The sequence below is a fragment of the Couchioplanes caeruleus genome, assembly GCF_003751945.1.
GTDB lineage: Bacteria > Actinomycetota > Actinomycetes > Mycobacteriales > Micromonosporaceae > Actinoplanes > Actinoplanes caeruleus.
In genome coordinates this window covers 788,435-845,097 of sequence record NZ_RJKL01000001.1, presented here as the reverse complement: position 1 = coordinate 845,097, position 56,663 = coordinate 788,435, and the positions used below count along the sequence as shown (strand labels likewise).

The 56,663-nt window shown below is 71.9% G+C and carries 52 protein-coding genes, 1 tRNA gene and 1 pseudogene (2 of these 54 running past the window's edge); 26 read left to right on the top strand and 28 right to left on the bottom strand.

Features of this window, described 5'->3' with window-relative positions; translation table 11 throughout:
• The 15 genes from EDD30_RS40280 to EDD30_RS03935 form a co-directional block, all read right to left on the bottom strand.
• Nucleotides 1-216, bottom strand: partial view of a hypothetical protein gene (locus EDD30_RS40280; RefSeq protein WP_244945100.1) — the 5' end (the start) only. 354 nt of this gene lie to the left of the window's left edge; the window shows 216 of its 570 coding nt (coding positions 1-216); its start codon is at nt 214-216; the stop codon falls past the left edge of the window.
• Entirely contained in the window at nt 213-512 is a 300-nt protein-coding gene (locus EDD30_RS04005; protein ID WP_071806294.1) for a hypothetical protein, read from the bottom strand. Before EDD30_RS04005 ends, EDD30_RS40280 begins: the two co-directional genes overlap by 4 nt.
• A 56-nt stretch (nt 513-568) precedes the next feature.
• The gene (locus EDD30_RS04000) at nt 569-790 is read right to left on the bottom strand and encodes a hypothetical protein (protein WP_071806278.1); all 222 of its coding nucleotides are present in this window, start codon (nt 788-790) and stop codon (nt 569-571) included.
• 89 nt (nt 791-879) lie between these two features.
• The gene (locus EDD30_RS03995; RefSeq protein WP_123678061.1) at nt 880-2,178 is read right to left on the bottom strand and encodes a MarR family transcriptional regulator; all 1,299 of its coding nucleotides are present in this window, start codon (nt 2,176-2,178) and stop codon (nt 880-882) included.
• A gap of 392 nt (nt 2,179-2,570) precedes the next feature.
• A complete protein-coding gene (locus EDD30_RS03990; RefSeq protein ID WP_123678060.1) occupies nt 2,571-2,975 on the bottom strand; it encodes a hypothetical protein in 405 nt (134 codons plus the stop codon).
• Nucleotides 2,976-3,265: 290 nt separating this feature from the next.
• A complete protein-coding gene (gene ltrA, locus EDD30_RS03985) occupies nt 3,266-4,723 on the bottom strand; it encodes a group II intron reverse transcriptase/maturase (RefSeq protein ID WP_123678059.1) in 1,458 nt (485 codons plus the stop codon).
• A gap of 490 nt (nt 4,724-5,213) precedes the next feature.
• Complete coding sequence (locus EDD30_RS03980) at nt 5,214-6,293, bottom strand: M23 family metallopeptidase (RefSeq protein WP_071810342.1); 1,080 nt, start codon at nt 6,291-6,293, stop codon at nt 5,214-5,216.
• Nucleotides 6,281-7,093, bottom strand: a complete 813-nt coding sequence (locus EDD30_RS03975; RefSeq protein ID WP_123678058.1) for a replication-relaxation family protein — start codon at nt 7,091-7,093, stop codon at nt 6,281-6,283. Before EDD30_RS03975 ends, EDD30_RS03980 begins: the two co-directional genes overlap by 13 nt.
• A gap of 83 nt (nt 7,094-7,176) precedes the next feature.
• Nucleotides 7,177-8,772, bottom strand: a complete 1,596-nt coding sequence (locus EDD30_RS03970; RefSeq protein ID WP_244945556.1) for a type IV secretory system conjugative DNA transfer family protein — start codon at nt 8,770-8,772, stop codon at nt 7,177-7,179.
• Complete coding sequence (locus EDD30_RS03965; protein WP_148088112.1) at nt 8,769-10,196, bottom strand: hypothetical protein; 1,428 nt, start codon at nt 10,194-10,196, stop codon at nt 8,769-8,771. The genes EDD30_RS03970 and EDD30_RS03965 overlap by 4 nt, the downstream gene beginning before the upstream one ends.
• 41 nt (nt 10,197-10,237) lie before the next feature.
• Entirely contained in the window at nt 10,238-12,001 is a 1,764-nt protein-coding gene (locus EDD30_RS03960) for a VirB4 family type IV secretion system protein (RefSeq protein WP_123678056.1), read from the bottom strand.
• Entirely contained in the window at nt 11,998-12,945 is a 948-nt protein-coding gene (locus EDD30_RS03955; protein ID WP_211277916.1) for a PrgI family protein, read from the bottom strand. The genes EDD30_RS03960 and EDD30_RS03955 overlap by 4 nt, the downstream gene beginning before the upstream one ends.
• Nucleotides 12,945-14,687, bottom strand: coding sequence for a TrbL/VirB6 family protein (locus tag EDD30_RS03950; RefSeq protein ID WP_123678055.1), 1,743 nt, complete (start codon nt 14,685-14,687; stop codon nt 12,945-12,947). Before EDD30_RS03950 ends, EDD30_RS03955 begins: the two co-directional genes overlap by 1 nt.
• A 335-nt stretch (nt 14,688-15,022) precedes the next feature.
• Complete coding sequence (locus EDD30_RS03940) at nt 15,023-15,418, bottom strand: pilin (protein ID WP_071804239.1); 396 nt, start codon at nt 15,416-15,418, stop codon at nt 15,023-15,025.
• A gap of 254 nt (nt 15,419-15,672) precedes the next feature.
• Nucleotides 15,673-16,485, bottom strand: a complete 813-nt coding sequence (locus EDD30_RS03935; protein WP_071804240.1) for a hypothetical protein — start codon at nt 16,483-16,485, stop codon at nt 15,673-15,675.
• A 700-nt stretch (nt 16,486-17,185) separates the two neighbouring features.
• Between EDD30_RS03935 and EDD30_RS03930 the strand changes: the two genes are divergently transcribed.
• The 3 genes from EDD30_RS03930 to EDD30_RS03920 all read left to right on the top strand — a co-directional run bounded on the left by EDD30_RS03930 (nt 17,186) and on the right by EDD30_RS03920 (nt 20,784).
• Nucleotides 17,186-17,872, top strand: coding sequence for a hypothetical protein (locus EDD30_RS03930; RefSeq protein WP_071804241.1), 687 nt, complete (start codon nt 17,186-17,188; stop codon nt 17,870-17,872).
• A complete protein-coding gene (locus EDD30_RS03925; protein WP_071804242.1) occupies nt 17,865-18,740 on the top strand; it encodes a TRM11 family SAM-dependent methyltransferase in 876 nt (291 codons plus the stop codon). The genes EDD30_RS03930 and EDD30_RS03925 overlap by 8 nt, the downstream gene beginning before the upstream one ends.
• A 310-nt stretch (nt 18,741-19,050) precedes the next feature.
• Nucleotides 19,051-20,784, top strand: a complete 1,734-nt coding sequence (locus tag EDD30_RS03920; RefSeq protein WP_084556233.1) for a recombinase family protein — start codon at nt 19,051-19,053, stop codon at nt 20,782-20,784.
• Here the strand turns inward: EDD30_RS03920 and EDD30_RS03915 are convergent.
• Nucleotides 20,766-20,850, bottom strand: a tRNA-Leu gene (locus EDD30_RS03915). The two genes, EDD30_RS03920 and EDD30_RS03915, sit on opposite strands and share 19 nt — an antisense overlap.
• A 441-nt stretch (nt 20,851-21,291) precedes the next feature.
• Here EDD30_RS03915 and EDD30_RS03910 point away from each other — a divergent pair.
• From EDD30_RS03910 to EDD30_RS03890, 5 genes are all read left to right on the top strand, one after another.
• Nucleotides 21,292-22,023 carry an NUDIX hydrolase gene (locus EDD30_RS03910; protein ID WP_071804243.1) on the top strand — a complete coding sequence of 244 codons (732 nt, stop codon included), beginning with the start codon at nt 21,292-21,294 and terminating at the stop codon, nt 22,021-22,023.
• Nucleotides 22,020-23,156, top strand: coding sequence for a 5'-methylthioadenosine/S-adenosylhomocysteine nucleosidase family protein (locus EDD30_RS03905; protein ID WP_071804244.1), 1,137 nt, complete (start codon nt 22,020-22,022; stop codon nt 23,154-23,156). Before EDD30_RS03910 ends, EDD30_RS03905 begins: the two co-directional genes overlap by 4 nt.
• Nucleotides 23,153-25,141: a hypothetical protein gene (locus EDD30_RS03900; protein ID WP_071804245.1), complete on the top strand. Its 1,989-nt coding sequence runs from the start codon at nt 23,153-23,155 to the stop codon at nt 25,139-25,141. The genes EDD30_RS03905 and EDD30_RS03900 overlap by 4 nt, the downstream gene beginning before the upstream one ends.
• A gap of 188 nt (nt 25,142-25,329) precedes the next feature.
• Nucleotides 25,330-27,081, top strand: coding sequence for a 3-oxosteroid 1-dehydrogenase (kstD, locus tag EDD30_RS03895; protein ID WP_071804246.1), 1,752 nt, complete (start codon nt 25,330-25,332; stop codon nt 27,079-27,081).
• Nucleotides 27,082-27,113: 32 nt separating this feature from the next.
• Nucleotides 27,114-28,748, top strand: coding sequence for a GMC oxidoreductase (locus EDD30_RS03890; protein WP_071804247.1), 1,635 nt, complete (start codon nt 27,114-27,116; stop codon nt 28,746-28,748).
• A gap of 14 nt (nt 28,749-28,762) precedes the next feature.
• Here the strand turns inward: EDD30_RS03890 and EDD30_RS03885 are convergent, their stop codons facing one another.
• Both EDD30_RS03885 and EDD30_RS38705 read right to left on the bottom strand, forming a co-directional pair.
• Nucleotides 28,763-29,902, bottom strand: coding sequence for a cytochrome P450 family protein (locus tag EDD30_RS03885; protein ID WP_071804248.1), 1,140 nt, complete (start codon nt 29,900-29,902; stop codon nt 28,763-28,765).
• A 284-nt stretch (nt 29,903-30,186) separates the two neighbouring features.
• The gene (locus EDD30_RS38705; protein ID WP_170047199.1) at nt 30,187-30,348 is read right to left on the bottom strand and encodes a hypothetical protein; all 162 of its coding nucleotides are present in this window, start codon (nt 30,346-30,348) and stop codon (nt 30,187-30,189) included.
• Nucleotides 30,349-30,629: 281 nt separating this feature from the next.
• On the opposite strand from EDD30_RS38705, the gene EDD30_RS38145 reads away from it, so the two are divergent.
• Both EDD30_RS38145 and EDD30_RS03875 read left to right on the top strand, forming a co-directional pair.
• A complete protein-coding gene (locus tag EDD30_RS38145; RefSeq protein WP_143162606.1) occupies nt 30,630-30,881 on the top strand; it encodes a hypothetical protein in 252 nt (83 codons plus the stop codon).
• A 133-nt stretch (nt 30,882-31,014) separates the two neighbouring features.
• On the top strand, nt 31,015-31,692 hold the full coding sequence (locus tag EDD30_RS03875) for a helix-turn-helix transcriptional regulator (protein ID WP_071804250.1): 678 nt from the start codon (nt 31,015-31,017) through the stop codon (nt 31,690-31,692).
• Nucleotides 31,693-32,057: 365 nt separating this feature from the next.
• On the opposite strand, the gene EDD30_RS03870 is transcribed toward EDD30_RS03875, so the two are convergent.
• Nucleotides 32,058-32,660: a hypothetical protein gene (locus EDD30_RS03870; RefSeq protein ID WP_071804251.1), complete on the bottom strand. Its 603-nt coding sequence runs from the start codon at nt 32,658-32,660 to the stop codon at nt 32,058-32,060.
• A 327-nt stretch (nt 32,661-32,987) separates the two neighbouring features.
• Between EDD30_RS03870 and EDD30_RS03865 the strand changes: the two genes are divergently transcribed.
• Nucleotides 32,988-34,382 carry an AfsR/SARP family transcriptional regulator gene (locus EDD30_RS03865; RefSeq protein WP_071804252.1) on the top strand — a complete coding sequence of 465 codons (1,395 nt, stop codon included), beginning with the start codon at nt 32,988-32,990 and terminating at the stop codon, nt 34,380-34,382.
• 57 nt (nt 34,383-34,439) lie between these two features.
• Here EDD30_RS03865 and EDD30_RS03860 read toward each other — a convergent pair whose 3' ends face one another.
• A complete protein-coding gene (locus tag EDD30_RS03860; protein ID WP_394328225.1) occupies nt 34,440-35,123 on the bottom strand; it encodes a PaaI family thioesterase in 684 nt (227 codons plus the stop codon).
• A 224-nt stretch (nt 35,124-35,347) separates the two neighbouring features.
• Here EDD30_RS03860 and EDD30_RS03855 point away from each other — a divergent pair, with 224 nt between their 5' ends.
• Nucleotides 35,348-35,779 (top strand): type II toxin-antitoxin system Rv0910 family toxin, encoded by a 432-nt coding sequence (locus tag EDD30_RS03855; RefSeq protein ID WP_071804253.1) that lies wholly within the window; start codon nt 35,348-35,350, stop codon nt 35,777-35,779.
• A gap of 46 nt (nt 35,780-35,825) precedes the next feature.
• Here the strand turns inward: EDD30_RS03855 and kstR are convergent, their stop codons facing one another.
• Complete coding sequence (gene kstR / locus EDD30_RS03850; protein WP_071804254.1) at nt 35,826-36,455, bottom strand: cholesterol catabolism transcriptional regulator KstR; 630 nt, start codon at nt 36,453-36,455, stop codon at nt 35,826-35,828.
• Between the two features lie 132 nt (nt 36,456-36,587).
• Here kstR and EDD30_RS03845 point away from each other — a divergent pair, with 132 nt between their 5' ends.
• The 6 genes and pseudogenes from EDD30_RS03845 to EDD30_RS03825 all read left to right on the top strand — a co-directional run bounded on the left by EDD30_RS03845 (nt 36,588) and on the right by EDD30_RS03825 (nt 41,621).
• On the top strand, nt 36,588-37,658 hold the full coding sequence (locus tag EDD30_RS03845; RefSeq protein WP_071804255.1) for an acyl-CoA dehydrogenase family protein: 1,071 nt from the start codon (nt 36,588-36,590) through the stop codon (nt 37,656-37,658).
• Nucleotides 37,639-38,784 carry an acyl-CoA dehydrogenase family protein gene (locus EDD30_RS03840; protein ID WP_071804256.1) on the top strand — a complete coding sequence of 382 codons (1,146 nt, stop codon included), beginning with the start codon at nt 37,639-37,641 and terminating at the stop codon, nt 38,782-38,784. Before EDD30_RS03845 ends, EDD30_RS03840 begins: the two co-directional genes overlap by 20 nt.
• Nucleotides 38,785-38,796: 12 nt before the next feature.
• Nucleotides 38,797-39,681 (top strand): annotated as a pseudogene (locus tag EDD30_RS03835) (bifunctional MaoC family dehydratase N-terminal/OB-fold nucleic acid binding domain-containing protein); the annotation flags it as partial.
• Complete coding sequence (locus tag EDD30_RS40275) at nt 39,664-40,062, top strand: hotdog family protein (RefSeq protein ID WP_394328226.1); 399 nt, start codon at nt 39,664-39,666, stop codon at nt 40,060-40,062. The pseudogene EDD30_RS03835 and the gene EDD30_RS40275, both read left to right, overlap by 18 nt.
• Nucleotides 40,059-41,219, top strand: a complete 1,161-nt coding sequence (locus tag EDD30_RS03830; RefSeq protein ID WP_071804258.1) for a lipid-transfer protein — start codon at nt 40,059-40,061, stop codon at nt 41,217-41,219. Before EDD30_RS40275 ends, EDD30_RS03830 begins: the two co-directional genes overlap by 4 nt.
• 48 nt (nt 41,220-41,267) lie before the next feature.
• The gene (locus tag EDD30_RS03825) at nt 41,268-41,621 is read left to right on the top strand and encodes a hypothetical protein (protein WP_071804259.1); all 354 of its coding nucleotides are present in this window, start codon (nt 41,268-41,270) and stop codon (nt 41,619-41,621) included.
• A gap of 72 nt (nt 41,622-41,693) precedes the next feature.
• Here the strand turns inward: EDD30_RS03825 and EDD30_RS03820 are convergent, their stop codons facing one another.
• The 3 genes from EDD30_RS03820 to kstD (EDD30_RS03810) form a co-directional block, all read right to left on the bottom strand.
• Entirely contained in the window at nt 41,694-42,215 is a 522-nt protein-coding gene (locus EDD30_RS03820; RefSeq protein ID WP_071804260.1) for a pyridoxamine 5'-phosphate oxidase family protein, read from the bottom strand.
• Between the two features lie 291 nt (nt 42,216-42,506).
• Nucleotides 42,507-43,667, bottom strand: coding sequence for a zinc metalloprotease (locus EDD30_RS03815; RefSeq protein WP_071804261.1), 1,161 nt, complete (start codon nt 43,665-43,667; stop codon nt 42,507-42,509).
• Between the two features lie 300 nt (nt 43,668-43,967).
• A complete protein-coding gene (gene kstD, locus EDD30_RS03810; RefSeq protein ID WP_071804262.1) occupies nt 43,968-45,608 on the bottom strand; it encodes a 3-oxosteroid 1-dehydrogenase in 1,641 nt (546 codons plus the stop codon).
• A 56-nt stretch (nt 45,609-45,664) separates the two neighbouring features.
• On the opposite strand from kstD (EDD30_RS03810), the gene EDD30_RS03805 reads away from it, so the two are divergent.
• From EDD30_RS03805 to dmpG, 4 genes are read left to right on the top strand one after another with little or no spacing between them, the layout of a single operon-like run.
• On the top strand, nt 45,665-47,266 hold the full coding sequence (locus tag EDD30_RS03805; protein WP_071804263.1) for an FAD-binding protein: 1,602 nt from the start codon (nt 45,665-45,667) through the stop codon (nt 47,264-47,266).
• On the top strand, nt 47,250-48,038 hold the full coding sequence (locus EDD30_RS03800; protein ID WP_071804264.1) for a 2-keto-4-pentenoate hydratase: 789 nt from the start codon (nt 47,250-47,252) through the stop codon (nt 48,036-48,038). The genes EDD30_RS03805 and EDD30_RS03800 overlap by 17 nt, the downstream gene beginning before the upstream one ends.
• Nucleotides 48,031-48,957: an acetaldehyde dehydrogenase (acetylating) gene (locus tag EDD30_RS03795; protein ID WP_071804265.1), complete on the top strand. Its 927-nt coding sequence runs from the start codon at nt 48,031-48,033 to the stop codon at nt 48,955-48,957. The genes EDD30_RS03800 and EDD30_RS03795 overlap by 8 nt, the downstream gene beginning before the upstream one ends.
• An 8-nt stretch (nt 48,958-48,965) precedes the next feature.
• Nucleotides 48,966-50,006, top strand: a complete 1,041-nt coding sequence (gene dmpG, locus EDD30_RS03790; protein WP_071804266.1) for a 4-hydroxy-2-oxovalerate aldolase — start codon at nt 48,966-48,968, stop codon at nt 50,004-50,006.
• Here the strand turns inward: dmpG and EDD30_RS03785 are convergent.
• The 3 genes from EDD30_RS03785 to EDD30_RS03775 are packed head-to-tail and all read right to left on the bottom strand — an operon-like array spanning nt 49,997 to nt 52,442.
• Nucleotides 49,997-51,040: a ferredoxin--NADP reductase gene (locus tag EDD30_RS03785; protein ID WP_123678052.1), complete on the bottom strand. Its 1,044-nt coding sequence runs from the start codon at nt 51,038-51,040 to the stop codon at nt 49,997-49,999. The genes dmpG and EDD30_RS03785 overlap by 10 nt on opposite strands.
• Complete coding sequence (locus tag EDD30_RS03780) at nt 51,040-51,309, bottom strand: hypothetical protein (protein ID WP_071806720.1); 270 nt, start codon at nt 51,307-51,309, stop codon at nt 51,040-51,042. Before EDD30_RS03780 ends, EDD30_RS03785 begins: the two co-directional genes overlap by 1 nt.
• The gene (locus tag EDD30_RS03775) at nt 51,306-52,442 is read right to left on the bottom strand and encodes a 3-ketosteroid-9-alpha-monooxygenase, oxygenase component (protein ID WP_071806721.1); all 1,137 of its coding nucleotides are present in this window, start codon (nt 52,440-52,442) and stop codon (nt 51,306-51,308) included. Before EDD30_RS03775 ends, EDD30_RS03780 begins: the two co-directional genes overlap by 4 nt.
• 95 nt (nt 52,443-52,537) lie before the next feature.
• Between EDD30_RS03775 and hsaA the strand changes: the two genes are divergently transcribed.
• Genes hsaA through hsaB form a run of 4 tightly spaced genes read left to right on the top strand, consistent with a single transcriptional unit; the run spans nt 52,538 to nt 56,066 of the window.
• The gene (hsaA, locus tag EDD30_RS03770) at nt 52,538-53,719 is read left to right on the top strand and encodes a 3-hydroxy-9,10-secoandrosta-1,3,5(10)-triene-9,17-dione monooxygenase oxygenase subunit (RefSeq protein ID WP_071806722.1); all 1,182 of its coding nucleotides are present in this window, start codon (nt 52,538-52,540) and stop codon (nt 53,717-53,719) included.
• Between the two features lie 7 nt (nt 53,720-53,726).
• The gene (hsaD, locus tag EDD30_RS03765; RefSeq protein WP_071806723.1) at nt 53,727-54,590 is read left to right on the top strand and encodes a 4,5:9,10-diseco-3-hydroxy-5,9,17-trioxoandrosta-1(10),2-diene-4-oate hydrolase; all 864 of its coding nucleotides are present in this window, start codon (nt 53,727-53,729) and stop codon (nt 54,588-54,590) included.
• Nucleotides 54,587-55,489 carry an iron-dependent extradiol dioxygenase HsaC gene (hsaC, locus tag EDD30_RS03760; RefSeq protein ID WP_071806724.1) on the top strand — a complete coding sequence of 301 codons (903 nt, stop codon included), beginning with the start codon at nt 54,587-54,589 and terminating at the stop codon, nt 55,487-55,489. Before hsaD ends, hsaC begins: the two co-directional genes overlap by 4 nt.
• Nucleotides 55,490-55,517: 28 nt before the next feature.
• Complete coding sequence (gene hsaB, locus EDD30_RS03755; protein ID WP_071806730.1) at nt 55,518-56,066, top strand: 3-hydroxy-9,10-secoandrosta-1,3,5(10)-triene-9,17-dione monooxygenase reductase subunit; 549 nt, start codon at nt 55,518-55,520, stop codon at nt 56,064-56,066.
• A 235-nt stretch (nt 56,067-56,301) separates the two neighbouring features.
• Here hsaB and EDD30_RS39740 read toward each other — a convergent pair whose 3' ends face one another.
• A protein-coding gene (locus EDD30_RS39740; protein WP_211277856.1) for a hypothetical protein crosses the window boundary here: on the bottom strand, nt 56,302-56,663 show its 3' portion. It continues 115 nt past the right edge of the window; 362 of the gene's 477 nt are visible here — the last part of the coding sequence; its start codon lies off the right edge, out of view — the gene reads right to left on this strand; its stop codon occupies nt 56,302-56,304.

The following is a 56,663-nucleotide window of genomic DNA, read 5'->3' as shown; positions in this document are numbered from 1 at the left end:
CGGTTGCCCGCACAGCGAGCACAACCGTTGTACGGCGAGGTCGGTCGACGTGCGGGTGTTGATCGTGGTGAAGTCCACGTGTATCCCGCCGCCGGTCGGGTCGGGGTGCAGGTTGACCGGCGGGATCGGCAGTCCGCGCCGCGCGTCGTGGGGCCGCGCGGCCAGCCGTGGCGGGATCGCCGGATCGTCCGGGGTGGCGCCGGGCGGGCGGGTCACCGGGCACCGCCCGCACGGCCGGTCCGAGCGTCGGTGATGGTCAGGGCGGGCACGCGCGCCAGCAGGTCCGCCCGCACCTCATCCCATCGGGCCGCGCTCAGACACGCGGTCACCGGGTCAAGGTTCGCGCCGATCATCGTGACGAGCATGATGTCCGCCGCCTCGCGGGTGTCGAACAGCGCCACGAGGTCGCCCCCGGCGACCAGGTACACCTGCCCGGCGGGCTCGGGCGCGGTTGCCGGGGCCGTCGGGCCGGGCTCGGCGGTGGTGCCGGGCGGCGGGGGTTGCGTGGTCATGCGGCGCGTCTCCTGTCGGGGGTCGGTGGTGGTCGGGTCGCCGGTTCCGGCCGAGGTCATCGGGTCGCCGGGCGCCACGCGCTCCAGCCGGTGGCGGGCGCGTAGGTGCGGGTCATGGGCGCGCCGCAGCCCTCGCACGGCCAGTCCTGCCGGTCGGTGCGCCACATCCGTTGCGGCATGGCGTTGAAGTCCGCGCACACCAGGTGCGGGCCGAGCGGGCACATGCCGTCGTGCGCCGGGACGTACGGGGCCGGGGCCGGGGTCTGTGTGGTGGTCATGGATGCCTCCTTGCGGGATCGATGGTCATGAAGGGGCGCCGCGCCGGGGGCCGGCAGGGAAGTCCGGCCCCCGGGTGCGCGGCGGGTCATCACGCGGCGTCGGCAAGCTCGGCCGGGGCCTCGTTGGTCGCCGGGGCGTCTGCCGTGGTCGCGGCCTCCTCGGTGGTCGGGGCCTCGTCGGTGGTCGCGTCGGTGGTCGCGTCGGCCGGGGTGTCGTCGGTGGCCGGGGCCTCGTCGCTCACCGCCTCGTCGGTGGTCACCGGGCGGGTCATCAGCGCGGCAACCGCGTCACTCGGGGCGGGCGGGTTGTCGGCGAGGGCGAACTTCGCGGGCGCGGCGCTGGTCATCACGACCACCCCGGCGGCGGTGAGCTTGTTCAGCGCGTTGCCGCACGCGCCCGAACTACGTCCGCCCAGCTCCTTGCCCACGGTGGTCGGGGTGACGTCGTGGCCGGTGCCCAGGTCGCGCATCCACGCCTCGACCATGCGCTCCAGCTCGCCCTTGCCGAGCTTCGCCGACCCGTCGGTGTTGATCTCGCCGGTGGTGCGACCGGGGCGGCGCATCGTGGTGACCGCGACGCCGGTCTTGACCCGGTGCTTGTGGCCGCACGTGCACACGCACTCGCGGTACGGGGCCGCGTTGGCGAGATCGACCTTGTCCAGGTCCGCCTCACCGCGCACCCACAGGTCTACGCCGTCGGGCTTGTCGGCGGGCTTGCGCACCGCCGCCCCGGCAACCTCCATGGCGGTCAGTACCCGCGCCACGACCGCCGCCCGCAGGCCGGACGTCTCGATCAGGTCGGCCGCGCTCACCCCGTCCGGGTGGTCACCGAGCACCCCGGCCACCATCACGATCTTTAGGTGATCCCCGGCGCCGGACGGCGCGCCCGACACCGGCGCCCCGGAAACCGGCGCCTCGACCGGCTTCCCGTCCGTCCCGTCGGCGTTGCCCGCCTCGTTCGGCGCGGCCCCGTCGGTCGGCGTCGGCGCGTCGGCGGCGGCCTCGTCGGTCGAGGCGGGCGCGTCGTCGGTTGCGGTGGCGCTGCCCGCGCCGTCGGTCGTGGTGGCCGTGTCGGTCGCGGCGGGCGCCTCGTCGGCGGCGCTGGCGTCGTCGGTCGCGGCGGGCGCCTCGTCGGTCGTGGTGGTCACGGTGGCCTCCTCGGTGGTGGCGGCGGGCCGCCAGATGTCGGCGCTCTTGCGGTTGCCGTTGGTCGGGCCGGGGATGCGGGTGGCGGTGCCGTCGGCCTCCATGGCGGCGAGGATCTTGGCGGCGGTGGAGTTGCCAACCTTGGCGGACGTGGCGAGGTCGCGTGCGGTGACGCCGTCGGGGTGGGCGGCGAGCGAACGGGCGACGGACTCGGCGGCCGGGGTGGCGGTGGGTGCGGTCATGGCGGGTAAACCTCCGTACACAAATGGGATTGGTAATAGCGATTCCGCGTTGGCGTTCTTGCGTTTCGCCGGGGCGGTTGTTGTTGCCCACGTCCATGGACGCTCGATGCCCGGTTGTTGTCAACCCCGGTTTTCATGACTCTTTCCGGGAACCCGGATTCGGGGCCGCGCGGCCCTCGATTGCGGGCGCGATTGCGGCGGGGCGCGCTATTTGATGGCCCCAGCTTCGCCGCTGTGCGACGTTCGCGCGGCGCGGGTGGCATTGCCTAGGGCCGGTGGGGCGTGGCCGTAAATCGGCCGTGGGCGGGGTCGGCTTTCGGGGGTAGGAAACGCGCCGCGCCCGGCCGATCGGCCGGGCGCGGTGGCGGGGCGGTGGTGCGGCGGGGTGACGGTCAGCGCGCGGCGTTGATCATGGCGGTGAGCCCGTCACAGATGGCGCCCCACCGGTCGGACCGTAGCGGCTCGGTGGGGGCTCCGGGGAGTTGGATGTGGTGCGTGGTCCCGGTTCGGTCGGCGGCGAACGCGACGCGCTCACCGGGCAGAATCAGCGCGTACCCGGCCACGTCGGCGCCGAACATGCCCGGGTGCCGGCCGATCAGCCGCGCCATGCCGGCCAGCGTCGCGGCGGCGGCGTCGGCGGTCAGCGGGGCACCGGGGACGGCTTCCGCCCGCCCGGTGACGGTGGCCCCGGCGGCGGTCAGCGTGACCACCGTCGGGGTGTCACAGTTGGCCGCTACGGACTTCACGGCGGCGGCAAGGGACTCGGTGGTGAATTGCGGGGCGGTCGCGTGCGGCATTGTCTTTCCTTTCGTCCGGGAATTGCTTACACGTTCATGGACGCTCGATCCGGGTGGTGAAGTCAAGTCGATGATTTGTGCGAAGAATCACTTCACGATTTACAGTCGGACGCCTTTTTTCGCCATGAATGAAACCGGGTCCACGGCGTTGCCTTCGTGGGCCGGATAGCCGGTGTACGGGTCGACCAAGGGCGCGGTTTCGGCATTTCCGCCGCCCGTTTCCCTTGGCCGCCCGTCCGAACCCGGCGTGCCCGTTTCCGAGCACCGGGCTCTCCACGAGTCCCGGCTGGTCAGGTTGTTGCTGGGCGCGTGCCCCACGGCGTGGGGATCTTCGTGCCCCGGTAGCGGTAACGGTGGATCTTCACCGTACTGGGGTCGAAGAGCCTGATGCCGTTCCATTCGGGCCACCAGTCTTGGTTGAAGTACTGGCGGCGGATGTACTTCCATCCCGGCTTCGCGTGCCGACGCCGTAGCCACACGACGACCCGTTTCCACAGGTAGTAGCGCAGGTAGGCGAAGGTGACGCTGGCTGAGGAGTGCCGGAAGTACAGGGTCCAGCCCCGCACGATGGTGCCGAGATGTTTGAGGATCTCGTCGAGCGGGCGGTCCAGGGTCTGTGTCTGTGTGACCGCCTTGATCTTCGCCTTGACCGACGTCAGGGTGTTGCGCGCCGGGTAGGTGTAGATGAAGTAGCGGTCGCTTCCCCTCTGCCGGTCCCGCCGGATGCGGAACCCGAGGAAGTCGAAGCCCTCGTTGATGCCCACGACCCTCGTCTTCTCGGGCGCTAAACGCAGCCCGAGCGGCGCGATGATCGCGGCCACCTCATCCCACAGGCTCATGGCCTGTTCGCGCGTGCCGGACACCATGACGACGAAGTCGTCGGCGTAGCGCACCAGGCGATACGTCGCGCCTCCGCGTCGGCGGTGATCTTTGCGCGCGGTGGGATTGCGGTGGCGCTGCCACAGCTCGGCGAAGTGCTCGTCGAGCGCGGACAGGGCGATGTTGGCCAGTAGCGGCGACAGGATGCCGCCCTGGGGAGTACCGGCGTGAGAGCCACGGACGTGCCCGAGAGCATTGAGCACGCCCGCCTTGAGGAACGCCTTGACCAGCGTCAGGACGCGCCTGTCGGCGATGCGTCGACGCACCCGGTCCAGCAGGGCCGCATGGTCGATCTCGTCGAAGCAGGCCGCGATGTCACCCTCGAACACCCACTCGTAGGAGCGGGCGGCGAGATAACGGATCTCCTCGATCGCGTCCTGACAGCGGCGTTCCGGGCGGAAACCGTAGCTACACGGCAGGAAATCCGCCTCAAAGATCGGCTCCAACACCAGCTTCAAGGACGCCTGCACGACGCGGTCTGCGATCGTCGGAATCCCCAGCTTGCGCAGCTTGCCGCTCGCCTTGGGGATCATCCGCTGCCGCACCGGGACCGGAACGAAGGCCCGCGCCTTGACCTGTGCACGCACCTGTTCCAGGAACCCGACCACGCCGGCCGCGGACGCCTCGATGGAGTGGGCTGTCTGCCAATCCACCCCGGCGGTCCGCGAACCCTTGTTCTCCCGAACCCGTGTCCAGGCCATCACCAGGAACGCCGGGTCCGCCACGAGGTTGAACAGATCATCGAACCGGCGGCCAGCATCGGCCACCGACCATCGGTGCAGTTTGGTTTGCATCTCCAGTACCCGCCGCTCGGCCACCAAGGGCCGCGCGAGCAGATCGCCGATATTCACCGGCGAGTCTTCCGGCATTGCACTCTCCTTCGCTGCTTGACTCGCTGCCGCCCTTCGCCATGTGATCGGCTTTCCCGACCTCGGACTACTACGGCGGCTCCGCCCCGCTGCGGCCCCATCGGCCGACGGTGGGCCTTGCCTTCACGCCGATGGCGACGACGTGGGAGGCGAGACCGCAGCGGTTCCCGTGTTCACTGACAACCGAATGCGACGGGTGAGGCACCCAGCTCCGCCCCGGAGGACGTTGCCGACCACGCGCAGCTCAGCCGACAACCCAGACCAGCCCGAAGGCCGGTCGGACACCGCCCAAATCCACGTAGGACGATGCGTTCCTCACTCCTGCCCATATCCGCCAGGTTCGGGGCAGGTTCTTCGCTTACGGGGTCTCACCGCTGGTTCCTGCTCGTATGCCGTCCCGTCTCGCTAGCCGGACCCGGCCTGTCTGGCAGTGCCAGACCGTCCCGACGTTGTCGGGGCTGCTCCCACCCGACCCGGACACCTCTCCGGATCAGGCTGCCCCCAGCTTCACCCCCCTCTGCGCGAGGAAGGCAACAGGATCTACAGGTTCGTAGACCTCCTCTCGGTTGTGCAGCGCCTCACGGCGCACGTGGATCTCGAAATGCAGGTGCGGGCCGGACGAGTTGCCCGACGTTCCGACGTAGCCGATCGGCTGTCCGGGCGCGACGGTCTGACCGACTCGTACGATCGGTTGCCGCACCATGTGGCAGTACCGCGACACGATGTCGCCCGCGTGGCGCACCTCGGCGTACCACCCGCACCCGCCGGTGGTCGGGCTGCCGTCCACATCGCACGGCATCCCCGGCCCGAAGGGCGCCTGCCACGAGTTGCCGCCGATGTTGCACCGCACCGTCACCACCACCCCGGCCGAGGCGGCACGGATCACGGTTCCGCGTGCGGCCATGATGTCGACTCCGTCGTGGCCGGGCCGGTCGCCGGTACGGAATCCGGAGCCCACCGTCCCGGCGACGGGGCGGCCCCACCCGGACGGCGCGATCGGTCCGCCGTCGCAGGTCGGCAGTGTCCCGCCGGTGTACGCGGTCACGATGGCCGTAGCGCGCGGCTCGTGCTTGGCGTAGGCGTCCGGGTACGCCGACCGTTGCACCGCCTGAGCGGCCTCGGTGACCGGCAACCGTTCCCACCCCGGCACGGTGAGGAGGCGCTCGTAGAACTTCGTCGCGGCGTAGTCGGGGTTCATGACCTGTTCCGGGGTGCCCCACCCCTGACTCGGCCGCTGTTGGAACAGTCCGAGGCTGTCGTGGTCGTTGGCGTCGCCGAGGTTTCCCAGGTTGATCAAGTTGGATTCCTGGAGGGCGGTGGCGACCGCGACCACCCACCCGCGCACCGGTACCCGCATCCGCTCGCCCACGGTCACGATCACCCCGGCGTTACGGGCTTGCTCGGCGGTGAGCCCGGCCGGGACGGCCCCGGGCGCGGCGACGGTTGCCGCGCACCCGGAGCCGTACCCGCCGCCGCCGAACATGGCCGAGACGACCCCGGCGGCGGCACCCGCGATCAGCAGGAGCACGGTCGCCACGACGGCCACGGCCAGCCCGACTATCCGTCCCACACCGCACCGTCCCCGGCCGGGGCGAGGTCGGCGAGGCTGACTCGCCCGGGGCGTCCGGTGACCCGCCACACCGGCCCGGCCGGGCCGCCGGTGTCGGCCGCGTGGTCGTCGGCGGCGGTCGCCACCGTGAGCCCGTCCGGCACCCCGGTACGGGAGAGGTGGGCGTGCAGGTTCGCCTCCCGCGCGGCGATGGGCAGCACGAACAGCACCGGGTACGCCCGGGGCGGGGGAAGTTTCGCGTAGCCGTCGAGCTTGCCGACGACACGGGACAGCGTTTCGGTGCCGAGATCGACTTCGAGCCAGAACGGCACCGCCCGTCCGCCGACGTTCCACACCCCGTGCCCGTCCGGGCGGACCACGGTGCCGACCTCCTCGCGGCACCGCGCCTCGTTCCACCACCGGTCCAGCCGCGTGCTCGGGTCGGTGCGGGCGTGCGCCGTGAGCGCCACGAAGAACCCGTTCACGGCGAGCAGGTGCGGCAGCGTCGGGGACATCGCCAGTCGGGCCGTGGCGTCGCGCACGGTGGCCGGACGGGGCAACGGGTCACCGCGTCCGGCCGCCACGAGGGCCGCGCCGACCGGGCCGAGGGTCCACCGCCACGACTGCGAGCCGGGCCGCTGGTAGTGCCGGAACCGGTCCAGGATGTCGCGGGACAGCAGGACGTTGAGCCGGTTGCGAGCACGACCGGCGGAGCCGAAGGCGACGTCGACGAGCTGGTCGGTGGTGAGGGTCTTGTGCTGGTCGAGCAGGTCGAGCAGGTGCCGGTCTCGTGGGGTGAGTCTGGTGAGTTCGCCGGCCACGACGGACGCCGTCAGGCGGGCACCGGAAGGGGCAGAAGCTTGTGCGCTAGTAGGAGTGATATCTCTTATCAGTCGGTTCCGGTTCACCAGACCTCCTCAGCGCCGCTGACCTGCGCGGATGACGTGTTATAGGGGGTGGGGTCAAACGAGTCATCGGACTCGTTAGAAAACTCGTTGGATTCCTCGTTGGACGGCTCGTGAGTGGTCTCGTTAGACCGCTCGCCCCGAGCGGCGAAGGTGTTGCGACCCACCAGATCCGGCACCGGAACCGGCGCCGAGGACTCGGACTCGGTGCTCGCCGTGACCGTCACCGCCGCGCCGAGCAACTTCCGCCGCTCCTTGTGTGACAGCCCGGTCTGCTTCCTCGCCGCCTTGCGCAGCGCCTCGGAGCGGCCGGAAATCGGCGGCTGCGGGGGCTCGGTGTCAGCGGTCGCCGGTGGCACGACCCGACCGCCTGCGACCGGCCGCAGGACGACCTCATAGCCGCCGAGCCGGATCAGGTCCCCCTCATCGAGGTAGGGCCGCAGGTGGCGGGCCTGGTCGACGGCGTCACGCGGGGCGAGGGCGAAGTACACCTTGTTGCGGGCGTTGGCGTCGATCGCCTCGACCATCTCCCCGGAGAGCTGCCCCAGGTACTGGTGAGCCAAGACGAACGAGGTGTGCAGGCCGCGGGCCTCGGCGAGGGCGTCATCGATGCCGATGGGCAGGTGCAGGAAGTTGTGACACTCGTCCAGCACCACCATGGCGTCCGGGCGCTGGTTCTCGGGGATGCGGGCGCGGGCGGTGGTGGCCTGCCACAGCCCCGCCAGCAGCAGGGAACCGATGAGGCGGGTGCCGTCCTCACCGATGACACCCTTCGGCAGCCGGCACAACAGCACGCCGCCGTCGAGGATGTCGGCGAAGGAGAACGTCGTGGCCGGCACCCCGAACAGCGAGTTCGCCATCGGATGCGCCAAGACGAGGCGCAGCCGGGACAGCAGCGGGGCGACCAGGCCGGCGCGCTGCCCGGCGGGGAGGGCGTCGAAACCCTCCCAGAACTCCGTGAGGGTGTTGCCCTCCCACGCCTTCAGTGCGTTGGTGGCCGCCGCGACCCGCCCGGCACGCCACTTGGAGTCCGACAGCAGCCGCGGCAACTGCGCGAGGGTCGAGCCTTCCAGGTGGGCCAGGGTGAGCAGGGCGTGGTAGCAGATGTCCGCGCTGCGGTGGCCCCACCAGCGGGACCAGACCTTCGACATGACGGCGGTGACGTTGGCGGCCACGTCGTGCGGGGTGCCGCCGTGCACCGCCGGATCCAGGAGGTTGATCGCCGGAGGGGCCTTGTCCTCGTCCGGGTCGATCAGCACCAGGCGGTCACCGGCGGACTTCGGCATCCGGTCGAGCAGATCCCGGATCAGGTCGCCCTTGGCCGGGTCGAACGCGGCCACGCCCCTGCCGGCCTCGACGTCGTCGAGGATCATGTTCATCAGCAGCGTGGTCTTGCCGGTTCCGGTCGGGCCGAGCGCGTGCAGGTGGTAGCGGCAGTCGGTCAGCGAGATCCCGATCCGGGTGCGGGGGCCGGCGTTGGCGACGCCGATCACCTTGCCGCCCAGGCCGTGTCGCTCCTCCAGCGGCACCAGGTTGAGCCGGCGGCCCTGCGGGTCGGAGGCGGGCGCGGCGTCGGGGTTGTGGATGGTGGTCACGGAGCACTCCAAACGTTCGGGGGGTTCTCGTCGGGGTCGTCGGTGCCGGGCTTCGGCGCGTCGGGCTTCGGGGGCTTCGGCGGCTCGGGGTCGCGGCGGCGGGTGGCGGGGCCGGTCCGGAAGACGTCGCGGTTGCCGGGGCGGCGGCGCGACGCGGCGGCGGGCAGGCCGTAGGCGGCCGGTTCGGCGGGCAGCCCGGCCAGGGCGGCGGCCTCGGCGACGGCGGCGAGGCTCATCCGGGACTCGGGCACCCAGCGCATCGCCGCCGCGGTGGTGCCGCCCCTTAGCCGCCGGCGGGTGAAGTGCGCCGACAGCAGCCCGAACCCGCTCGTGATGTCGGCGGCGCCGGACAGGGCGGCGGCCTTGGTCGGCCCGGCCCCGGTGGCGTAGACGGCGACGAGTAGGTGCGGGGCGGCGGTGAGCTTGCCGCGCGCCTGCCGCGCCAGCTCAGCCAGGTATGGGTCATGCGTGGTGCGCCGCGACGAGCTGCCGCTGCTGGACGGGCCGGGGGTGAGCATGTTCAGCACGCCGAGGATCAGCGCCCGCAACCCGTCGGCCAGCAGGCCCACGGCGCGGGACGCACCTCGGGTCTTGCGGGCGCGCTCGGGGTGGGTGGTGGCCCGGCGCAGTGACCGCATCCGGTGCGCCGGTGCCCGGCTGATGTGGACCTGGAGCAGGCCGCCGCCGGTGCGCCCGGCCGAGGCGAGCCCGTCGTAGACGGCGCGTAGCCGGTCCTCGTCCGGCGGCGCGGTCTCCCAGTTCCTCGAGCTGGCCGTGGTGGTGTCGTCCACGAGGGGCAGCCAGTCCGGCTGGGTCGGCAGCAGGGCGAGGGTGGTCGCGGTCCCGCCGGGCACGACCGGCGGCGGGGCCTGCTCGGCGCGCACCCCGGGCCAGCCGCGCTGCAGCAGGCGCAGGACGGCGGTCGGGTTCACCCCAGGGGGCAGCCACAGCCCGACGCGCATCCCGTGCGGGTCGGCTTCGACCTCCCACACGATCCGGGCCGGACGCCACGCCCACCGCCTCGGCGCGGGCAGCGCCGTGGCCAGCAGGCGCCATAGCCCGACGGTGGCGGCCGGGGTGGCGGTGACCGGCGGAATGATCTGCAACCAGCGGGCCTGCGCGGCGTGGGCGGACCAGACCCGGCGTCGCCACATCCGCCACACCACGGCGAGGGCGATCAGGACGACGAGGGCGGCGAGCAGCAGCGGCCACCGGACGCGAACGAACTCGGCTACAGCGGCGGGGGCCTTCGGTCCCCACGTGCCGCACAGCAGCTCGCCGAGCAGCCCGTCGGGCATCCCGCCCTGACCGGGCACACACCCGGCCGGGGACGGCGGGGCCGACGGCGGGGACGGGGACGGCGCCGGGGACGGAGCGGCCAGCAGCAGGGCCGAGGGGTGTGACAACCTGCCGAAAAGGGACATGAGGGTTGCTCCTGACGGGAAGGGTGGGGGAACTGCGGGGTCTACCGGCGGGCCACGGGGCTGGACTCCGGACCTGTCACGACCAGGTCGTGCTCCACGTCGGAGGCGAGGCTGTGGAACGCCACCCGCGAAGATCCACTTGCGAGGAGGGCGTCTCCGCGTGAGCTGGACAGCAGGAACGCCCGCTCGCCGTCGGTGAGCCCGAACGCGGAGGTGACGGCGTCGATGGCCTGCGGCGCCTGCCGCAGCAGCACCTGCGTGGCGGCGTTCGACACCACGGCCCGGCCGACCTCGGTGGCGAGGACGTCGGCGGCGTCCTGCGTGATCACCGATAGGCCGGCGCCGTACTTGCGGGCCGACTTCGACAGCCGGAACAGGAACTGGGCGCCGAGGCCCTGGCGCAGCATCAGCCACGCCTCGTCGACCAGCACCAGCCGCCGGGCGGTGCCTCCGTTGCGGTTGGCGGTGCTGACCGTCTTCCAGATCGCGTCGAGGATCAGCAGCGTCCCGACGGGCTTCAGCTCTTCGGGCAGGTCTTTGATCGCGTAGACGACGAGGTGTCCGTCCGGGTTGGTGGTGGTCGGCCCGTCGAAGAGGCCCTTGAACGAGCCGGCCACGTACGGGTGCAGGCGCGCGGCCAGGGTCCGCCCGGCGTCACCGGCGTCCTTCAACGCCTCGGCGACGTCGGCGAGCAGCGGCGCCGGGCGCCGCCAGGTACGCGGGTCGGTGGTGATGCCCTTGCCCCGGTACGCGGCGAGGACGGCGACGTCGAGAGCGGCGGTCTCCTCCGGAGCGATGGCCGTCCCGCCGGTCATGACCGACACGAAGGTCTGCAGGAACAGCGCCCGCCGGATCAGGGCGTCGTCGCCGTCCCCGGCCGACAGGTCTAGGGGGTTGATCCGTACCCCGGGCACGCCGGGCCGGATGATCGTCCCGCCAACCGCCTCGGCCAGGCGGACGTACTCGTCTTCGGGGTCGATGACGAACGCCTCGACCCCCAGGTAGAGGTTGCGGAGCAGGTCCAGCTTGGCGAAGTAGGACTTGCCCTCACCGGAGCGGGCGAGGACGACGCTGTTGTAGTTGGACTGTGCCCACCGGTCCCACACCACGACACCGGGGCTGTGCAGGTTGAGGCCGTAGAGCACGCCCATGCCGGTGTCCCCGGCGGTGGTCGGCAGGTCCGGCGATGTGAACGGGAACGCGGCGGCGAGGGCGTCGGTGTCGAACACCCGCTTCATCCCCAGCGCGTCATAGGCGAGGGGTAGACCGGTGATCCAGCCCTGGAGCTGCCGCCAGGTGGCCGGGGCGACGTCGAGCAGCAGCGACGAGGCGAGGGCGCGGACCTCGGTCACCCGGTCGGCCAGCTCCGGCTCGCTGTCCGCGTGCACGGTTAGGTAGAGGCCGAGGCGGAACAGGCGGGCTTCGCCTCGGGCGACGCGGGCGGCCAGCTCGGCGGCGTCGGCCGCCGCGGCGTCCAGCTCCGGGTCATCCAGGCGGCCTTTGGCGGCGTCCTGCCGCCGGCTGGCCTCGAACCGGCCGCGCTGCTTGCGCAGCCGCTGCGAGGCCACCACCGGCGGGACGGGTTCGATGTGCAGGGACACGTCGACCCGGCCCGGGTAGGCCAGCAGCGGTTCGAGCCAGCCGGGGCCGACCTCGGCGGGGTAGCCGGTCACGGCCAGGGCGGCGGTGTAGCCGTCCCCGACCCGTACCGACCGTCCGGCGACCTCGACGGCGTCCGGGCTGCCGGGGACGACCGTCCCCACCTCGGGGACGACGGTCTTCCGGTTGCGCGGGAACAGGTTCACAGCTGCTCATCTCCATGGGTGTCGGGGACGGGCCGTCCCGGCGGCGGGGACGACGGGGACGGCGCGGCGGACGGGTTGAGCGCGCCCGCGAGGGTGGCGGCGGCGTCGGCCGGGTCGAGCACGCTCGCGGCGACCTCGCAGCCGGACAGCGCCCGGACCGTCTCGGCTGCCTGATGGGCGGTGTGGCCGGGGCTGCGCTTGCTGCGCACCGCGACGGTGACGTGCCGGTGCAGCAGCTCGCGCCGGGCGGCGAGGTCGTCCAGGAAGGCCGCGTGCGAGCGGGCGGCGTCTTCCAGGGCCGGGTCCGGTAGGCCCGGCGCCTGGGCGAGGATGCGGTCGGCGACGTGGGTCAGGTCGACCCGCTGGGCGCGGACGAGGATCTGCGCCGGCCCGTCCAGGCTGTGCAGCCAGCGGGCGAACCCGGCGACCAGGCCGTTCTGCTCGGCCGGGGTGCGTAGCCCGAACGCGACGGTGCTGGCGGCGACGAGGCCGGTGGTGCCGTCCGGGCCGAGGTCGACCAGGCCGTCGGCGGTGATGCCCTTGGCCGGTAGGCGAAGCGGTGCGGGCAGCGGGAGCCGGTCACCCGGCCCCCGCGTGGTGCTGATCCACGCGGGGGCCGGGGTGACCGGACCCTCCGACGGCACCAGCCGACGCGGCGCCCGGCGGTGCCGCAGTCCGGCCAGGAGCCACACGTCCAGGCCGAGGCCGTCCCGGCGGCCGACCGCCACGAAGAACGCCGTGCCGACGATGGGCAGCGCGCAGGCGATGAACACCAGCGGCGGCACCACCGTCGCGAGAGCGGTCCACGCCGCGTACAGCACGAGGCCGGTGACTGTCAGGATGACGAGCTGGCGCCCGGTCAAGCCGAACGCGATCCGATCAGCCCTCTCCACATCGGCGGGTACCCGGGCGCGCAGCGGCGCCTCGTCGTCACGGCGACTCATCAGTTACCTGCCTTTCGGGGACGGCGCCGCGCGGGCGGCGGGGACGGCGGGGACGGCCGCTGCGGCGGCGGGGACGGTGGGGACGGAGGCGGGGACGGCGCCGGTCGGAACACCGGAGCCGCGCTGCCCGCTGGTCGCGGCGGGGACGGCGGCGGCGATGCCGGCCCGGCGGCCGGGGACGGACTCGGCGCTGGTGCCGGACGCGGGGACGGCCGAGCCGCTGGCGCCGGGGCCGATGCCGGCGGCGTGGTGACCGGCGGACGGCCGCCTCCGCTGGCCGGGCGAGGCGCGGCGGTCGGCCGTCGGGCCGCCGTCGGCCGCCCCGCCGAGGTGCCCTTCGGTGCGGAGGAGAACACCGGCGTGACCGGGGCCGGGGGTCGACGCGGCGCGCTCTGCGCCGTTGGCGGATTGGAGAACGTTGCCGCAGGTGCCGGCCCGGTCGGAGTCGGGCTCGCCGGTGAGGGCGCCGTGCCGCTGAACGCCGCCGGTGCCGGCCGTCCACTCGGTCGAGGCGTGGCCGGCTGGGAAGCGTTGGGCTGGGAAAACGACGCGGCCGGGGCCGGGCCGGTCGGGGTCGCCGCCGGGGTGCCCGGCTGCGCCGGGTGGCTGAACGACGGTGCCCCGGCGGTGCCGGCGGGCGCCGACAGTGGCGTCTGCGTGGTCGGGGCGTTACTGAACGCCACCGGACCGGCCGGGGACGGCCGGGACGGCGCCGGGCGCGGGGTACCCGGACCACCCCGGGTGGCGGAAACGGGCCGAGCAGTGCTCGTCGTTCCCGTCCCGCCGCCTGTCGGGCGGGCTGCCGCACCTGCGATGACGGCCCTCTTGCCCTTGCTCAGGCCGGTGACCGCACCGAGGGTCTTGAACGTCATGTACGCCTGCAGGAGCTGTCCGAACAGCCCTCGGCCCTGGCTTTGCAGCCCCATCGGGCTGAGCACGTACTGCTTCATCAGGCCGGGGAGCTTGATCAGCAGCCACAGCATCGTGATGCAGACCAGGACGCCGAGCAGGCCGCTCGCCGTTTGAGGTACTCCGAGCATCACCAGGCCGGACGGGGTGAGGAACACCTTGATCGTGGCGAGCACGACCACTGCCTGCGCCACCTGCAGGCCCAGGCAGGCGCCGAAGGCACGCCACCAGGTGTGTGCGATGCCCTCGGTCTGTGGCGTCGCGTGGCAGGCCAGCGCCAGGGGTGCGATGCCGACGAGTACGACCATCACCGCCACCCGCATGACGAACGTGATGATCACGATCAGCCCGAGGATGGACGCGGCGATGACCAACAGGGCGAGCAGGATGTTCGGGCTCGCGCCGTTGAACGGCTGGTAGAGGATGCCGACAATGGCGTTCGCCGCACTCGGCCCGTCCACGCCCTGACCAGCGACGGCGGCGGTCAGCGCGTTGGTGAACTCGATGGCCTTGCCGCACAGGATCAGGCTCACGTTCGAGGCCACCGCCCCGAGCGCCAGCCGCGGCGCGATCTCCTTGAGCCCGTGCCGGCTCTGCAGGGTTTCGCGGGAGGCGACGATGAAGCCGCCGGCGACGATGAACAGTACGTAGATGGCGTTCGCGGTGACGAGGCTGGTCGTCCAGATGGCCTTGACGTGCTCGCTGCCGGTCAGGTCCGGGGTGGACAGCGCGGTGCTGCCGAGGGTCTCCATGACCGGCTTCAGGCCGGTCTTGGCCATCCACAGCAGGAACTCGTTGATGGCCTTGCGGATCTGGCCGGGGATGTCGAACATGCCGGGGTCGTCGTCGGCGTCCCCGGCCTCGCTGCCGGGCGGGGCGGGGGCCGGGGACGGCACGACGGTCGGCGGGGACGACGGGGCGGACGGGGACGGGTTCGCCCCCGGCGGGCGCGAGCCGGGGTTCGGCACGCTCGCACCCGGGGACGGTGCCGGGGACGGCTCGGCCCACGCCGTCCCCGCCAGAGCGGGGCCGGCGGTCAGACCGACGCCGAGGGCGATCAGGACGAGCAGCCGCACGCCACGGCGGGACGACCGGGGACGGCGGGCGGGGACGGCCGGGCGGCGGTTGGGGACGAAGGGACGGCGAGCCGGATCGGTGGAGTGGGTCATCAGGCCACCCACTTGCCGACGATGGTGACGAACAGCGGCGCGAGCAGCGCCAGCCCGTAGCCGACGGCGGCGGACTTCAGCGTCAGCTTGGCCTTCTCTACCTCGCCGGGGTCGCCGTTGGCGGCGGCGTAGCGCAGCCCGCCGACGGTGAGGAACAGGGTGGCGACGGCGACGAGGATGCCGACCAGCCAGTTGCGGATGTTGTTGACCACGGCGTCGAGCGAGTCGGCCGCGTACGCGGCCTCCGGGGTGCCGGCGATGGCAACCAGCGCGGCAGCGGTGACCGCGACAGCCGGTGCGAGGACGCGGACGGTACGGGTCAGGCGCCGGCCGCGCCGGTCGCCGACCGGGCGGGGCGGGGTCGGGGTCGGGCGGTGCAGAGGGCGGTGGTTCATGGGACGTGGGCACCTTCCAGGGCAGCCCAGCCCCACACCCACAAGGTGTGGGGCTGGGCGAGCGACGAGGGGAAAGGTGGTGACCTCGACCGGCCGTGTTGGCCGTCCTCCTTCGAAGGGTTCGGCGGGGCCGTTGCGGGTGTCAGCGCCGTCAGCGGGGCCGGTCGAAGAAGGTCACCAGGTGCGGGAAAGTCCCGCACTAAGAGATACAGATTTCGGCCCTCGTTTGGACATCGGGCACGCAAAGGCGCAGGTCAGCCGAGGTGCGCCCGGTCGACCGCGAGGGTCATCGTGGCCTCGGCGATCACGGCGGCGTCCTCATCGGACAGCTCCCCGGAGCGGATCGCCGCGACCAGGCGCTCCTCGGCCCGCGAGCGCTCCTTGGCCACCGCCCAGTAGCCACGACCGGCCCGCTCGGCGTAGTCGGCCACCGACACGCCCTCCAGCCGAGTGGCGCCGATCAGCTCGGCCTCGCCCGGGGTGATGACCCCGACCGCGACCGCCTTGGCCAGCACGAAGTCCGGATGCCCGCCAGCCGCCACCGGCAGATCCACCGGCGCCTTCGTGCGGATCGGCTCGTCGGCGCGCAGCGCCGCGCGGGCGGTAGTGAACGTGGCCGACAGCAGCCGCTGCACCACCTTGGCCCCACCGGGCTTCACCGTGTGCAGCGCCGCGACGAAGGCGGTCAGCAGCTCGGCCTGCACGTCACCGGAGAAGCCGCGCAGCCGGTAGGCCGCCTGGCGCAGGCCCGGCAGGGCCACCCCGACCGCACCCACGACCCAGACCGGACCATCAGCGCGGGCACGGCCGATAAGCAGCCGCCACACCCGGTCACTCGTGGCGTGGTCGCAGGACGGGTGCATCAGGATCGCGGCCAGCTCCGACAACGGAATCCGCCGACGCGGCAGGCCCCCGCCGAGCGCGGCACCGTCCACCGACAGCGGCTCCGGACCGGTCGTGAGCAGGCGAAGCGAGTTCGCGGCGACGTCAAAGGGCTGCGCGCCGAGCACCAGACGCGGCGCGTCGAGACCGGCGGTGGGCAGCACGGAACGAACGAACTGAGACATGGAAGATCCCCCGAGAGGTGGGTGTGGGATGCCGGTGCCTCGGTGGGCCATCCGGCGGGAACGACACCCATCCCGCCACTCGGGTGTAACAGATCATGAACACTGTGGATCTTGTTCAACGGTCACGCCACGTGTTCAACCCCTGTGCTAGCGCGTCGGCCGCCACCCCCGCCCGGCGCGGGCCGAGGGGCGTCGTCCGGGGCCGCTGAGCTGCGTGTTCAACCCCTGTCACACCGGCTCGCGGCGACCGCTGTCACAGGCGGCAGACATGCCTTGAACATCAATGTCCGACCGGGCGTCGGTCACCTCTTGACGGCGCCGGGCGCGACGGCGCGGCGAGGCGTGTTACACCATCCGAACGCCGTTGATGATCTTGTTCAACCCTAAGTCGATCTTGTTTATAGGGCTCGATGATCTTGTTCAACCTCGACGGTGATCTTGTTATAGGGCTTCGTGATCTTGTTATAGGTGGCCGCGATCACCACCCGCCTCCGTCGGCCGCACGCGACCCCGGTGGCGTCCCCGCCACCAGGGCTCTGACCTGCGTGTTCAACCACGAATTGATCTTGTTATAGGTGTCTCGGCGGCGGTGTGACACCGGCGCAACGGGCGTGCCAGGCCGGGGCCGATGTCCAAACCGGCCCCGAAATCTGTATCTCTATGTGTCAGCGCTCGTCGGCGGACATGGCCCACACGCCCCATGTCGCAGACCCGCACTCCCGACACCCGCCCTCCGGCGCCCGTCGGACTGCTCCTTCGCCCCACCCACACCCACCGCCCCGCCGACCCGGCCGGGCGTCCGCTACCCGACTGGTACGGCATCCACCCCGACCACGTCGCCCTCCTGATCGCCCGCTACACCCGCGACGGCGACACCGTCCTCGACAGCGACGGCCACCCGACCATCGCGGCTGCCGCCGAGCACCTGCACCGCCGGCACGGCATCGCTGTCACCGAGGGTCAGCACCCGCACGTGTGGCCCGAGCCCCTCGACGGGCACTCGGCGGCCACCGCCCGGCACGGCGCCGGGCTCGTCCTGGCGACCCTGCCGCGCCTGGACATCGACAGCCGCGACCCCCACGCCATCAGCCAGGCTCTCGGCGCCTGGCACCGGTTGCTGCGCCCCGGCGGGTTCCTCGTCCTGCTGCTGACCACCGGCCCCGGCGGTGCGTTCGGGCACCGCTCGACGGTCATCGCCGCCGCCCGGACCGCCGGGCTGCTCTACCACCAGCACATCCCCGCGCTGCTCGTGCCGCTGCCCGAAGCCGAGCCGCGCACCGAAACCCGTCCCGTGTCCCGCCCGCCGCTGCGCGGAGGCCGGCACGTGCCGGCCCACCGGGACCTCCTCGCGTTCGCGTCGATCACCCCGGAGGCCGCCGATGTCTGAGTTCCGCTCGCCCGCCGCCCTGCTCGCCGCCGGCTACCCCGGCTCGGTGTGGCTGACCGGCCAGCAGCCCTCCCGGGAACTGCGCAAGGGCCGCTACGACTCCGAGTCGATCACGCACCCGGGCAAGATGCTGCCCACCATCGCCCGCTACGCCATCAGCACCTACACCGACCCCGGCGATGTCGTGCTCGACCCGATGGCCGGCATCGGCACCACCGTGGTCGAGGCCATGCACCTCGGCCGGGACGGTGTCGGCGTCGAGTACGAGGACCGGTGGGCCGCCCTGGCGGCGGTCAACATCGCCCTCGCCGAGAGGCAGGGCGCCACCGGGACCGGGGAGGTCTACACCGGCGACTCCCGCCAGCTCCCCGTGCTGCTGCCGCCACCGGTGGCCGGCAAGGTGGCCCTCGTCGTTACGTCGCCGCCGTACGGGCCGTCCACCCACGGCCACGTCCGCACCCCCGGCCCACGGCGCGGCAAGGTACAGAAGGTCCACCACCGATACGGCGGCAGCGACAACCTCGCCTACCGCGACCACGACACCCTCGCCGCCGGGTTCACCGACATCCTCGCCGGCTGCCGGGCCGTCCTGCGCCCCGGCGGGCACGTGGTCATCACGGCCCGCCCCTACCGGCGCCACGGCGAACTCATCGACATCCCCGGCATGGTCGTCGCCGCCGGACAGGCCGCCGGGCTGGAACTGGTCGAGGAATGCGTGGCGCTGATGGCCGGTGTCCGCGACGGGGTGCTCGTGCCCCGGGCGTCGTTCTTCCAGCAGAAGAACGTCCGCGACGCCATCGCCGACGGCGACCCGCAGTGGCTTGTCCAGCACGAAGACGTCGTGATCCTCCGGCGGCCCGATGACTGATCAGCGTCGTACCTCAAGGCGCCGGCAGCAGTCAGAGCCCGGCGGCCCCGTGATCGTCGAGTTCGATACGGATAGCCCAAGCCTGGACAGCGTTGCCGTCGCGCGAGCGGTACTACGCCTCCTACAAGACGCCGGACCGAGAACACCATCGGACTCCTTGCAGCCCACGTCGGACACCGCAGCCCAGCCTTGATCACTCCAACCTGATTTGCGTGGATCTGTGTTGACGCCCCGGGGCGACGACCGCCTATCCCAGATGGGCCTCCGCCGTCCCGGGGCAACACCGAATTTCCTGAGAGGGTGCCACCACATGACGATCGACGTTCCGCCGCTCCAGCTCGACTCGGCCACCCCGGACTCTCGACCGCCACGACTGACGTTCGCGTTCTACGGCCGCGTCTCAACCGAAGACCACCAGGACCCGGAAGCCTCCAAGAACTGGCAGCTCACTCGGGCAACCGCACTGATTGAACCCGTCGGTGGACAAGTCGTAGCCCAGTTCTTCGACATCGGCATGTCCCGCTCCTTGCCGTGGCGCCGCCGCCCCCGGGCTGCTGCACTGCTGGAGGCCCTCACAGATCCCAACCGGGGCTTCAGCGCGGTCGTGATCGGCGAGCCTCAGCGTGCCTTCTACGGCAACCAGTACGGCCTCACCATGCCGGTGTTCACCCACTACGGTGTCGAACTCTGGGTGCCCGAGGTCGGCGGAGCTATCGATCCGGACTCCGAGGCCCACGATCTGATCATGAGCGTGTTCGGCGGGATGTCCAAGGGCGAGCGTTCCCGGGTCAAGGTCCGTGTGCGGATGGCGATGCAGGCACAGGCCAAGATCGAGGGACGGTTCCTTGGCGGCCGTCCGCCGTACGGCTACCGCCTCGCCGACGCCGGCCCGCACCCGAACCCGGGCAAGGCCGCCGACGGCAAGCGTCTGCACCGGCTCGAGCCCGACCCCGTCACCGCGCCGGTCGTCCGACGAATCTTCGCTATGTATCTGGCCGGGGCCGGGATCTTCGCTATCGCCGAGGCACTGACCCGTGACGGCATCCCGTCCCCGTCGGCCGCCGACCCCGCCCGTAACCGCCACCGCACCGGCGAAGGATGGGCCAAGAGCGCCATCAAGGCGATCCTGGCCAACCCCCGCTACACCGGACGGCAGGTATGGAACAAGCAGCGCAAGGACGAGATCCTGCTCGACGTCGACGACGTCGGCCTGGGCTATCAAACAAGGATGCGCTGGAACGACACCGACAAGTGGGTGTGGTCCGACTCCATCGCCCAGGAACCCCTAGTCAGTGTCGCCGACTTCGAGGCCGCGCAGGGCGTCCGCGCCGAACACGGTGCCGGCCGTCAAACCCGCCAGCGCGAACGCGTCCGCCGAACGTATACGCTGCGCGGCCTACTGCGGTGCGGCGTCTGCGGCCGCAAGATGCAAGGCCAGTTCAGCCACGGCCAGCCGTACTACCGCTGTCGCTACCCCAACGAGTACGCCCTCGCCAACCACGTCCAGCACCCTCGCAACGTCTACCTACCCGAGCAAGACCTGGTCCCAGAGCTGGACCGGTGGCTGCTGCGAGCCTTTGCCCCGCACCGACTGACGGACACCATCGACCGCCTGCACGCCGCTCAGCCCCAACACACGGCTGCGCCGGTTCCAGAGGACGACTCGGCAGCGATCATCGCGGAATGTGACGCCAAGCTGGCTCGCTATCGCGCGCTCGCCGAGGCCGGCGGCGATCCTGTCACCGTGGCCGGTTGGATCGCTGCGGTTAATGCCCAACGCGCCGCGGCCCTGTCGCGGCGGACGATCGCACCCTCGCCGATCGCGCCCGGTCGACTGAGTCGTGCGGAGATCGCTCAGCTGGTCAGTGACTTCGACCGAATCCGCGACACCGTCCGCCACGCTGACGCCACCCGCAAGGCCGAGGTCTATCGGCAACTGGGGCTGACCATGACGTACCACCCCGGAAACCACAAAATCCGCGTGCTGGCAACGCCAGACGCGGATTCCTGTGGGGTTATGGTACGTGTCCGAGGGGGGACTTGAACCCCCACGCCCGATAAAGGGCACTAGCACCTCAAGCTAGCGCGTCTGCCATTCCGCCACCCGGACCTGCTCGCACAGCCTAGCCGGGCCGATCTGCGGTTGGCATCCGCAATCGGTGTGCCCCGGTGGGCCGCACAGGAGAGAACTTTACACGCCCCTCCGGGCTCCGTGTACGCGGCCCTCCGTGTCGCGCGGTCCTACTCCGGCGAGCGTCCTGAGCTGCACTCTCTCCGGGTCGGCCACCTCCGGTGCAGGATGCATCACTGCGCTCCGCCCTCCTGGATCCATCTCCGTCCGAGGGCGAGGTGCGGCGGCGAGGTTGAGCGCCCGACGGCTTCGGTCGCAGCAAGGTCAATGCCGGATCGGTCGGGGCGGTGCGCACCTGCACCTCCCGCCGTAGTGCCGGATCTCGGATCGCCCGGGACGAGATCCTGCGGTAAGGGACTGACGGAAACCGACAGTCATCGACCCTTGTTGTGAGAGTGACAGTAAACCTACGGTGCATCCATGACCGCCGATGCCTGGGTGCCGCCTCCGGTGCTCGTAGCCGTCGATCTCGTGGTCTTCACCGTGCGCGGATCAGAGCTCCACGTCGTGCTGATCGAGCGGGGGATCGCACCGCATCGTGGCGTTCTCGCGCTTCCTGGTGGCTTCCTCAGAGACGCCGAGGAGGACCTACTGGCGGCCGCTTACCGCGAGCTGTCCGAGGAAGTGGGATTGACGGCCCGGCACGTTCACCTCGAACAGCTCGGCGCCTACGGAACACCGGGCCGCGACCCTCGCGGCCGGGTCATCTCCGTGGCTTACCTGGCGATTGCGCCGCGGCTGCCCGAGCCGGTCGCGGACACCGACGCGTCCGCGGCGGGCTGGGTTCTCGCCGACTTCGCGTTGTCTCCGGCGGCCCGGCTCGCCTTCGATCATCGGCGGATCCTGGCCGACGGGGTGGAGCGCGTCCGCACCAAGCTGGAGCATTCGACGCTGGCGACCGCGTTCGTCGGGCCGACGTTCACGGTCTCCGAGTTGCAGAGCGTCTACGAGGCGGTGTGGGGCGTCCGCCTCGATCCCCGCAACTTCTACCGCAAGGTCCAGGGTGCTGACGGTTTCCTCGTCCCGGCAGGCCCGGCGCGCAGGGCCACTCCCGGACGTCCCGCTCGGCTTTTCCGCGCCGGCCCGAGCGCGACGATCCGTCCCCCGTTGACGCGACCGATCGGTCCCGCAGATCAGGAGGCGACATCATGAGCGACCTCGTCGTGATTCTCACGGCCATGAACCTGGAGTACGAGGCGGTCCGGGACCGGATGACCAGCCCGCGGACGCATCGGCATCCGGCGGGCACCCTTTTCGAGGTCGGCCGGCTCGGTACGGGCGGATTCCGCGTCGCACTCGGTCTGGTCGGGAAGGGCAACCATCCGGCGGCGGTTCTCGCCGAGCGTGCGATGGCCGAGTTCTCGCCCGCCGCCGTCCTGTTCGTCGGGGTGGCGGGGGCGCTGTGGCCCAGTGTCGAGCTCGGCGACGTGGTGGTCGCCTCGCAGGTCTACGCCTACCACGGCGGTACGAGTGAGGACGACGGCCTGAGATCCCGTCCGCGTGGGTGGGAGACGTCGCATGCCGCCGCCCAGGTCGCGCAGCGCGTCATCCGTACGGGGAGCTGGGCCGGTGGACTGCCCGGCGGGGTGCGTCCCCGGGTGCACTTCGGGCCGATCGCCGCCGGGGAGATCGTGCAGGACTCCGCAGTCTCGGCACAGGCGGGATGGATTCGGCAGCACTACAACGACGCACTTGCGGTCGAGATGGAGGCCGCGGGTGTCGCGCAGGCGGGACACCTCAACGGCGCTCTGCCGGTCGTCGTGGTGCGGGGAATCAGCGACCGCGCTGACGGCGAGAAGGCGGCGCGGGACGGCGAGAACTGGCAGCCGCGCGCCGTCGTCCACGCCGCGGCGTTCGCCGCGGCTCTGGCCGCCGAGCTCGTCGCGGACGGTGGCCCCGGCCGGCCGGCCGCCTCCGGCGAGGGCGGTCCGGCCGCGACGTCGACGACCCACACGAACGTCGCCGGCGGCAACGCGCGGGTGGGCAATCAGGGCACCAACTACGGTGACATCACCTTCGAGCGCGGGGTCCTTCCGCCGACCGACGTGGCCGCCGGGCTTGCGGACCTCCGGGGTTTGCTCGAGCGGGCGCATCATGCCGGGGAGCTCGACCCGGAGACCTGCGCGGCCGCGAAGGCCGAGATCGATGCCGCGAGCAGATGTCTCGCTCAGGGTGGGAGTGGGCTCGTGGTCGCGCTGAAGCGGTTGCGAGGTCTCGTGACCGACGTGGCCGATCTCGCCGCACGCGCCACCGGGATGATCGCCGTCGCCAAGAGTCTGTCGTGATCACTACGACGAACACCGTTCAGGGCTACGCGAACGTCGGCGCGCAGGGCGACGTCCACGGCGACGTCAACTTCTACCAGGTCGAGGCGGACGCATCGCCGGAGGTCCAGTTCACCGTCGGCGTGCGGTATCTGGATGCTCGGATGCCCGGCGAGGCGCGAGAGCTGATCGAGCGCGCCGTCGCCCGGGGCTACGAGACCGACGAGGTGCGCTTCCATCGCCTGCTCGCACGGCTGAGCGGACGGACGCTGCGGGAGTTGAGCCCGGAGGACATCGCGGCGCTCTCGGCGATCTGTGGGGACATGCCACCGCTCGGTCGCGGCGACGAGTGGACGGCGGGCCTGCGGGCGGTGCTGCGCCTGATGGGCTCGATCGGCACGACCGACACCGACATAGCGGTCAAGCAGCTTGACGACCTCCACCCGGTGCAGCGCGGCAAGGTCCTCGATCATCTGGGCTCTCTGATCGAGGGGCCGATGGTTGATCAGCTGTGGCAGCGGTCGATCGCGCAGGCTCGGGCGAACCAGATGGCCGGGGACCGGATGAACCGGGTCTGGATGTTCTTCGAGCCGAATCCCGCGGGTGCGCGCGCCCGTGAAGTAAGGCCGAACGCGACGCGGGTACGGGATTGGGCGGGGGCGATCATCGGCACCGCCGCCCTTCTGTACGCGATGGGCGTCGTCGGCCGCCTGCTCCTTCAGCGGGGCGACCCCGCCGCGATGGCCGCCCTCGTCCTCGCTGCGGCCGGTGGCGCCGTTGCCATGGTGCACGCCGTGCCGTGGCATTTTGCGCGGGCTCGGCTGCGAATGAAGGACGCGGTGCTCGCGCCGCCCAGGCAGCGGGTCGCCGAGGCGCCCGAGCGCGGCTTCGCCCGCGCGGTCGATCGGCTGGTCGACCACTACTTCGCGCGGTACGTGCCGGACGGTTCCGACCGGGACACCTGGTTGGCGCAGACCGCCGGCATCAAGCGGCATCTGCGCGACGAACTCGTCGAGATCTACCGCGAGCAACGCATCAAGGCCCGGCAGATCGCCTGGCTGGTGCGTCATCTCGTCGGCGATGTCCGCAGCCGCTGGGAGAAGGACACCCTGACGGCATACCGGGCGCATCTCCGCACTCCTTTGCGGATCAAGGCGGCATGTCTCGCCGGGATCGCCGTCGCCCTGGTCGCGGTGACGGGCTGGGTGGTGCCTGCGGCCGTGGTGACCGCACCCTGGGCGGGCACGGCCGCAGCCCTGCTCGCCGCCGTCTGCGTGGTCGTCGCGACGCGGGCGTGGTTGCGTATCACCACCGAGCGCCGGCGGGTGGTGGCCGACGTTGTGGAGCGGGCGGAGGAGCTCGAGGCGCGCGAGGTGGCCTACCTTCGCTGGAAGGCGAAGCTGTCGCGGCGGCCCACCGATCCTGAGATGGCCTCCTGGCTCGAGTGCGACCGGAAGCTCCTCGTCGACCGGATGCTCGCGCTGTACCGGCTCAAGCCGAGCCAGATCATCGCGCACACCTTCATCGAGGCGCCCGGCACGCCGCGCGAGCGGGCCCGGCTCATTCGTGGCCCCTGGCGCTACACGAACTATCGGCTCCTGCTCTTCCTGCTCACCCAGTCCGGCGTACGCCACGCCTCGGTCGATCTCGACTTCCGGGCGGCGCAGTCACGTCCGACGGCGCGCATGAGTTTCCGCTTCGACGCCGTCGCCGCCGCACACGTGCAGGGGCTCGCCGCGCGACAGCGGCAGACGTTCGAGCTGACACTCGTCAGCGGCGAGCACATCGACGTCGAGGTCACCGAGCCGCCCACCGCAGACATCAAAGACGGCGAGGACGTGTCGACCCTGTCCCGGGTGGCGGTGGACGCGTCCGGTCTGACCCACACCCTCAACGTGTTGGAAGGGATCGCCGCGGAAGGCAAGGAGTGGGCCAGGCACCAGCGTGCCCGTACCGAAGGCCGGCTCGATGATCTCGCCGCGACGATCAAAGGGTTGATCGACTGAGTCGGCGGCGGGCGTGGGGGAGTGCCGATCCTGTCCGCTAGCTGTATCACGTTCTCGTTAAAGATTTCAATTGACAACAGCATATTTTCTTGCCAATAGTAGAACGCGTTACAGGCTGCCTGAGCCGTCGTCCACCGCGACATCGAGGCACGCGCGTCGTTCTGCTCCCTGCCCTCCTAGGAGCTCCGATGTCACCATCTCTCAGCCGGCGCCAGGTTCTCACCGGCGCCGCCGCCATCGGTACCGGCCTGGCCGTCGGGCCGGCCGTTCTCGGACGCGCCGCGCGGGCCGCTCAGCAGTTCGATGTCGTGGTTGTCGGCTGCGGCGCCGCCGGGATGACCGCGGCGCTTCGTCTGGCCAAGCGGGGTCTCAGCGTCGTCGTGGTGGAGAAGGCGCCGACGTTCGGCGGGTCCGCGGCCCGGTCGGGTGCCGGGATCTGGATTCCGAACAACGAGATCATTCTTGCCGCCGGGGTTCCCGACACCCCGGCGAAGGCGGCGACCTATCTCGCCGCGGTGGTCGACGGGGACGTGCCCACCGCCAAGCAGCAGGCGTTCCTCGACAACGGGCCGCCGATGATCTCGTTCGTGATGGGGAACAGCCCGCTGCGGTTCCGGTTCATGGAGGGCTACCCCGACTACTATCCCGAGTTCGCCGGGGGCATGCCGCAGGGCCGCTCGATCGAGCCGGACCTGTTCGACGGCAAGCTGCTCGGCGCGGAGCTGAGCCGGCTCAACCCCGCCTACATGCCGACGCCGCCCGGGGTTTCCGTCTTCAGTGCCGACTACAAATGGCTCGTACTGTCTCTGGTCAATGCCAAGGGTTTCGCCGTCGCGGCGGAGTGTGTCGCGCGGTACGCGGCGGCCGTCCTGCACGGGAAGACGCCACTCACGATGGGGCAGGCCCTGGCCGCCGGGTTGCGTGCCGGCCTGTTGGGGGCGGGCGTGCCGGTCTGGCTGGACACACCGTTCCAGGATCTGCGGTTCGACGCGAGCGGCCGGGTCACCGGGGTCGTCGTCACCCGCGACGGGTCCTCGACGGTGATCGGTGCGAACCGCGGCGTGATCGTGGCCGCCGGGGGGTTCGAGCACAACCTGGCCATGCGGCTGGCGTACCAGCGGGAGCCGATCGGCACCGAGTGGACGGTCGGCGCCAAGGAGAACACCGGCGACGGCATTCAGGCCGGACTGCGGGCAGGCGCCGCCACCGACTTCCTCGACGACTCATGGTGGGGACCGGCCATCCCGACGCCCGGCGAGCCGTACTTCTGCCTGGCCGAGCGGACGCTGCCCGGCAGCCTCATGGTCAACAGCGCCGGCGTGCGGTTCGTCAACGAGGCGGCGCCCTACAGCGACGTCGTGCACGTCATGTACGACAAGAACGGCATCACGCCGGACATCCCAGCCTGGTTGATCTTCGACCAGAACTACCGTAACCGGTATCTCTTCGGCGACATCGCTCCGGCTTTCCCGTTCCCGGACTCCTGGTACGACGCCGGTGCCGTCTACCGCTCCTCCACGCTCGGCGGGCTGGCCGACAAGATCGGGGTTCCTGCGAGTGCCCTGTCCGCCACGGTCTCCCGGTTCAACGGGTTCGCGCGGACCGGGCGGGACACCGATTTCCACCGCGGCGACAGTACCTACGACCACTACTACACGGACCCCGCGGTCCGTCCGAACTCCTGCCTCGCGCCACTGTGGCTGCCACCGTACTACGCCTGCAAGATCGTTCCGGGTGACCTCGGGACCAAGGGTGGACTGCGGACCGACGCCCGTGCCCGGGTGCTGCACGCCGGCGGGCCGGTCATTCCCGGACTCTACGCGGCCGGCAACTCCAGCGCCGCGGTCATGGGGCACAGCTATGCCGGTGCGGGTTCCACCATCGGTCCGGCGATGACCTTCGGGTACATCGCCGCCAACGACATCGCCGACGGCACCTAGCCTGCCCGCCGGCGCCGTGGGAAGGAATCACGATGTACCACCATCCCGCGCCCCGGTCCCGGGCGGTCTCCCGACGCAACCTGCTCAAGGGCAGTGCGGCGGCGGCCGTGCTCGGCGCGTCCCTAGGACCCCTCGCCCGAGCCTCGGCCGCCGGCGCCACCCTCGTCGACGGCGACCACGTGAATGCGCTCGTCATCGGCAGTGGCTACGGCGGGGCGGTCACCGCGCTGCGCCTGACCCAGGCCGGCATCACCACCAACGTCGTCGAGATGGGGATGGCCTGGAACACCCCCGGACCGGACGGCAAGATCTTCTGCAACATGCTCCGCCCGGACCAGCGGTCGTACTGGCTGCGGACGTCGACCGACCAGCCCCTCGGCTACTTCCTCGGCATCCCGGCCAACAAGGCGATCGGCAAGTACACCGGCGTGCTCGACTCCGAGCGTTTCTCCGGCGTCCGCGTCTACCAGGGACGGGGTGTCGGCGGCGGCTCGCTCGTCAACGGAGGCATGGCGGTGCAGCCGCTGCGCAGCTACTTCGAGGAAGTACTGCCGTCGGTCGACCCCAAGGCCATGTACGACACGTACTTCCCGCGAGCCAACGCCGCCCTCGGCGTCAACTACATCGACCCGGCCTGGTTCGAGGCGGCGGAGTGCTACCGGTACGCCCGGCTCAGCCGCAATCAGGCCAACGCGTCCGGGTACCGCACCACGTTCGTCCCCAACGTGTACGACTTCACGTACATGGCGCGGGAACAGGCCGACACCGTGCCCCGCTCGGCCCTGGCCAGCGAGGTCATCTACGGCAACAACCACGGCAAACGTACGTTGGACAAGACCTACCTGGCCGCCGCGGCGGCGACCGGACGGCTGTCCGTGACATCGCAGCATGTCGTCACGGCCGTCAAGCCTGCACCCGCCGGCGGCTACGCCGTCACGATGACCCAGATCGGCACCGGGGGAGACCCGGTGGCCCGCAAGACCGTCCGCGCCGACCGGGTCTTCTTCGCCGCCGGAAGCATCGGCACCAGCAAGCTCCTGGTCGCGATGAAGGCGGCCGGCGCCTTGTCCGGGCTGCCCGACGCGGTGGGGCAGGGCTGGGGCAACAACGGCAACGTCATGGTCGCCCGGGCCAACCACATCTGGGACACCACCGGCGCGTTGCAGGCGAGCATGCCGGCCATGGGCATCGACAACTGGTCGGACGCCGCCGGTCCGGTCTTCGCGGAGATCGCGCCGTTCCCCACCGGCGTCGAGTTGTGGGTCAGCCTGTACCTGGCCATCACCCGCAATCCCCAGCGCGCCCGCTTCGTCTTCGACACCGGCACCGGTGCGGTCGACCTGACCTGGCAGACGGCCCAGAACCAGCCCGCCATCGATGCGGCGAAACGCGTCTTCGACCGCCTCAACGCCACCCAGTTCACCGTCTACCGCCGCGATCTGTTCGGTCCTAACAAGATCTGGGGCGACGACTTCACCTACCACCCGCTCGGCGGCTGCATCCTCAACCAGGCGACCGACAACTGGGGCCGTCTGCCCGGGTTCCCCGGCCTCTACGTCGTGGACGGCTCGCTGCTTCCGGGGAACATCGGGGTCAACCCGTTCGTCACCATCACCGCGCTCGCCGAACGCAACATCGAAAAGATCATCACGACCGACCTTTCCTGAGCGTACGGGAGGACTCAGGTCAGCAACACCGGGAGGGAGCTGAGGCCGCGGGCGCGGAACGACGGGCGCCACCTCAGCTCGCCCTCGGGCACGGCCAGCCGCAGCCCGGGGAAACGGCGCAGCACCGTACCGATGGCGATCTCGAGCTCGATCCGCGCCAGCGGGGCGGCCACGCAGTAATGGATGCCGTGGCCGAAGCTCAGATGGCTGCCGGCACGACCCGGAGTCACCTCGCCGGGCTCCGGAAACGCCTCGGGGTCGCGGTTGGCCGCGCCCACCACGAGAAGGACGGTTTCCCCGCGCGGCACCACGACCCCGCAGACGTCGACATCCTCGGTGGCGAAGCGCCGCAGGAGCACGGGAGCGGGCGGCTCGTAGCGCAGCAGCTCCTCGATCGTCGACCCTAGCTGTGGCGAGTCCCTCGGCAGCTCGGGATGGCGCAACAGTGTCAGCAGCCCCGTACCGATGGCATGAACGGTGTTCTCGTAGCCGGCGAACAGCAGCAGGAAGGCCAGCGACGTCAGCTCGTCCTCGCTGAGCCTGTCCCCGCCCTCCCGCGCGGCGATCAGCGCTGAGAGCAGGTCGTCGGCGGGGTCGGCGCGCTTGGCCGCGAGCAGCTTCTCCAGATAGGCGTGGATGGCGCCGATGGCGCGCGCCGCGGCGGCGCGGTCACCCTGGGGCGGGTCGAGCATCGTGTCGGTCCAGGACCGGAAGTCCGCCCGGTCCGCTTCCGGAACGCCGAGCAGGTCGCAGATGACGGCCACCGGCAGGGGACCGGCGTAGTCGCGGACGAGATCCGCCTCGTCCCGAGCGGCGACGGCGTCCAGCAGAGCGTCGGCGGTCTCCTGGATCCGCGGCCGGAGGCCCTCCACCCGGCGGGGGGTGAACGCGCGCGACACGAGCGTACGGATGCGCGTGTGATGCGGCGGATCCATGTTCAGCAGGTTGGCGTCCAGCGCCGGTGGGAGCGAGAAACCGCGCCAGCTCCCGTTCCCGTTGCTCTTGTCCACGGACAGCCGCGAGTCGGCGAGCAGGGCGCGGACGTCCGCGTACCGGGTCACCAGCCGGACCGGCGAACCGTCCGGCAGCTCCACCCGGCAGGCGGGCGCCGTGTCCCACAGCAGGCCGTGGACCGGGGGCGAGGTTGCTGTCATCCCGCAACACCCCTCCTGGACACGGGCCGGCTCACGAAGAGAGGCCGGGCATCCACGGGGGAAGATGCCCGGCCTCCCCTCGATGGAAGCACACCTACCGCCGACTCCGCTACCCGGCGGCGCGCATTGATGCCGGCATCGACGCTTTCCCGCCCGCCGGAGACACTGTGACGACAACGGCACTTCTTGTCGATGCGGGGCTTCGGTTGAATAAAGCTTGCCGAAAGCTCGGCGTAAATGTCGGAATCATTTTTTCAAGGTATTGACGCTGGTCGTTCACGGGCTCAAGACTGGGCTGTCGCTCGACAGGCGAGCGCGTACGCGTCCTCGGCGGGAACGTACCCGTCGGCGGCTGAGGAACCCCCGGTGCGTCCGCGCACCCCGGTCTCCTCGGTGGCCGCCACGAACGACGATGATGGGAACCATGGTGCGCAGGTCGCGAACATCCATAGTCCTTGCCGCCCTGCTTCTGGTCGGCCTCGCCGGCTGCGGCTCCGCGTCTGCTCCGGCCTCGCCGACGTCTGCCTCGCCAGCATCCTCCGGACCGGCGTCCTCCGCGCCGGCATCCGCCCCGCCGACGTCCGCCGGACCGGCGCCGTCGTCCGTGGGTCCCACGGGGTCCGCGGCGCCGGTTCCTGCGGCGAAACTGTTTCCGCTCGCCGTCAATCGTCGTGGTGGCTTTGCCGGTGTCGACGACCGTGCCTCGATCGCGGCCGACGGATCGGTGGTGGTGACCCGTCGGGGCGGCGCGGTGGTGCGGACCTCGCTGCCGACCGCCACGATGGCGGAACTCCGCCGGCTGCTGACGGCGCCGAATCTCGCCGGGACACCGTCGGGCGCGCAGGTGATCTGCAATGACGGCTACGAGTACGAGTTCAGGAGCCCGTCGTCGACCGTGGTCGTCCACGATTGCGACGTGCCGCAGGGGACGTCGCTCGACAAGCTGCTGACCGTGGCGAGGCAGTTGTTCAACGGCTGACCGCGCCCGGCTCCGTCGTCAGCGGCCGGAACCTCCTCTAACGGATACGTGATTAGATGTTAGAACCTGGGAGGTTCTTTCGTCAATGGGGCCGTCCGTTAGAGTAGGAGCGAAGATCTCGGAGGGAGCGCTGATGGGCGACGATCTTGCGGCCGACATCACCAGCGTCGCGGCGCTGGGCGAGCCGGTCCGCCGCGACCTCTACCGGTACGTCGTCGCCCAGGACGAGCCGGTCAGCCGGGAAAGCGCCGCCACGGCGACGGGGGTCGCCCACCATGTCGCCAAGTTCAACCTCGACCGGCTCGTCACCGACGGACTCCTCGAGGTCGAGTACCGCCGTCCTCCCGGCCGCAGCGGCCCCGGCGCGGGCCGCCCCACCAAGCTCTACCGCCGCGCCGCCCGCGACATCTCCGTGAGCCTGCCCGAACGCCACTACGACCTCGCCGGCCAGATCCTCGCCGAGGCCATCACCATCACCGAGCGCGACCACGTGCCGATGAGTACGGCCTTGCACACGGCGGCACGCGAAGCCGGGCGGCACCTCGCCGACAGCCCCGCAGCCGCGTCCGGGACGCAGCACCCGATCTGCACGGCCCTCGCTCGCGCCGGTTACGAACCCCGCACCGTCGACGGCGAGGTGCTCCTCGCCAACTGCCCGTTCCACAACCTCGCCCAGCGCTACACCGCACTGGTCTGCGGCGTGAACCTGGACCTGATCGACGGACTCCTCGAAGCTCTCGACGCCGACGATCTCCACGCGCGCCTCGACCCCGGCCCGGACCGCTGCTGCGTCACCATCGGCCGAGACTGACACGCCCTGGGCCCGTGATACGGCCAGCACTGTCAACCTATCCTCCTAGGATGCTTAAGGGATGGTGGCGTCCGACACGGGCGAACACCACGCGACAAGCCGAACAGCGCCGGGCCGGTGCGGTCGACCGGGGTCCGACATATTCCGGTGGGGACAGGAGGCGGCGGGTGAGATCCCGCCGGCGCCGTGCCGCGCGCACGATCACCGGCGAGGACTCACCCGCCTGGACGCTTTGCCGAGCCGGCCCGGACGCTTTGCCGAGGTCGCTTGGACGCTTGCCGGGCCCGCCCTGGACGCCCTGCCGAGCCAGCCCGTTGCTGACGCCCGAATCCGGCGGAAGCCGGATGCCTACCCAGCCGCTTGGTTCAGCAGGGATCCACGCCGTCGATCATGTTCGCCAATCCCGACCACCGGTTCAAATCGTAATCCGTGTGCGGGGCGGTGCTGCCGAATTTGTAAACCCACCGCCCTTCCCAGTTGTAGAAGCGCGCGACGGTACCAGTCGTCTGGCTGTTGTCGTACGACTCCAGCCGGTCGTTGAGGCCGTAATCGCCGAGGTTGACGAAATCGCAGCGGTAGAGTCGCGTCAGGAGCCCGCCGAAGTGGGCATAGTCGAACAGGCAGAGGTATTCGTAGGAGCAGTTGGCGAGAGTTTCCGCACCGGAAAGTGAGCGGGCGCGCTGCTCGCCCGGCACCGGGATGACCACCTTGACCCGGCCGTCGTCGGACACGACCTCATTGGCGCTGACCTGCCGACCGCCGACCTTCATGCCGGCAAGAACCTTGTCGACCTCGCCCTGCAGCAGGCGTGCCTGCCGCTGGTCGAGACCCGCGCTGCGCGCCTGCTCCGCGAACGCCGGCCGCGAGACCGCGCCGTCCGCGGCCGCGTTCGCGACCTGAGCGGGAGCCGCGACCACGGCCACGACGGCGAGGGCGAGCCCCCACCTTCTGGCGTTCTTGGCGATCATTTCTTTCATTCCTCGTTCCCTTCGTTGTTCAAGATTCCGGTGCCGCCAACGCTTTCGAGTCGGTCAGTTCGACATTCACCTCCTTTCGCCGGTTGACATCGAGACCGGTTCGGACAGTCGCCTCCGAGGAGAAGGCAACCGTCATCGGAAGGTGCTCGACAATGGCGGGGGCCGTTGAACAACCACGGCCAGGCGCGATCTGCGGCACCGTGGACCGGTGCCACCTTGACTCCACGAAGATCATCGATGATAGTTGTTCTCGGCGCCCACGGAATCCTCTGTGGACTCTCAAATTCCCAGCTCAGAAATGCTTCGGGGAGGGGTGCATTGGATCTCCGGGTCCTCGGTGGCGTGGAGGCCTACCGCGATGGCCGGCCGGTCGACCTGGGTCACCTGCGGCAGCGGAGCGTCCTGGCGGTCCTGCTGGTGGAGGCCGGTCGGCCTGTCTCCGCCGACGAGCTCATCGAGCGGGTTTGGGCGGACAGCGCACCGCAGCGCGCCCGCGGCGCGCTGCACAACTACTTGTCCGGACTGCGACAGGCACTTGCCCCCGACATCCGCATCGACCGGCAACCCAGCGGCTATTGCCTGTGTGTCGACCCGCTCGCTGTCGACGCCCACCGCTTTCGCCACCTCGTCGGACAGGCCCGTGCCGGAGATGCCTCGGACGACCTCTTCGACGAGGCGCTCGGGCTGTGGCGCGGCCGCCCGTTCGGCTCCCTGGACACGCCATGGTTCAACGAGGTGCGCGAGGCACTGGAACGCGAGCGGCACGCCGCCATGCTGGATCGCAACGACCGCGCGCTGGCGCGAGGGCGGCATGCGGAACTGGTCGAAGACCTGGTGGCGGCCGCCTCCACGCACCCGATGGACGAGCGGCTGACCGGGCAACTGATGCTGGCCCTGTATCGCAACGGCCGTCAGGCCGACGCGCTACGTCACTACGAGACGAGCCGGCGACAGCTTGCCGACGAGCTCGGCGTCGATCCGAGCCCGGCGTTGCAGGCCCTGCACCTGAAGATGCTGACCGACGGCGCGGAGATGGCGTACGCGCGGGCCAGCACCCCGTCGCCGTCGTCCCTGGCCTCCGCTCCCACGTCGACGGTGGCGACTTCCGAGCCGTCCGCCAGGCGGTCATGGTCGGCGGCGGCCGCCATCGCACTGGCTCTCGCGGCCACCACGATTGCTGTCATCGCCTGGACGCGGGATGCCGGCCGACCCCCGGTCGTCCCGGCGGTGATCGCGTCGCCGCAGCCCGGCGTCTCTCCCTTGAGTGGCGACATCCCCGACGCAACGATCGTGGCGATCGTCAACCAACGCTCGGCCACGTCCACCTCGGCCGCGTACGTGGTGGACGTCGAGAACTGGTCGACGGACGAAGGTGGGCGTACCCATCTCTGGCATTGGCGCGAGGACGGCGACTTTCGCAACCAGTTGTGGCGGGCCCGGCAACTACCTGGCGGCGAACACTGGTTCGTGAACATGCTGAGCGGCAAGTGCCTGTCCGGCGATCCCTCCGCGCGTGAGGTCGTCCAGTCCGCCTGCTCAGTGACTGCTCCAGCCCAGCACTGGACGATCCGCGACGACGGCCTGCTGAGTAGCGGCGACGGCGCGAAATGCCTGAAAGTCCGCGACGACCTGCTGCTCGAGGGCACCGGCCTGCAGATGGTCGACTGCCGGCAGACCTGGAGTCAGCAGTGGCACCTGGTCCGGCGTCCCTGAAGGGCCCCGCATCGGCCGGCTCGGCGCAGGTGGCGAGAACGCTGCCGGTAGTGCACGTCAGCCGGCCCGGGAGCCGGAGTCCCAGACCGCGCCGAAGAGGCGCCGGGCCTGGTCGGCGCTGAGGGCGACGAAGGTGCCGGTGGCGGCGACCAGGACGGTGTCCGGCTCCGCGGCCGTGGCGATGGCCCCGGAGGCGGTCACCCGCCGTCCGTCGATCGCGGTCACCCGGGCGGTCAGGCGCAGGGGAGTCTGCAGGGGCACCGGCGCCCGGTACGAGGTGTCGAGCCGCACCGTCATGCCCGGGTGTCCCGAGGCGCTCACCGCATATCCGAGGAGCTGGTCGAGCAGCAGCGCGCTCATGCCGCCGTGGGCGTAGCTGGGTGGACCCTCGAAGGCCAGGCCCAGGGTGCAGGTGCCGATGGTGAGGTCGCCCGCTTGTTCGATGTGCAGCGGCGGGGCCAGGGCGCTGCCGCTGCCGGTCACCGGGTTGTACATCCGGACGCCGTCGAGCAGGTCGTCGGTGCTGGGCAGGCTGGATCGGTCGCGCACGCGACCGCCGAGCAGGGCCGCGGCCGCTCGGACGCTCTCGGTCGCGCGCTCGAGGTCGTCGGCCGGGGCCTCGGTGGCCGTGGCCAGCTCGACCAGGGCGCGCAGCGCGTCGCCGAGATCGCTGACGGCGCGCCGCCGGCGGCGCAGCCGGGCCGGGCCGGCCGGGTCCGTACGGCCGTTCACCGCGCGCAGGTTGCGGGTGGAGCGGGGCGCTATCGCGTCCTGGTGCCAGGCGGTCGACGGGGAGTCGTCCCGTCCACCGGCATCGTTCTCGGTCACCGTGCGCCTCCACCGCTTGACGACAGAACCTGGTTCTACTCCGGCAACGAGCATGTTTCATGAATGAAACTAGTGAAGCTCGTCACATTGCTATAACCTGTTCTAGTTCTCTGGGATCAGCCTCAAGGAGGAACGCGATGCCCAAGGTCAGTGTCTCGGCCGGTGCCGCGGCCGAACCGCAGAAAGTCTGGCAAGTGTTGGTGGACCTTCCGCGGGTCGCCGAGTGGAACACGATGCATGAGGGCTTCACCGGCGAGATTCCGTCGACTCTCGACACGGGCACGACCTACCGGCAGAAGGTGAAGCTGATGGGCATGCCCGCGGAGATGTCCTGGAGGGTGACGGGCGCGGAGGCGGGGGAGCGGCTCGAGCAGTCCGGCGACGGCCCGATGGGAGTCAAGGCGAAGAGCAGATTCACGATCGAGCCGTCCGGGAGCGGTTCGCAGATCACATACGAGATGGAGTTCATCGGCCCCGCGCTGGCCGGGCCGATGGCGACCATGCTCGAGAAGCAGGCCGGCACCGCCGCGCAGCAGTCCCTGGCGAAGCTGACGGCCCTGCTCGGCTGACGGGCGACGAGCGGCACCGGGAGCAATCCCGGTGCCGCGGCGTGTGTCAGCGCAGCAGCAGGCGGGTGGCCAGCTCCAGGTGGTTGACCACGTCGTTGGCCGAGGCCCGCCGGGTCACCCAGGCCACCAGGTTGGACAGCCACACGTCGCCGATCACGCGGGCCTTCGCCCGGTCGTCCGGGGTCGGCTCGCCGTCGTGCATGGCGTTGGTGAGCATCTCCTCCATGAGCCGGGCGACGGCGTTGACCTCGGCGCTGGCCGACGGGTCGGCGAACATGAACGCGCGCGTCATCGCCTCGGTGAGCAGCGGCTCGCGCTGCATCACCCGGGTCATCCGGCCGAGCACGTGCAGAGTCCGCTCGTGCGGGGTGTCTCCCGGCACCGGCTTGCGGTCCAGCTTCTCCTGGATCATCTCGAACTCCAGCACCAGGGCCGAGACCAGGAGATGGATCTTGGAGGGAAAGTAGCGGTACAGCGTGCCGAGCGCCACCTCCGCCCGCTCGGCGACGGTGCGCATCTGGACGGCGTCGTAGCCACCCTTGGAGGCCAGTGCCAGGGTCGCCTCGAGGATCCGGCGGCGCCGATCCCGCTGAGCGGCGGAGCCCTGCTGCGCGTCCGCGCCGGCGAGCGCGTTGCGGCCGGCACCGTTACTGGTATTCGTTCTCGACGCTGCCATCCTTGCCTTCCCCGCGTACTGGATCACGGCTGGGGGCCGTGTTATGGGATCTACCAGCGTACCAACGCGGGTGAGACGTTCGCGGGCGTAGGTATCTGGCGAGTGAATACTGAAACGTGTTCTAATCCTGGCATGGGTCCCGACTTCGAACTGGACGAGGCGCAGGACGCGATCGTCCGCCTGGCCGGCGAGGTGCTGGACGACGACGCCGGGACCCCGGACCGCCTCGGGAAGGCCCTCGGTGAAGCGGGCCTGCTCACCCTTGCCGTGCCGGAGCGTCTCGGCGGCGCGGGGCTGGGTGTCCTGGAGAACGCCCTGGTCATCACCGAGATCGCCCGCCGCGGCGGCGCGGTCCCGGCGGTGTCCACACTCGGCCTCGGCGTGCCGCCGGTACTGCGCTGGGCGGATCCCGACCGGCACCGCGAGCTGCTGGCCGGGGTGGGTGAGGGCCGGGTCCTGACGGCGGCCCTGGCCGAGCCGGGTGATCCGCTACCCGTCACCCCGCGCACCACGGCCACCGCGGGGTGGACGGTCACCGGCACGAAGACCGGCGTGCCCGACGCCGAGCAGGCCCATCGCATCCTCGTGCCGGTGAGCCTGGAGACCGGCGGCCTCGCGGTCGCCCTGGTCGATCCGGCCGCCCACGGCGTCACGCTGCGGCGCTCGGCCACGTCGTCCGGCATCGCGGAGTTCACCGTACGGATGGATGCGGTGGTCGCGGAGCCGCTCGGTCCCGCCGCCGACGGACGGTGCGTCGCCGACCTGCACCGCTGTGCCGTCGCCGCGACCTGCGCCGCCGGCGACGGCGCGCTGGCCGGGGCGTTGCGGTTGACCGCCAGCCACGTGCGGAGCAGGCAGCAGTTCGGACGCCCGCTCGCTACCTTCCAGGCGGTCGCCCAGCAGATCGCCGACGTGTACGTCACCTCGCGCACGCTGCACCTCGCCGTGCTGGCCGCCTGCTGGGGCCTGGACACCTCCCACGAGGCCGCGGACGACGATCTGTGGGTCGCCGCGTACTGGCTGACCAGCGAGGCGCTCGCGGCCCTGCGCTCCTGCCACCACCTGCACGGCGGCCTGGGCCTGGCCGCCGACTACCCGCTGCACCGCTACGGCGCCCTGCTGCGCGACCTGGCCCGCCGTCTCGGCGGCGCCGAACACTGCCTGCACCGGCTGGGAGGGCGCGTTGTTCATCGACCTGTCTGAGGACCAGCGGGCGCTGCGCGACCGGCTCCGTGCGTACCTGGAAGGCCTGCTCTCGCCGGAGCAGCGCGCCGCACTGCGCTACGAACGGCACGGACCGGTCCACCGGGAGGTGGTCGCCCGGCTGGGCCGCGACGGCTGGCTCGGCCTCGGCTTCCCCACCCGCTACGGCGGTGGCGGCCACGGCCCGGTGGAGCAGCAGATCCTCGGGAACGAGGCGGCCCGTGCGGACGTCCCGCTGCCCGCCGTCACCCTGCAGACGGTGGCGCCGACCCTGCTCGCGTACGGAACGCCCGAGCAGAAGGACTTCTTCCTGCCCCGCATTCTCGCGGGCGAGCTCCACTTCGCGATCGGCTACACCGAGCCGGAGGCGGGCACCGACCTGGCCGCGCTGCGCACCCGGGCGGTACGCGACGGCAACGGGTACGTCGTCAACGGCCAGAAGACGTTCACCACCGGCGCGCACGACGCCGACTATCTGTGGCTCGCCTGCCGGACGGACCCGGACGCGCCGAAGCACAAGGGCCTGTCCGTGCTCATCGTCGACACCCGCGACCCCGGCTACACCTGGACGCCGATCATCACCTGCGACGGGGCGCACCACGTGAACGCGGTCTATCTCAGCGACGTCCGCGTGCCGGTGTCGATGCGGGTCGGTCCCGAGAACGGCGGCTGGCGCCTGCTGACCACCCAGCTCAACCACGAGCGGGTGATGCTCGGCCCGGCCGGGCGGCTGGCGGCCTTCCACACGCGGGTGCGGGCCTGGGTGGGTGCGCACCCGGGCCTGCGGGACGAGCCCGACGTGCGCCGGTCGCTCGGCCGGGCGTACGCCTGCCTGCGTCTCAACGAGCTGCTCAACTGGCAGGTCGCCGGCGGCGAGCCGGCGGCGGCGGACGCCTCCGCCACCAAGGTCTTCTCGTCGGAGTGGGTGCTGCGGATCGGCCACGAGCTCGAGCAGCTCGTCGGCCGCCACGGCGACCCGGACGACCCCGCGACCGCCGAGTTGATGTCCTGGCTGGACCTGCAGGCCCAGCGCAACCTCGTGCTGACCTTCGGCGGCGGGGTCAACGAGATCCAGCGGGAACTGATCGCGTCCGCGGGCCTCGGCCTGCCCCGGGTGCCGAGGTAGGTGAGGGTACGCATGGACGAGGCGATCCACGACGCCGCACGCCGCATCATCGAGGCGGGGGAGTCGGCACCGCGCGAGGCCCGGGATCCGGTGAACCTGCCGGCGATCCGGGGCTGGCTGGAGGCGATGGGCGACACCAACCCGGTCTACGAGCGCGACGGCCTGGCACCGCCCGCGATGGTGCAGGTGTGGACCATGCCCGGATTGCGCCCGGCCGCGCTGGACCCGGCCGACCCGCTGCGGGTCATGTCGGCGGTGCTCGACGACGCCGGCTTCACCTCGATCGTGGCGACCAACTGCGAGCAGACGTACGAGCGTTATCTGCGCGACGGCGAGCGGCTGACCGTGCGCGGCCGCCTCACCGGCGTCAGCGGCCCGAAGCGCACCGCGCTGGGCGAGGGCTGGTTCGTCACCACCGAGAGCATCTGGAGCGCGGGCGACGAGCCGGTGGCGAGCATGCGGTTCCGGGTGCTGAAGTTCCGGCCGGGCACCGCCGCGCCGCCGGCCGACCCGGGGACCCTGCGGCCGGTGATCAGCCCGGACACCGCGTTCTTCTGGGCCGGCACCGCCGCGGGCGAGCTTCGGGTGCAGCGCTGCGGCGAGTGCGGCGCCCTGCGCCATCCGCCCGGGCCCGCCTGCCCGCGCTGCGGCGCCACCAAGCCCGAGTACGCGGTCGCGTCCGGCGCCGGCCGCATCCACAGTTACGTGGTGCACCGCCACCCCCCGCTGCCGGGCCGGCGGTTGCCCGTGGTGGTCGCGCTGGTCGACCTCGAGGAAGGCGTACGGATTGTGGGCGAGCTGCGCGGCGCGGACCCGGACCAGGTCCGCATCGGCGCCCCGGTACGGGTAAAGTTCGTCCGCCTCGACGACGAGGTGACGTTGCCGGCGTGGCGCCTCGACGCCCCGGCGGGGACCCCGCTGCCGCCCTGGGAACTGGCGGTGACCCCCACCGTCGTGATCAGCACGGCCCTGGCCACCCGCGACTTCCAGGACGTCCACCACGACCGGGACGCGGCGGTGCGGCGCGGCGGCAGGGACATCTTCCTCAACATCCTGACCACCGCCGGGCTGGTGCAGCGCTACGTCACCGACTGGGCCGGACCGGACGTCACCCTGCGCGGCATGGCGATCCGCCTCGGCGCGCCGTGCCACGCCTACGACACCCTCACCTTCACCGGGCAGGCCCGCGAGGCCCGCGACGGCGAGCGGGTGGTCACGGTGAGCGGCCGTACGGCGGTGGGCGAGCACGTCGCGGCGACGGTGCGGGTGGCGTCGTGATCGCCCGGACCGCCGCCATCGCCGGGATCGGCGCCACCGAGTTCTCCAAGGACTCCGGCCGCAGCGAGCTGCGGCTGGCCGTCGAGGCGGTCCGCGCGGCCCTCGACGACGCCGGCCTGGCGCCCGGCGAGGTACAGGGCATGGTCACCTTCACCATGGACGGCAACGCCGAGGTCGCCGTCGCGCGCGAACTGGGCGTCGGCGAGCTGAGCTTCCTCGGCCGGATCGCGTACGGCGGGGGAGCGGCGTGCGCGGTCGTCCAGCAGGCGGTGCTCGCCGTGGCGGCCGGGCTGGCCGACGTGGTGGTCTGCTACCGGGCGCTCAACGAACGCTCGGGCCGCCGGTTCGGGCGGGCCCAGGCGCAGACCGGTGCCGCCTCCGCGGACGTCGACGCGGGCTGGCACTACCCGATGGGCCTGGCCACCCCGGCGGCGATGGTCGCCATGGTCGCCCGGCGTTACCTGCACGACTACGGCGCCACCACGGACGACTTCGGCCGGGTCGCGGTGGCGGCCCGCCGGCACGCCGCCACCAATCCGCACGCCTGGTTCCACGGCCGCCCGATCACGCTGGACGACCACCGGGCGTCGCGCTGGATCGCCGACCCGCTGCGGCTGCTCGACTGCTGCCAGGAGAGCGACGGCGCGGTCGCACTGGTCGTCACCTCCGCGGAGCGCGCCCGCGACCTGCGGCAACCGCCCGCGGTCGTGTGCGCGGCGGCCCAGGGCAGCGGACCCGACCAGTACGTGATGACGAGCTACTACCGCGACGAGGTCGCCGCCCTGCCCGAGATGGGCGTGGTCGCCCGCCAGCTCTGGCGCCAGTCCGGGTACGCGCCGCCGGACGTGCGCGCCGCGGTGCTCTACGACCACTTCACCCCGTACGTGCTCATGCAGTTGGAGGAGCTGGGGTTCTGCGGCCGTGGCGAGGCCCGGCATCTGGTCGCCGACGGCGGCATCGAGCTGGGCGGGCGGCTGCCGGTCAACCCGCACGGCGGGCAGCTCGGCGAGGCGTACATCCACGGCATGAACGGCATCGCCGAGGCGGTCCGCCAGGTACGCGGCACCGCGGTCAACCAGGTGCCGGGCGACGGTCCGGTGCTGGTCACGGCCGGTACGGGGGTGCCCACCAGCGGCCTGATCCTCGCGGGCGGCTGAGGCGTCGGCACCACCAGCTACACCATCACCACCAGCGGCGACCCGTGCGTGTCGTCCAAGGTCCGGGTGGCCGCCGAGGGCGCCGGCGCGTCCAGCGAGTACAGCGACCTCGTCACCGCCCGCACCCTGGCCCCGTCCGGGATCATGGCCGCCGTCGCGGGCCGCGCCGGGCTGACGGGCTCCACCGGCACGATCACCTGGGACGCCCCGGAATGGGCCTGCGCTACCTCTCCGAGAACAAGGGCCAGCATCGGCCTCGAGCACGACCTCACCAACAAACTCCTGCACGGCCAGTACGACCAGTACATCAGCAAGACCCAGAAGGAGACCAAGGACAAGAAGCCCGGCCTCACCGCCAAGAAGATCGACGAGCTGGCCTACGGGGCCCGCCTGATGAACTGAGCCACATCCACAGAACACACCACCGAGCCGGACCCGCCAGGGGCCGGCTCGGTGCCGTTCACGGACCGGCCGCTATGCCGACCGGCTGCGCCGCCAGAACTGGCGCGCCGCGAAGTTCTCACGCCGGAGCCAGTGCTCGGTGTAGACGATGCGTTCCGCCTCGATCACCACGAGGGTGTCAGCGGGCGGTTCGGACAGGGGACGGCCACGTTCGGCATGCTCGTTCTCCCACCGGAAAGCCGGCCAATAGTGGGCGCGGTCCGGATGTCCGGCAGGCAGTACCCGAGCGGTGCCGAACAACTGAGCGCCGCGGCTGCTCGCCAGTCCCACGAGCGGGGCGAAGATGCCGACCGACACGCGCGGATCGGCGGCGATGTTGCGCATCTTCGGCGAGCGCGGCGCGGCGGTGAACATCACCGCGAAGTCGAGCGGGTAGTACCGCACCGGGGTGGCCAGCGGCCCTGCCGGCCCCGCGGTGGCGAGCACGCACATGTTCTGCGATGACAGCAGGTTGAGGATCCGCTCCTCCAGCCGCTCCCGATCCAGCCGCCTTTCGGGCGAAGGCTCCGACAGCCAGGGATTCGTCAGCGGCACGGGACACCCTCGATCATGCCGGGACTCTACCCGCCGCCGACTGACTCACCTCCCGGCACCAGGCACCGGCAGCGGGCATGACGAAGCCCGGGCAAGCTGCCCGGGCTTCGTCGTCCTGCGCGGATCAGAAGCGCACGCGGACGCCGCGCGTGAGGCGGCGGACGAGACGACGGAGCATCGGTTTTCACCTCCGTGGCGGCTAGACGGCGGATGCATCCGGACCCGGACGCTTTGCGGATCAGCGGAACTTGAAGCGACGCGCCAGCCGGCGAACGACTCGGAGCATGGTGATCACCTCCCTCCGGTGTCGGAATCGGTGGCGGCGACGTCCTGCGACAGCGCGACCTCGAGCAGCAGGCCGAGCGTGCTGAAGAGCATGCCGGCCACGACCGGGGCGACGAGCAGGATGCCCACGGCGATCTCGGCGACGTTGCCGGTGAACAGTGCGATGACCAGGTCGGACGCGGCCCACCAGAACACCCACGCGGAGGCGGCGAGCAGCCCGATGCCGCAGGCCAGGCTGAACGCGCCGTACCAGGGCAACCAGCGCGGTGTCTGCGGATTCCGGCGCCGCCGCACGACGTCGCCGAGGGCGCGGCGGGCGCGGGAGGCCAGGTCGGGCTCGTCGAGCAGGTCGGCGAGCGCCCAGTGGCCGTCCACCTGCAGGATCGGGACCAGGTTGACGACCACCTCGAGAAGTCCGAGCACGGCCAGCCGCCAGGCCACCGCGGTCAGCAGTACCGACGTGGACACCTGGGCGATCATCGCGAGCAGGCAGACGGTGACCACGTCGACGGCCAGGCCGACCAGGGCCTGGGTGACCCTGGCCCGCCGGGGCAGCGTCATCGCCTCGGTGGAGTCCACGTAGAAGGAGATGGCTCCCCAGTAGAAGCCGAAGCCCGCACGGCGGGACCGGCGGCCGTAATGGGCGAGGGCGACGGCGTGCGCGAACTCGTGCAGCGCCGAGCACCCGAGTCCGATCGCGAAGCCGAGCAGGGCGTCCACCCACGGCCGCGCCGACACGGCCGGCCCGTCGGGCCGGCCGGTCAGCAGCGACCAGGTCCCGGCGACGACGACCGCGCCGATCAGGAGACGGCCGGGCCAGCTCAGCAGCGAGGGTACGACGCGTCGGGCGAACCACTGCGCCGGCCGGTCGATGCCGGTGACCTCGACGCCGGAGCGGGTCACCGTCACGCGCCGGGGCGGTGCGGCCGGCGGCGCCTCGACCGTCGGGTCGCGCAGAATGCCGATCTCGGTCATCTCGGCTACCAGCCGGGTGCCGTCCGGGTCGCCGAGCCGTTCCGCCAGCTCCGCGGGGCTCGGGTCGGCGGCGAGGAGTCCGGGCAGCTCGGCCGCACGCGGGTGTTCCAGCAGGGCCGCTTCTCCGTCGGTGCCGGCGATGACCAGGCCACGCCTACTGACCCGCCATGCGACCTCCGGAGCGAACTGCACGGCGTCTCCCGTCGACAAACTGATCCGATCGCCGCGGTGAGCCTCCGGGCAATCGGATGCGTACGTTGCGTCGGCGAGTATGGCGATCGTCACGCCTTGGCTGTCAAGCGGCGCACGACTCCTTCGAACGCACATATCCGCAGTTCAACCGCGCTGCGGGACCGAGTGACCGTCCGTCGCGAGCCACCCGGCGATCACGGCCGGACCGGACGGGCCGTTCGGCACCCGGGCGTCGCCGGACGGTGGAGGCGGCGGCCGTCCGGTGGTCCCTCGCCGGCGGTGCGACGACGCGTGGGGCGCCTAAGCCCGGGCGAGGTCGAGGGCGGCCAGGTAGCCGAAGGTCATCGCGGGTCCCAGCGTCGCGCCGGCTCCGGCGTAGCTGCGGCCCATCACCGAGGCGCTCGCGTTGCCCGCCGCGTACAGGCCGGGGACGGGCGTCCCGTCCTCGCGCAGGACCCGGGCCCGTTCGTCGGTGCGCAGCCCGCCCTTGGTACCCAGGTCGCCGGGCACGATCCGGAACGCGTAGAAGGGCGGCCTGCGGACCGGCCCGAGGCACGGGTTCGGCCGGTTGCGCGGGTCGCCGTAGTAGCGGTCGTAGGCGGAGTCGCCGCGCCCGAAGTCGTCGTCGCGGCCGCGGGCGGCGAACTCGTTGAACCGGTGCACGGTGGTGCCCAGCGCGCCGGGCTCGACACCGATCCGCGTGGCCAGCTCCTCCAGGGTGTCCGCGCGGTGCGCCACCCCGGCGGCGAACCAGCGCCGGGGCAGCGACGTTCGTGGGCCGTGCCCGGCGAACAGGTAGCGGTCCCGGTACCTCTGATCGGCGACCAGCCAGGCGGGCACGCGTCCCGGCGCGGCGAGCATGGCGTGCACGGCGTCCACGTACGGCGCCGACTCGTTGACGAACCGGCGGCCCGCGGAGTCCACCAGCAGACTGCACGGCAGGTTGCGCTCGGCGAGGCAGAAGTACGGACCGCCGGTCAGCGGCAGAGACGGCCCCCACCACGCCTCGTCCATCAGCTCGAGCGCGGCGCCGAGGCGCCGGCCCGCCTCGATGCCGTCGCCGGTGTTGCCCGGCGCGCCGGTCGTCCAGCCGGCGCCGACCGGCTGGTGCCGCCGGCGCATCTCCTCGTTCTGCTCGAATCCGCCGCTGGCTATCAGCACGCCCCGACGGGCGCGCAGCCGCACCGGGAATCCGGCGGGTCCGGCATGGATCCCGGCCACCCTGTCCCCCTCGACGATCAGGTCCGTCAGGGGCGTGCCGAGCCGGACGGGCACCCCGGCCGCGCGCAGACCGGCTCGCAACCCGGCGGCGAGCGCCTGTCCCATGGTGAGCCGGCGCCGGTGCCGCAGCCGGTTGCTCAGGCCGCCGGCGGCGAGCCGCGCCGCCGTCAGGATCGCCCGCGGGTGGTGGGTGCCGAGCGACAGCCAGCGGTAGTCGGCCGCGGTCACGGTGATGCCGGCCGGCGCGGCCCGGTACGGCGGGGCGAGCCTCTCCACGTCGGACCCGAGCATGCGGGCGTCCAGCGGCCGCGGCTCGATGGTCCGGCCGCCGGGCAGCCCGCCCGGTGCCTCGGGATAGTAGTCGGGGTAGCCGGGGACCCAGGCGAACGCGAGCGGGGTGTGCTCCCGGACGAGATCGAGCATGGCCGGGCCGTGCGCCAGGAACGCCTCCCGGCGCGGCGAAGGCACCTCGGGTCCGGCGACATGGGCCAGGTACTTACGGGTGGCCTCGGCGTCGTCCACGATCCCCGCCTGCCGCAGCACCGCGTTGCCGGGCAGCCAGAGGGCGCCGCCGGAGCGGGCGGCGGAGCCGCCGAACACGCCGGCCTTCTCCACCACGACGACGCTCAGCCCGCGACGCGCCGCGGTGAGCGCCGCTGTCATTCCCGCCGCGCCGCAGCCGACCACGACGACGTCATATTCCTCCACCGGCATCGACACTAGAACAGGTTATAGTTATCGGCGGCGGTAGGCCATCGAGACAGGGACATCTGCCCATGACCGAGGCATGGCACGAGGCGGCCGACGTGGTGGTCGTGGGGTTCGGCGCGGCCGGGGCCTGCGCCGCCGTCGAGGCGGCCGAGGCGGGCGCCCGCGTGCTGGTCCTGGACCGCTTCACCGGCGGCGGCGCGACCGCGATCTCCGGCGGCGTGGTCTACGCCGGCGGGGGCACCCGGCAGCAGACGCAGGCGGGTGTCACGGACACCCCGCAGGCGATGGCCGGCTACCTGCGCGAGGAGGTCGGCGACGCCGTGTCGGCGGCGACGCTGCGGCGGTTCTGCGCGCAGAGCGCCGGGATGCTGGCCTGGCTGGAGGAGCGCGGCGTGCCCTTCGACGCCTCCCTCTGCCCGCACAAGACCTCCTATCCGACGGATCGGTACTTCCTCTACCACTCCGGCAGCGAGCTCTCCTTCGCCCACGTCGCCCCGCCGGCGCCCCGCGGGCACCGCGCGCACGCCCGCGGCGCCTCCGGCCGGCTGCTCCACGCCCGTCTGGCCGTGGCGGCCCGCTCGGCCGGCGCCGAGGTCCGCGTCCAGACCCGCGCCCACCGCCTGGTCACCGCCGGCGGCCGCGTGGTCGGCGTCGAGTGCCACAGCCTGCGGGACGCGCCGGCCTGGGCCCGGCTCGGCCACCGCGTCCTGCACCGGTGGTCGGTCAAGCCCGGCATCTATCTGCCCGCTCTCGGCCGCGCGCTGCACCGGCCGGTCGCCTGGCTGGAGCGCCGCTACGCCCGAAGCGTGCGGATCGGCGCCCGGCTCGGCGTCGTGCTCGCCGCGGGCGGGTTCGTGTTCGACCGCGAGATGCTGCGCGAGCACGCCCCGGACTACCGGGGCGGCCTGCGGCTGGGCACGGTCGGCGACGACGGCTCGGGCATCCGGCTCGGCACCGGGATCGGCGCCGCGACCGGCCACCTGGACCGGATCAGCATCTGGCGCTTCCTCACACCCCCGTCGGCACTGGTCGGCGGCCTGCTGGTGGACCGCGACGGGCGGCGTGTCTGCGACGAGTCCCGCTACGGTGCGGCGATCGGCGAGGCCGTGCTGCGCTGCCCGGAACGGCGGGCCTGGCTGCTGATCGACGCGGCGCTGCTTGCCGAGGCGCGCCGCGGTTTGCGCGGGCAGTCCTCGTGGTTCCAGTGGTTGCAGGCGCGGTGGCTGCTGGGCGTCGACCGGGTGACCGGGCCGTCGCTGGAGCGGGTCGCCCGGCGGGCCGGCGTGGATCCGGCCGGTCTGGCCGCCACGGTGGAGGAGTACCACGCCGGCCGCGGCGACCCCGCCGGCAAGCCGGCCGAGCTGGTCCGGCCGCTGCGACGGGCGCCGTACTCGTTGATCGACGTCTCGATACGCCCGCGGATGTTCGTGCCGGCGCCCATGCTCACCCTCGGCGGCCTGCGGGTCGACGAGGAGACCGGGCGGGTGCTGCGGCCGGACGGAAGCGGCGTGCCGGGGTTGTTCGCGGCCGGCCGCACCGCGGTCGGCATCTGTTCGCGCAGCTACGTCAGCGGGCTGTCGCTGGCCGACTGCGTCTTCTCCGGCCGGCGGGCCGGTCGGAGCGCGACGGCCGAGGACCGGGGAGGGGTGCATGCTCACCGAGACTGAGCGCCGGACGCTGGCCGACCGGCTGCACGCGGCCGAGCGGGACCGCGCACCGATACCGCCGCTGGTCCTCGAGCACCCGGATCTGACGGCGGCCGAGGCGTACGCGATCCAGTTGCACAACGTGCGCCGCCGCGGCGAGCCCGTCGTGGGGCACAAGGTCGGCCTGTCGTCGGAGGCCATGCAGGCGATGATGGGCGTCGACGAGCCGGACTACGGCCATCTGCTGGAGAGCATGCGGCTGAGCGAGGCGGAGCCGGCGCGGGCGTCGCGGTACTGCTACCCGCGCGTCGAGATCGAGGTGGCGTTCCTGCTCGGCGCCGATCTGCCCTCGGACTGCACCGAGGACGACGTGCTGGCCGCCACCGAGGCGTTCGCGCCGTCCATCGAGCTGATCGACAGCCGCATCCTCGACTGGAAGATCAGCCTGGCCGACACGATCGCCGACAACGCGTCCTCGGCCGGCTTCGTGCTCGGTGCGGCCCGGGTGGCCCCCGCCACCGTGGACCCGCGCACCATCGACGCGGTCCTCTACCGCGGCGACGAGCCGGTGGCGCGGGGACGCTCGGACGCCGTCCTGGGCAACCCGGTGACGGCGGTGGCCTGGCTGGCACGCACCGTCGCGAGCTTCGGCGTCCGGCTGCGCGCGGGACACCTCGTGCTGCCCGGCGCCTGCGCCCGGGCGGTGGATGTCCACCCCGGCGACAGGTTCCGGGCGGTCTTCACCGGCCTGGGCGAGGTCCGCCTGTCCTTCGAGGAGGAGTCGCATGGCTGAGCCATCTTCAGGTCGACCCGGAATTTCGAAGCTCACGGCCGCCATCGTCGGATCCGGCAACATCGGCACCGACCTGCTGTGCAAGCTGCGGCGATCGCCGCTGGTCGAGCCGCGCTGGATGGTCGGCATCGAGGCGGGAAGCCCGGGCCTGCGTCGCGCCGCCGAGCTGGGCCTGGCCACCAGCGCGGCCGGCGCGGACTGGCTGCTGGCTCAGGATCCGCTGCCCGACCTGGTCTTCGAGGCCACCTCGGCGGCCGTGCACCGGGCCAACGCCCCGCGGTACGCGCGGGTCGGCATCCGGGCCGTCGACCTCACCCCGGCGGCCGTCGGGCCGCCGGTGGTGCCCGAGGTCAACCTGCGCGCCCACCTGGACGCGCCCAACCTCAACCTGATCACCTGCGGCGGGCAGGCCACCATCCCGATGGTGTACGCGGTCTCCCGGGTCACCCCGGTGAGCTACGCCGAGATCGTCGCCACCGTCGCCTCCCGGTCGGCCGGGCCGGGCACCCGGGCCAACATCGACGAGTTCACCCGGACCACGAGCCGGGCGTTGGAGGTCGTCGGCGGGGCGGCGCGGGGCAAGGCCATCGTCGTGCTCAATCCGGCCGAGCCGCCGCTGATCATGCGGGACACGGTGTTCTGCGCGATCGACCCCGAGGCCGACACCGGGGCGGTCGCCGCCTCGGTCGTGGCGATGGCCGCCGACGTGGCCCGCTACGTGCCCGGATACCGGCTGCTCAACGAGCCGCAGTTCGACCCGCCGTCGCCGGCGACGCTCGGGCGGACCCGGGTCGGGATCTTCGTCGAGATCACCGGCGCCGGTGATCACCTGCCCCACTACGCCGGCAACCTCGACATCATGACCGCCGCCGCGACCCGGGTGGGCGAGGAGCTCGCCCGGGCCGCCGTGCCCGCCTAGGAGACCGCATGCCGCCGCGCCCCTTCTCCGCCGACCTGGACGTGCGGATCACCGACTCCGCGCTCCGCGACGGCTCGCACGCCAAGCGCCACCAGTTCACCGCCGCCGAGGTCGCCTCGGTGGTCGCCGCGCTCGACGCCGCCGGCGTACCGGTGATCGAGGTGGCGCACGGCGACGGGCTGGGCGGCTCGTCGTTCACCTACGGCCTCAGCCGCACGCCGGAGCAGGAGCTGATCGAGGTGGCGGTGCGGACCGCCACCCGTGCCAAGATCGCGTTTCTGATGCTGCCCGGGGTCGGGGTCGTCGACGACATCCGGGTGGCGGCCGGCAACGGGGCGAGCGTCTGCCGGATCGCCACCCACTGCACCGAGGCGGACATCGCCGTGCAGCATTTCGGACTGGCCCGCGAGCGGGGGCTGGAGACCGTCGGCTTCCTGATGATGTCCCACTCACAGCCGCCGGAGGCGCTGGCGAAGCAGGCCCGCATCATGGCCGACGCGGGCTGCCAGTGCGTGTACGTGGTGGACTCGGCCGGAGCGCTCGTTCTCGACCAGGTGGCCGACCGGGTCGCCGCGCTCGTGGCGGAGCTGGGCGACGACGCGCAGGTGGGCTTCCACGGGCACGAGAACCTGGGTCTCGGCGTGGCCAACTCGGTGCTGGCGGTCCGGGCCGGCGCCGCCCAGATCGACGGCAGCACCCGGCGCTTCGGCGCGGGAGCCGGCAACACGCCGGTGGAGGCGTTCGTGGGTGTCTGCGACAAGCTCGGCATCCGCACCGGGGTCGACTTCTTCGCCATCGTGGACGCGGCCGAGGACGTGGTGCGCCCGGCCATGGCGCAGGAGTGTCTGCTGGACCGGCTTTCCCTGACCATGGGCTACGCCGGGGTGTACTCCAGTTTCCTCACCCACGCCTTCGCCCTGTCGCAGCGCTACGGGGTCCCGGGCGCCGAGATCCTGGTGCGGGCCGGGGAGCGGCGGCTGGTCGGCGGGCAGGAGGACCAGCTCATCGACATCGCGGTGCAACTGCGGCAGGAGGCGGCTCAGTCGTAGGTGACCGCGACCGAGTCGCTGCGGGCGACCGCCTGGCAGGCGAGGATGTAACCCTCGGCGAAGTCCTCCTCCTCGAGCACCTCGTTGCGTACCAGCTCGACCTCGCCGTCGACCAGACGACAGGCGCACGTGCCGCAGTTGCCCTGCCGGCAGGAGAACGGCGGGTTGAGCCCGGCCGACATGATCACATCGAGCAGGCGGGTGCCGGCCGGCCACGCCAGCCGGTGGGTCTGGCCGTCCAGGGTCACCTCGGCGGTCGCGTCCAGAGTGGCGGGCAGCACCGAGTTGAACCGTTCCACCCGGATCCGCTCCGGCGTCACACCGGCCCTTTCCAGGGCATGCCGAGCCACGACGACGAACGGTTCCGGTCCGCAGACGAAGGCCTCCCTGTCCGCGTACGGACGCAGCAACGGCGCCAGGTCCTCCCCGCGGGGAGCGCCGCGCTCGTGGTCCAGCCAGTGCGTCACCGTGAGCCGGTCGGGGTGCCGTTCGCGCAGCGCCGCCAGCTCCTCGGCGAAGATGACCGAGCCCGCGTCGCGGTTGGCGTAGACCAGGGCGAGCCGTCCGCGCCCGTGCGCCAGCACGGACTTGATGATCGCCATCACCGGCGTGATGCCGCTGCCCCCGGCGAGCAGGAGCAGGTCGTCGTCGAGCGAGGCCGGGGTGAACGTGCCGGCCGGCGGCGCGAGGTCCAGCTCGGCGCCGGGCTTGACGTGGTCGCAGATCCAGTTCGAGGCCTGCCCGTCGCGGACCCGCTTCACCGTGATCTTCAGCTCCGTGTCGGTGTGCGGGGAGCTGGACAGCGAATAGCAGCGGGCGACGGTGCCGCCGCCGCCCGGCACCCGTACGGTCAGGTACTGCCCGGGCTGGTAGCCGAACGCCGTGGCCAGCGCGGGCGGCACCGACAGCACCAGCGAGTGCGCGTCGGCGGTCTCGGCGATGACCCGGGCGACCCGCAGCCGGTGGAACGGCGGCGCCGGCTTCGCGGCCGCGGACGGGCCCGCCGGCTCCCGCCCGGCGAGGGTCTCGCCCATCAGCTCACCTCCAGTCGGCCCTCGCGGACCGCACGGTCGATGGTGTCGCGCAGGTCGGGGCAGGTCGGCACCAGCGCGGCGGGCCGTCCGGCGGCGTGCGCCGCCGCGAGGGCGGCGCACGCGCTCGCGGCCCGGACGGTCCACTGCACGCTGGTCTGCTGGGGGCTGCGCTTGCCGGCGCGGACCAGGGCACCACAGCGCGCGCACCCGATGTCGGACAGGCCCTCCTCCAGGTACGCCCGCCGCTCGGCCAGCGTCTCGGAGGTCACGGCGCCGCCGACTCGGCCTGGCGGCGCAGGTTCTCGGCCACCTCCGCCTCCCAGGTCTGGATCGCGCGGGTGGTGTCGACCTCGAACTCATAGCGGGCGACCATGTCCTCCGAGACGTCCTCCACGTCCACGTAGAACTGCTCGTACCAACGGCGGAGCTGGTAGACCGGGCCGTCCTCGACGCACAGCAGCGGGTTGTCGATCCGGCTCTTGTGCTGCCAGATCTCCACGTCCTGCTGGAAGCCGACGCCGATGCTGCGGGCGAACTTGGCCGCCGCCTTCTGCGCCTGGGCGGCGCTGAGGCCGGGCAGCCGCTTGACGATCAGGCCCCACTGCAGCACGAACGAGTCGGCCGTCACCGGATAGTGGCAGTTGATCAGTACGGACTCTACATCGACGCCCTGGTAGTCGAGGTAGAGATTGTCGATCATGTACGAGGGCCCGTAGTAGGCGGCCTCGGAGCGCAGCCCCCCGCCGCCGGACTGGCTGGCCCCGATCGGCACGTCCGGCCGCGGCCGGGTGGTGAGGTACTGCGCGGCGACGTGGCCCTCCAGCACGTTCTTGAAGAACGTGGGGAAGGCGAAATGGATGTAGAAGAAGTGCGCCATGTCGACGACGTTGTCGATGACTTCGCGGCAGTTGGCGCCGTCGATGCGGAGCGAGTCCCAGGTCCAGTCGCTCCACTCGTCGGAGAACGCGCCCTCGATGCGGGGGATGGTGACCTCCGGCGGGGGAGCGGCGCCCCGGGGGTCGTTCCAGACGAACAACTGGCGGTTCTCCTCGAGGGTGGTCCACGAGCGGGTGCGGGCGCGCATCGGCACGCGGTGGGCGTAGGGCACCGCGTCGCACCGGCCGTCGCCGCGCCAGCGCCAGTCGTGGAACGGGCAGGCGACGGTGTCTCCCTTGATGGTGCCCATGGTGAGGTCGCCGCCCATGTGGCGGCAGTATCCGTCGAGCACGTGCAGCGCGCCGCCGGAGTCGGCGAACACCACCAGCTTCGTGCCGAACGCCTCGATGGCGTGCGGCCGGCCGTCCCGGAAGGAATCGGCCAACCCGAGGCAGTGCCAGCCGCGGGCGAATCGCGTCGGCGGCGCGCCGGCGTCGATCGTTCGTGCCCCGTCGCCGTTGCGCATGAGCCGCTCCCCACTTCTGATGGTGGCCGCCAAGGTAGAACGTGTTCTAGTATAGGGATTGTCGAGTTCTTCGGCCAACCCGCTGGAGGGATCCCATGGAGGCAAGCGCCGGCGCGGCGGTACTGACCGCGGTGCACGACCTGGTGCCGGCCCTGCGAGAGCGGGCCCAGGAGACCGAGGACCGCCGGGCGCTGTCCGCCGAGACCGTCAAGGCGCTCGCCGAGACCGGCTTCTTCCGGCTGTTGCAGCCGGCCCGGTTCGGCGGGTACGAAGCACACCCACTGACCTTCCTGCGGGGCGTCCGCGAGCTGGCCGCCGCCTGCGGCTCCACCGGCTGGGTCGCCTCGGTGATCGGGGTGCACAACTGGCAGCTCGCCCTCTTCCCCGCTCCCGCGCAGCAGGACGTCTGGGGCGACGACCCCGGCACCCGGATGTCCTCGTCCTACGCGCCCACCGGCACGATTCGCGCGGTCGACGGCGGCTACCGGGTCAACGGCCGGTGGAGCTTCTCCTCCGGGTGCGACCACGCCGACTGGGCGCTGCTCGGCGGCATCATCCCGCCCGGCGACGACGGCAGCCCGGCCGACTTCCGCACCTTCCTGCTGCCCGCCACCGACTACGTCATCGAGGACGTCTGGCACACCGTCGGCCTGCGCGGCACGGGCAGCAACGACATCGTCGTGACCGACGCGTTCGTGCCCGCCTACCGGTCGCTGAGCTTCAACGACACGGCCCGGTGCGCCTGCCCCGGCCAGGAAGTGAACACCGCGCCGCTCTACCGCATCCCGTACGCGTCGATCTTCTCCTATGCGATCACCACTCCGATCATCGGCATGGCTACCGGGGCGTACGACGCGCACGTCGACTACCTGCGCGAACGGGTGCGCGCCGCCTACGCCGGGGTGCGCGCGGCCGAGGACCCGTACTCGCAGGTCCGCGTCGCGATCGCGGCCGCCGACCTGGACGCGGCCTGGCTGGCCCTCGAGGCCGACCTGAGCGAGCTGATGGAGCTGGCCACGGCCGGCGAGAAGCTGCCGATGCGGCTACGCCTGCGGACCCGCCGCGACCAGGTGCGCGGCACCGAGCTCGCGATCGGCGCGGTGGACCGGCTGTTCGAGAACTCCGGCGGCCGGGCGCTGGCCACCGGCACCCCGATCCAGCGGTTCTGGCGCGACGCGCACGCCGGCCGGGTGCACGCGATCAATGATCCCGAGCGGGCGCTGTCGCTCTTCGGCCGCGGCGAGTTCGGCCTGCCGATCACGGACGCGATGGTGTGAGGCGGCCATGACGACCAGCAGCGCCTCCGTCGACTTCGCCGGCAGCAGCGCGCACGCCTCGGGCCTGCACTTCCACCGCGCCGGCCCGTCCGGCGCCGCCCCGGTCGTGCTCCTGCACGGCGGCGGGCCCGGCGCCTCGGCCTGGAGCAACTTCGGGCGCAGCCTGCCCGCCTTCGCGGAGCGTTTCGACACGCTCGCCGTCGACCAGCCCGGCTACGGCGGATCGGTGGCCGTGCCGATCACCGGGCAGTACTTCACCGCTTCCGCCGACGCCCTACTCGCGCTCCTCGACGAGCTCGGCCTCGACCGGGTCGACCTGATCGGCAACTCGCTGGGCGGCGGCACGGCGGTCCGGTTCGCGCTGCGCTACCCGCGCCGCGCCGGGCGGCTGCTGCTGATGGGACCGGGCGGGCTGAGCCTCAACGTGTTCTCCGCCGACCCGACCGAGGGCGTGAAGCGGCTCTCCGCGTTCGGCGCGGCGCCGAGCCGGGAGAAGCTGGCCGCGTTCCTGCGGACGCTCGTCTTCGATCCGAAGCTGATCACCGACGAGCTGATCGAGGAACGCTTCCGGGCGGCCACCGATCCGGCGGCGCTGCAGGCGATGCGGGCGATGGGCGCCTCGTTCACCGACCCGGAGCACTACGAGCAGGGCCTGCTCTGGCGCGACGCGCACCGGCTGCGCCACGAGGTGCTGCTGGTGTGGGGCCGTGAGGACCGGGTCAACCCCCTGGACGGCGCCCTGGTGGCGCTCAAGCTCATCCGCCGGGCCCGGCTGCACGTCTTCGGCGGCTGCGGGCACTGGGCGCACCTGGAGAAGTTCGACGAGTTCCACCGCCTGGCGTTCGACTTCCTGGAAGGTGACAGACCGTGAGTCTCATTCGATCCCTCGGATACCTGCGCGTCGAGGCCACCGACGTGGGCGCCTGGCGGGAGTTCGGCGTCGGGGTGCTCGGCATGGTGGAGGGACGCGGTCCGGACCCGGACAGCGTCTACCTGCGCATGGACGACCTCGCCGCGCGCATCGTGGTGGTGCCCGGCGAGCAGGACCGGCTGACCGCCACCGGCTGGGAGGTCGCCGACCCGGCGGCGCTGGGCAGGCTCACCGCGATCCTCGAGGAGGCCGGCGCCGCGGTCAAACCGGCCGCCGGCGACGAGCTCGCCGACCGCCGCGTGGCGCAGCTCGTCAGCGCCGACGACCCGTTCGGCAACCGCCTGGAGTTCTTCTGCGGCGCCGCGCTGGACAACCGGCCCGCGCTGAGCCGCTACGGGACCAGGTTCGTCACCGGCGAGCAGGGCATGGGCCACGTGGTGCTGCCGGCCGGCGACGACGCGGCGGCCCTGCGCTTCTACACCGAGGTGCTCGGGTTCCGGCTGCGCGACTCGATGCGGCTCATCCCCGAGACCGTCGGCCTGCCGCCCAGCGACCAGCCGCTGTGGATGCGCTTCCTCGGCTGCGGCCCGCGCCACCACAGCGTCGCGCTCGCCCCGATTCCGGCGCCGAGCGGCCTCGTGCACCTCATGGTCGAGACCGAGACCATCGACGACGTGGGCCTGGCGATGGATCGCTGCGCCAAGCGTGGTGCACCGCTGATCTCGACGCTCGGCCGGCACGCCAACGACCAGATGATCTCGTTCTACGTGCGGACGCCGAGCGGCTTCGACATCGAGTACGGCACCGGCGGCGCCACCGTGGACGACCGGACCTGGGTGGCGCGGCAGACCACCGCGCACAGCGTCTGGGGTCACCGCTTCTTCGGCGGCGGGCACTGAGGCCCCGGTGACCGTTCTCCCCGCCGCGATGACCGACGTGGACGCCCGGCGCTTCCGCCGGGCGTTCGGGCACTTCTGCACGGGCGTCGTGGTCATCACGACGGCCGACGACGACGGCCCGGCCGGCTTCTCCTGCCAGGCGTTCGTCCCGCTGTCGCTGGAACCGCCGCTGGTGCTGTTCTGCCCCCAGGCCGGCTCGGACACCTGGCGGCGCATCCGCGGCACCGGCGTGTTCGGCATCAACGTGCTGGCCGTCGAACACCGCGAGGTCTCCCGCGTCTTCGGGACCCGGGGCACCGACAAGTTCGCGGGCGTCGGCTGGGCGCCGTCCCCGGCCGGCGCACCGATCCTGACGGCCGCGCTGACCTGGGCGGAATGCCGGGTGGAGGCGATACACCCCGGCGGTGACCACGCCATCGTGGTGGGCCGGGTGACCGCGCTGGGCGAATGCCGCGACGGTGCGCCGCTGCTGTTCTACCGGGGGCGCTACACGGGCACGGCGGCGGTGTCGCCGTACGAGTCGCCCGAGGTGGTCGACACGCTGCTCGCCTGGCCCCGCCACACCGACTGGATCTGATGTCTCGATCCGTGGCGGGCGGTGCGGCCGCTGGTGGGTCGCCGGCGGGTGGGCCATCGAGGCGTTCACGAATTCTCCGCGTCGGCACGACGACCTGGACCCCAGCATCGCGCGTTCCGACGTCGCAGCGTTGCGCCAGCACCTGTCCGGGCGGCTTGACGTCTGGGCGGCAGACGATGGCGCCCTTCGCCCCCTCGTCGGCCAGGACGACCCGCTACCTGCGACGTGCGGCAATCTATGGCTGCGGGCCAGCGGCGCGGACCCCTGGGAATACGATGTCATCCTCATGAACGTCACCTCGACGAGGTGGACGTACAAGCGCGATGCCCGAATCAGCCTCCCGGCCGACGAGATTCTCTGGACCCGAGAAGGCATCCCCTACCTCCGGCCGGAGGTTCAGTTGCTCCACAAGGCCCTGGGCCTCAGACCGAAGGACCAGGCGGACTTCGAAGCCTGCCTGCACCTTCTTGAACCGGCTCCTCGGGCGTGGCTCCGGTCGGCGTTGGGCATCGCTCACCCGGGCCACCCGTGGCTGGCTCACCTCTAGCAGGACGGATCCCTCGAGGCGAGCGCGGACCGCGCCCACGATGCGGTGCC

Coding starts and splice junctions, on each gene's coding strand:
- EDD30_RS04005 (WP_071806294.1), bottom strand. CDS start 512: ATGACCACGCAACCCCCGCCGCCCGGCACCACCGCCGAGCCCGGCCCG.
- EDD30_RS04000 (WP_071806278.1), bottom strand. CDS start 790: ATGACCACCACACAGACCCCGGCCCCGGCCCCGTACGTCCCGGCGCAC.
- EDD30_RS03995 (WP_123678061.1), bottom strand. CDS start 2,178: ATGACCGCACCCACCGCCACCCCGGCCGCCGAGTCCGTCGCCCGTTCG.
- EDD30_RS03990 (WP_123678060.1), bottom strand. CDS start 2,975: ATGCCGCACGCGACCGCCCCGCAATTCACCACCGAGTCCCTTGCCGCC.
- ltrA (WP_123678059.1), bottom strand. CDS start 4,723: ATGCCGGAAGACTCGCCGGTGAATATCGGCGATCTGCTCGCGCGGCCC.
- EDD30_RS03965 (WP_148088112.1), bottom strand. CDS start 10,196: ATGTCCCTTTTCGGCAGGTTGTCACACCCCTCGGCCCTGCTGCTGGCC.
- EDD30_RS03955 (WP_211277916.1), bottom strand. CDS start 12,945: ATGAGTCGCCGTGACGACGAGGCGCCGCTGCGCGCCCGGGTACCCGCC.
- EDD30_RS03950 (WP_123678055.1), bottom strand. CDS start 14,687: ATGTTCGACATCCCCGGCCAGATCCGCAAGGCCATCAACGAGTTCCTG.
- EDD30_RS03940 (WP_071804239.1), bottom strand. CDS start 15,418: ATGAACCACCGCCCTCTGCACCGCCCGACCCCGACCCCGCCCCGCCCG.
- EDD30_RS03935 (WP_071804240.1), bottom strand. CDS start 16,485: ATGTCTCAGTTCGTTCGTTCCGTGCTGCCCACCGCCGGTCTCGACGCG.
- EDD30_RS03930 (WP_071804241.1), top strand. CDS start 17,186: ATGTCGCAGACCCGCACTCCCGACACCCGCCCTCCGGCGCCCGTCGGA.
- EDD30_RS03925 (WP_071804242.1), top strand. CDS start 17,865: ATGTCTGAGTTCCGCTCGCCCGCCGCCCTGCTCGCCGCCGGCTACCCC.
- EDD30_RS03920 (WP_084556233.1), top strand. CDS start 19,051: ATGACGATCGACGTTCCGCCGCTCCAGCTCGACTCGGCCACCCCGGAC.
- EDD30_RS03910 (WP_071804243.1), top strand. CDS start 21,292: ATGACCGCCGATGCCTGGGTGCCGCCTCCGGTGCTCGTAGCCGTCGAT.
- EDD30_RS03905 (WP_071804244.1), top strand. CDS start 22,020: ATGAGCGACCTCGTCGTGATTCTCACGGCCATGAACCTGGAGTACGAG.
- kstD (WP_071804246.1), top strand. CDS start 25,330: ATGTCACCATCTCTCAGCCGGCGCCAGGTTCTCACCGGCGCCGCCGCC.
- EDD30_RS03890 (WP_071804247.1), top strand. CDS start 27,114: ATGTACCACCATCCCGCGCCCCGGTCCCGGGCGGTCTCCCGACGCAAC.
- EDD30_RS03885 (WP_071804248.1), bottom strand. CDS start 29,902: ATGACAGCAACCTCGCCCCCGGTCCACGGCCTGCTGTGGGACACGGCG.
- EDD30_RS38705 (WP_170047199.1), bottom strand. CDS start 30,348: ATGTTCGCGACCTGCGCACCATGGTTCCCATCATCGTCGTTCGTGGCG.
- EDD30_RS03875 (WP_071804250.1), top strand. CDS start 31,015: ATGGGCGACGATCTTGCGGCCGACATCACCAGCGTCGCGGCGCTGGGC.
- EDD30_RS03870 (WP_071804251.1), bottom strand. CDS start 32,660: ATGATCGCCAAGAACGCCAGAAGGTGGGGGCTCGCCCTCGCCGTCGTG.
- EDD30_RS03855 (WP_071804253.1), top strand. CDS start 35,348: ATGCCCAAGGTCAGTGTCTCGGCCGGTGCCGCGGCCGAACCGCAGAAA.
- kstR (WP_071804254.1), bottom strand. CDS start 36,455: ATGGCAGCGTCGAGAACGAATACCAGTAACGGTGCCGGCCGCAACGCG.
- EDD30_RS03845 (WP_071804255.1), top strand. CDS start 36,588: ATGGGTCCCGACTTCGAACTGGACGAGGCGCAGGACGCGATCGTCCGC.
- EDD30_RS03805 (WP_071804263.1), top strand. CDS start 45,665: ATGACCGAGGCATGGCACGAGGCGGCCGACGTGGTGGTCGTGGGGTTC.
- EDD30_RS03800 (WP_071804264.1), top strand. CDS start 47,250: ATGCTCACCGAGACTGAGCGCCGGACGCTGGCCGACCGGCTGCACGCG.
- EDD30_RS03795 (WP_071804265.1), top strand. CDS start 48,031: ATGGCTGAGCCATCTTCAGGTCGACCCGGAATTTCGAAGCTCACGGCC.
- dmpG (WP_071804266.1), top strand. CDS start 48,966: ATGCCGCCGCGCCCCTTCTCCGCCGACCTGGACGTGCGGATCACCGAC.
- EDD30_RS03785 (WP_123678052.1), bottom strand. CDS start 51,040: ATGGGCGAGACCCTCGCCGGGCGGGAGCCGGCGGGCCCGTCCGCGGCC.
- EDD30_RS03775 (WP_071806721.1), bottom strand. CDS start 52,442: ATGCGCAACGGCGACGGGGCACGAACGATCGACGCCGGCGCGCCGCCG.
- hsaA (WP_071806722.1), top strand. CDS start 52,538: ATGGAGGCAAGCGCCGGCGCGGCGGTACTGACCGCGGTGCACGACCTG.
- hsaD (WP_071806723.1), top strand. CDS start 53,727: ATGACGACCAGCAGCGCCTCCGTCGACTTCGCCGGCAGCAGCGCGCAC.
- hsaB (WP_071806730.1), top strand. CDS start 55,518: ATGACCGACGTGGACGCCCGGCGCTTCCGCCGGGCGTTCGGGCACTTC.